Source organism: Azospirillum melinis (assembly GCF_013340935.1).
In the GTDB taxonomy this organism is placed as follows: domain Bacteria; phylum Pseudomonadota; class Alphaproteobacteria; order Azospirillales; family Azospirillaceae; genus Azospirillum; species Azospirillum melinis.
Genome location: NZ_WHOS01000006.1, coordinates 115,343 through 173,013, shown reverse-complemented (window position 1 = coordinate 173,013; position 57,671 = coordinate 115,343). Strand labels below are relative to the sequence as shown.

The 57,671-nt window shown below is 69.0% G+C and carries 43 protein-coding genes, 4 pseudogenes and 1 other annotated feature (2 of these 48 running past the window's edge); of the genes and pseudogenes, 23 read left to right on the top strand and 24 right to left on the bottom strand.

Annotated elements, in window-relative coordinates:
- The 5 genes in view from GBZ48_RS07255 to GBZ48_RS07235 are tightly spaced (each overlapping or abutting the next) and all read right to left on the bottom strand, a layout consistent with a single transcriptional unit that may run on beyond the window.
- Window positions 1-1,079, bottom strand: partial view of a CgeB family protein gene (locus GBZ48_RS07255; RefSeq protein ID WP_174470396.1) — the 5' portion only. The gene continues 46 nt to the left of window position 1, outside the view; 1,079 of the gene's 1,125 nt are visible here — the first part of the coding sequence; its start codon is at window positions 1,077-1,079; its stop codon lies off the left edge, out of view.
- Window positions 1,076-2,209, bottom strand: a complete 1,134-nt coding sequence (locus tag GBZ48_RS07250) for a glycosyltransferase family 4 protein (RefSeq protein WP_174470395.1) — start codon at window positions 2,207-2,209, stop codon at window positions 1,076-1,078. The genes GBZ48_RS07255 and GBZ48_RS07250 overlap by 4 nt, the downstream gene beginning before the upstream one ends.
- On the bottom strand, window positions 2,200-3,492 hold the full coding sequence (locus GBZ48_RS07245; RefSeq protein WP_174470394.1) for a TIGR04295 family B12-binding domain-containing radical SAM protein: 1,293 nt from the start codon (window positions 3,490-3,492) through the stop codon (window positions 2,200-2,202). The genes GBZ48_RS07250 and GBZ48_RS07245 overlap by 10 nt, the downstream gene beginning before the upstream one ends.
- Entirely contained in the window at window positions 3,492-4,562 is a 1,071-nt protein-coding gene (locus tag GBZ48_RS07240) for an SDR family NAD(P)-dependent oxidoreductase (RefSeq protein ID WP_174470393.1), read from the bottom strand. The genes GBZ48_RS07245 and GBZ48_RS07240 overlap by 1 nt, the downstream gene beginning before the upstream one ends.
- Window positions 4,559-5,671, bottom strand: a complete 1,113-nt coding sequence (locus tag GBZ48_RS07235; protein WP_174470392.1) for an SDR family NAD(P)-dependent oxidoreductase — start codon at window positions 5,669-5,671, stop codon at window positions 4,559-4,561. The genes GBZ48_RS07240 and GBZ48_RS07235 overlap by 4 nt, the downstream gene beginning before the upstream one ends.
- A 420-nt stretch (window positions 5,672-6,091) precedes the next feature.
- Here GBZ48_RS07235 and GBZ48_RS07230 point away from each other — a divergent pair, with 420 nt between their 5' ends.
- The 5 genes from GBZ48_RS07230 (at window position 6,092) to GBZ48_RS07210 (ending at window position 11,259) form a co-directional block, all read left to right on the top strand.
- Complete coding sequence (locus GBZ48_RS07230) at window positions 6,092-7,078, top strand: inositol-3-phosphate synthase (RefSeq protein ID WP_211105658.1); 987 nt, start codon at window positions 6,092-6,094, stop codon at window positions 7,076-7,078.
- The gene (locus GBZ48_RS07225) at window positions 7,075-7,683 is read left to right on the top strand and encodes a histidine phosphatase family protein (RefSeq protein WP_343049396.1); all 609 of its coding nucleotides are present in this window, start codon (window positions 7,075-7,077) and stop codon (window positions 7,681-7,683) included. Before GBZ48_RS07230 ends, GBZ48_RS07225 begins: the two co-directional genes overlap by 4 nt.
- A complete protein-coding gene (locus tag GBZ48_RS07220) occupies window positions 7,680-8,465 on the top strand; it encodes a TIGR04290 family methyltransferase (RefSeq protein WP_174470390.1) in 786 nt (261 codons plus the stop codon). Before GBZ48_RS07225 ends, GBZ48_RS07220 begins: the two co-directional genes overlap by 4 nt.
- Window positions 8,462-9,391, top strand: a complete 930-nt coding sequence (locus GBZ48_RS07215) for a glycoside hydrolase family protein (protein WP_174470389.1) — start codon at window positions 8,462-8,464, stop codon at window positions 9,389-9,391. Before GBZ48_RS07220 ends, GBZ48_RS07215 begins: the two co-directional genes overlap by 4 nt.
- A 101-nt stretch (window positions 9,392-9,492) precedes the next feature.
- Window positions 9,493-11,259 carry a hypothetical protein gene (locus GBZ48_RS07210; RefSeq protein WP_174470388.1) on the top strand — a complete coding sequence of 589 codons (1,767 nt, stop codon included), beginning with the start codon at window positions 9,493-9,495 and terminating at the stop codon, window positions 11,257-11,259.
- On the opposite strand, the pseudogene GBZ48_RS37055 reads toward GBZ48_RS07210, so the two are convergent.
- The 13 genes and pseudogenes from GBZ48_RS37055 to GBZ48_RS07150 form a co-directional block, all read right to left on the bottom strand.
- A pseudogene (locus GBZ48_RS37055) lies at window positions 11,247-11,704 on the bottom strand (transposase); the annotation flags it as partial. The gene GBZ48_RS07210 and the pseudogene GBZ48_RS37055 overlap by 13 nt on opposite strands.
- Window positions 11,653-11,814: pseudogene (locus GBZ48_RS37050) on the bottom strand (transposase); the annotation flags it as partial. The pseudogenes GBZ48_RS37050 and GBZ48_RS37055, both read right to left, overlap by 52 nt.
- Before the next feature lie 161 nt (window positions 11,815-11,975).
- Window positions 11,976-12,776, bottom strand: coding sequence for a substrate-binding domain-containing protein (locus GBZ48_RS07195; protein ID WP_174470424.1), 801 nt, complete (start codon window positions 12,774-12,776; stop codon window positions 11,976-11,978).
- Entirely contained in the window at window positions 12,776-13,201 is a 426-nt protein-coding gene (locus GBZ48_RS07190) for a c-type cytochrome (RefSeq protein WP_174470387.1), read from the bottom strand. The genes GBZ48_RS07195 and GBZ48_RS07190 overlap by 1 nt, the downstream gene beginning before the upstream one ends.
- Complete coding sequence (locus GBZ48_RS07185; protein WP_174470386.1) at window positions 13,182-14,078, bottom strand: cytochrome c oxidase assembly protein; 897 nt, start codon at window positions 14,076-14,078, stop codon at window positions 13,182-13,184. Before GBZ48_RS07185 ends, GBZ48_RS07190 begins: the two co-directional genes overlap by 20 nt.
- Window positions 14,075-14,422 (bottom strand): hypothetical protein, encoded by a 348-nt coding sequence (locus tag GBZ48_RS07180; protein WP_174470385.1) that lies wholly within the window; start codon window positions 14,420-14,422, stop codon window positions 14,075-14,077. The genes GBZ48_RS07185 and GBZ48_RS07180 overlap by 4 nt, the downstream gene beginning before the upstream one ends.
- A 1-nt stretch (window position 14,423) precedes the next feature.
- The gene (locus GBZ48_RS07175) at window positions 14,424-15,032 is read right to left on the bottom strand and encodes a cytochrome c oxidase subunit 3 (protein WP_174470384.1); all 609 of its coding nucleotides are present in this window, start codon (window positions 15,030-15,032) and stop codon (window positions 14,424-14,426) included.
- On the bottom strand, window positions 15,032-15,337 hold the full coding sequence (locus GBZ48_RS36125; RefSeq protein ID WP_343049394.1) for a cytochrome c oxidase subunit 4: 306 nt from the start codon (window positions 15,335-15,337) through the stop codon (window positions 15,032-15,034). The genes GBZ48_RS07175 and GBZ48_RS36125 overlap by 1 nt, the downstream gene beginning before the upstream one ends.
- Window positions 15,338-15,445: 108 nt before the next feature.
- Window positions 15,446-16,963 carry a cytochrome c oxidase subunit I gene (gene ctaD, locus GBZ48_RS07170; RefSeq protein ID WP_246307032.1) on the bottom strand — a complete coding sequence of 506 codons (1,518 nt, stop codon included), beginning with the start codon at window positions 16,961-16,963 and terminating at the stop codon, window positions 15,446-15,448.
- Window positions 16,960-17,997 carry a cytochrome c oxidase subunit II gene (coxB, locus tag GBZ48_RS07165; protein ID WP_174470383.1) on the bottom strand — a complete coding sequence of 346 codons (1,038 nt, stop codon included), beginning with the start codon at window positions 17,995-17,997 and terminating at the stop codon, window positions 16,960-16,962. The genes ctaD and coxB overlap by 4 nt, the downstream gene beginning before the upstream one ends.
- Window positions 17,994-18,572, bottom strand: coding sequence for a c-type cytochrome (locus tag GBZ48_RS07160; RefSeq protein ID WP_174470382.1), 579 nt, complete (start codon window positions 18,570-18,572; stop codon window positions 17,994-17,996). Before GBZ48_RS07160 ends, coxB begins: the two co-directional genes overlap by 4 nt.
- The gene (locus GBZ48_RS07155; RefSeq protein ID WP_246307031.1) at window positions 18,544-20,394 is read right to left on the bottom strand and encodes a methanol/ethanol family PQQ-dependent dehydrogenase; all 1,851 of its coding nucleotides are present in this window, start codon (window positions 20,392-20,394) and stop codon (window positions 18,544-18,546) included. Before GBZ48_RS07155 ends, GBZ48_RS07160 begins: the two co-directional genes overlap by 29 nt.
- 277 nt (window positions 20,395-20,671) lie before the next feature.
- Entirely contained in the window at window positions 20,672-21,616 is a 945-nt protein-coding gene (locus GBZ48_RS07150) for an IS110 family RNA-guided transposase (protein WP_174470422.1), read from the bottom strand.
- Between the two features lie 221 nt (window positions 21,617-21,837).
- Between GBZ48_RS07150 and GBZ48_RS07145 the strand changes: the two are divergent.
- A pseudogene (locus GBZ48_RS07145) lies at window positions 21,838-22,625 on the top strand (IS3 family transposase); the annotation flags it as partial.
- Window positions 22,122-22,238, top strand: a sequence feature (AL1L pseudoknot). It overlaps the preceding pseudogene by 117 nt.
- A 142-nt stretch (window positions 22,626-22,767) precedes the next feature.
- Here the strand turns inward: GBZ48_RS07145 and GBZ48_RS07140 are convergent.
- The gene (locus GBZ48_RS07140) at window positions 22,768-23,781 is read right to left on the bottom strand and encodes a LysR substrate-binding domain-containing protein (RefSeq protein WP_174470381.1); all 1,014 of its coding nucleotides are present in this window, start codon (window positions 23,779-23,781) and stop codon (window positions 22,768-22,770) included.
- A gap of 154 nt (window positions 23,782-23,935) precedes the next feature.
- Here GBZ48_RS07140 and GBZ48_RS07135 point away from each other — a divergent pair, with 154 nt between their 5' ends.
- From GBZ48_RS07135 to GBZ48_RS07095, 9 genes are all read left to right on the top strand, one after another.
- Window positions 23,936-25,462 (top strand): sugar ABC transporter ATP-binding protein, encoded by a 1,527-nt coding sequence (locus GBZ48_RS07135; RefSeq protein WP_174470380.1) that lies wholly within the window; start codon window positions 23,936-23,938, stop codon window positions 25,460-25,462.
- A complete protein-coding gene (locus tag GBZ48_RS07130) occupies window positions 25,459-26,463 on the top strand; it encodes an ABC transporter permease (RefSeq protein ID WP_174470379.1) in 1,005 nt (334 codons plus the stop codon). Before GBZ48_RS07135 ends, GBZ48_RS07130 begins: the two co-directional genes overlap by 4 nt.
- Complete coding sequence (locus GBZ48_RS07125) at window positions 26,460-27,467, top strand: ABC transporter permease (protein WP_174470378.1); 1,008 nt, start codon at window positions 26,460-26,462, stop codon at window positions 27,465-27,467. The genes GBZ48_RS07130 and GBZ48_RS07125 overlap by 4 nt, the downstream gene beginning before the upstream one ends.
- Complete coding sequence (locus tag GBZ48_RS07120; protein WP_174470377.1) at window positions 27,464-28,426, top strand: substrate-binding domain-containing protein; 963 nt, start codon at window positions 27,464-27,466, stop codon at window positions 28,424-28,426. Before GBZ48_RS07125 ends, GBZ48_RS07120 begins: the two co-directional genes overlap by 4 nt.
- Window positions 28,427-28,454: 28 nt before the next feature.
- Window positions 28,455-29,348, top strand: a complete 894-nt coding sequence (locus GBZ48_RS07115; RefSeq protein WP_174470376.1) for a polysaccharide deacetylase family protein — start codon at window positions 28,455-28,457, stop codon at window positions 29,346-29,348.
- 56 nt (window positions 29,349-29,404) lie between these two features.
- Complete coding sequence (locus GBZ48_RS07110) at window positions 29,405-30,262, top strand: aspartate dehydrogenase (protein WP_174470375.1); 858 nt, start codon at window positions 29,405-29,407, stop codon at window positions 30,260-30,262.
- Window positions 30,263-30,306: 44 nt separating this feature from the next.
- Window positions 30,307-31,107 carry an SDR family oxidoreductase gene (locus GBZ48_RS07105; protein WP_174470374.1) on the top strand — a complete coding sequence of 267 codons (801 nt, stop codon included), beginning with the start codon at window positions 30,307-30,309 and terminating at the stop codon, window positions 31,105-31,107.
- A 20-nt stretch (window positions 31,108-31,127) separates the two neighbouring features.
- Window positions 31,128-31,826 (top strand): RraA family protein, encoded by a 699-nt coding sequence (locus GBZ48_RS07100; RefSeq protein ID WP_174470373.1) that lies wholly within the window; start codon window positions 31,128-31,130, stop codon window positions 31,824-31,826.
- A gap of 113 nt (window positions 31,827-31,939) precedes the next feature.
- Window positions 31,940-33,241: an amidase gene (locus tag GBZ48_RS07095; protein WP_174470372.1), complete on the top strand. Its 1,302-nt coding sequence runs from the start codon at window positions 31,940-31,942 to the stop codon at window positions 33,239-33,241.
- A 15-nt stretch (window positions 33,242-33,256) separates the two neighbouring features.
- On the opposite strand, the gene GBZ48_RS07090 is transcribed toward GBZ48_RS07095, so the two are convergent.
- Together GBZ48_RS07090 and GBZ48_RS07085 are read right to left on the bottom strand one after the other, a co-directional pair.
- Window positions 33,257-33,709, bottom strand: a complete 453-nt coding sequence (locus tag GBZ48_RS07090) for a RidA family protein (RefSeq protein WP_174470371.1) — start codon at window positions 33,707-33,709, stop codon at window positions 33,257-33,259.
- A gap of 178 nt (window positions 33,710-33,887) precedes the next feature.
- Window positions 33,888-35,054 (bottom strand): glycosyltransferase, encoded by a 1,167-nt coding sequence (locus GBZ48_RS07085; protein WP_174470370.1) that lies wholly within the window; start codon window positions 35,052-35,054, stop codon window positions 33,888-33,890.
- Window positions 35,055-35,182: 128 nt separating this feature from the next.
- Between GBZ48_RS07085 and GBZ48_RS07080 the strand changes: the two genes are divergently transcribed.
- Window positions 35,183-39,034, top strand: a complete 3,852-nt coding sequence (locus GBZ48_RS07080; protein ID WP_174470369.1) for a glycosyltransferase — start codon at window positions 35,183-35,185, stop codon at window positions 39,032-39,034.
- Here the strand turns inward: GBZ48_RS07080 and GBZ48_RS07075 are convergent.
- The gene (locus GBZ48_RS07075) at window positions 39,015-40,388 is read right to left on the bottom strand and encodes a tetratricopeptide repeat protein (RefSeq protein WP_174470368.1); all 1,374 of its coding nucleotides are present in this window, start codon (window positions 40,386-40,388) and stop codon (window positions 39,015-39,017) included. The genes GBZ48_RS07080 and GBZ48_RS07075 overlap by 20 nt on opposite strands.
- Window positions 40,389-40,679: 291 nt before the next feature.
- Between GBZ48_RS07075 and GBZ48_RS07070 the strand changes: the two genes are divergently transcribed.
- Both GBZ48_RS07070 and GBZ48_RS07065 read left to right on the top strand, forming a co-directional pair.
- Window positions 40,680-43,295, top strand: coding sequence for a glycosyltransferase (locus GBZ48_RS07070; RefSeq protein WP_246307030.1), 2,616 nt, complete (start codon window positions 40,680-40,682; stop codon window positions 43,293-43,295).
- 2 nt (window positions 43,296-43,297) lie between these two features.
- Complete coding sequence (locus GBZ48_RS07065) at window positions 43,298-45,067, top strand: tetratricopeptide repeat protein (RefSeq protein WP_174470366.1); 1,770 nt, start codon at window positions 43,298-43,300, stop codon at window positions 45,065-45,067.
- A 38-nt stretch (window positions 45,068-45,105) separates the two neighbouring features.
- Here GBZ48_RS07065 and GBZ48_RS36900 read toward each other — a convergent pair whose 3' ends face one another.
- The gene (locus GBZ48_RS36900) at window positions 45,106-47,856 is read right to left on the bottom strand and encodes an O-linked N-acetylglucosamine transferase family protein (protein WP_343049390.1); all 2,751 of its coding nucleotides are present in this window, start codon (window positions 47,854-47,856) and stop codon (window positions 45,106-45,108) included.
- Between the two features lie 210 nt (window positions 47,857-48,066).
- Window positions 48,067-48,504: a tetratricopeptide repeat protein gene (locus GBZ48_RS36120; RefSeq protein ID WP_246307029.1), complete on the bottom strand. Its 438-nt coding sequence runs from the start codon at window positions 48,502-48,504 to the stop codon at window positions 48,067-48,069.
- On the opposite strand from GBZ48_RS36120, the gene GBZ48_RS07050 reads away from it, so the two are divergent.
- The 5 genes and pseudogenes from GBZ48_RS07050 to GBZ48_RS07035 form a co-directional block, all read left to right on the top strand.
- Window positions 48,388-49,863 (top strand): tetratricopeptide repeat protein, encoded by a 1,476-nt coding sequence (locus GBZ48_RS07050; RefSeq protein WP_343049388.1) that lies wholly within the window; start codon window positions 48,388-48,390, stop codon window positions 49,861-49,863. The two genes, GBZ48_RS36120 and GBZ48_RS07050, sit on opposite strands and share 117 nt — an antisense overlap.
- Window positions 49,850-51,622: a tetratricopeptide repeat protein gene (locus GBZ48_RS07045; RefSeq protein WP_174470364.1), complete on the top strand. Its 1,773-nt coding sequence runs from the start codon at window positions 49,850-49,852 to the stop codon at window positions 51,620-51,622. Before GBZ48_RS07050 ends, GBZ48_RS07045 begins: the two co-directional genes overlap by 14 nt.
- Window positions 51,622-52,122 (top strand): annotated as a pseudogene (locus GBZ48_RS37045) (tetratricopeptide repeat protein); the annotation flags it as partial. The gene GBZ48_RS07045 and the pseudogene GBZ48_RS37045, both read left to right, overlap by 1 nt.
- A gap of 276 nt (window positions 52,123-52,398) precedes the next feature.
- Window positions 52,399-53,496, top strand: coding sequence for an O-linked N-acetylglucosamine transferase, SPINDLY family protein (locus tag GBZ48_RS37040; protein ID WP_425485978.1), 1,098 nt, complete (start codon window positions 52,399-52,401; stop codon window positions 53,494-53,496).
- Between the two features lie 468 nt (window positions 53,497-53,964).
- On the top strand, window positions 53,965-57,671 hold the 5' end (the start) of the coding sequence (locus GBZ48_RS07035; protein WP_174470362.1) for an Ig-like domain-containing protein. It continues 11,080 nt past the right edge of the window; 3,707 of the gene's 14,787 nt are visible here — the first part of the coding sequence; it begins with the start codon at window positions 53,965-53,967; its stop codon lies beyond the right edge, outside the window.

Genomic DNA, 57,671 nt, shown 5'->3' with positions numbered 1-57,671 from the left:
AGGGCGGCGGTGATCGCAAGCAGCTCGGCGGCGCGATGGGCGCAGGTGTGGCGGGCTCGGATCGTCTCAAGGCCGCTGCGGACCAACGCCGCACGGAGGTCGGCGTCGTTGGCAACTGCGCGCAGATGCGCGGCCATCTCGGCGCGGTCGCGGGCGAACAGGAAGTCAGTTCCCGGCCGGAACAGCCCCTCGCAGTCGCTCCACGGCGCGCTCAGCAGCGGGATGCCGCAGGCCAGCGCCTCGAACACGCGGATGGTCGGGATGCCGGGTAGGGATTCGACATAGAAGCGGCGTGGCACATGCATGGTCACGCAGTGACGGGCGAAGATGCCGGCCGCGCGGGCGTTGGGCAGCCAGCCCCGGTAGGCGATGCCGTGGCGCTCCAGCAAGGCCAGTGCCGGTTCCGGATAGCGCACGCCGTAGACGTCCAGCGACAGGCCGGCGGCGCGCACGGGCGTGAAGAGGAACGTGTCGAGCTCCTCGGTCCGCTCGCCGTCGCCCCAGTTGCCGATCCACACCGCGCCCTCGCGCGCGGACTCCTCGGCCGGCGGATGGAACAGGCGGATGTCGGCGGCTTCGTGCCACACGAAGACGCGCCCATCCCATCCCCAGCGGCGGTAGACGGCGGCCAGCGTCTCGCCGAAGGCCAGCACGCCGTCGTAGCCGGACAGGTCGAAGGTGGCGATGGCGCCGGGATCGCTGACCGCGCGGTGATGCGTATCGTGGAATAGCAGGGTGAAGGTTCCGCCCTGCCGCCGCGCCCTGCCGACCGCCGCCACCAGCAACGGGTCGTTCCATTCATGGACGAGAACCAGATCGGCGCCGTCGCACAGCGTCGCCGCGTCCGTATCGGGCGCGACGCTGTGCGAGGACAGCTCCGGATAGGCGGCGCGGTAGGCGGCGAGCCCGGCCTCGCCATGATCGGCCAGGAGATTTTGCAGGCTCCACGCCTGTTCCGGTTCGAACACGCGGACCTCGTGGCCAAGCGCGATCAGTTCGCGAAGGACACCGCGCAGGAAATGGGCATTGCCGTGGTTCCAGCAGGACGCCAGCGAATGGGTGAAATAAACGATCTTCAAGCGGCGGTCTCGTTGCGGGCGGGGCGGGATAGGGCGGGTTCAGCGGTGTGAGTGCTCAGGACGGTACGGTAGATGGCGCGCATGCCGCCGACGAAGGGCTCCAGGCCGTAATGTTCGGCCCTCCGCCGCGCCGCGTCGCCGCGGCTTTCGGCCTCCGCCGGATTGTCCAGCAGGCGGCACAACGTGGCGGCGAGTGCGGGGCTGTCCGCCGGATCCACGAAGAGGGCGGCACCGTCCCACAATTCGCGGAAAGTCGGGATGTCCGACAGCACCAGCGCGCAGCCGGCCTGCGCCGCCTCCAACACCGTCAGGCCGAAGGGCTCGTAAAGCGCCATGGATGCGAACACCGGTGACCGGGCCAGCCAACCGGCGACCGACGCCGCATCGAGCCGCCCGAGCGCGCGGGCATGGACCAGCGTCCGACGCTCCCCGGACGGGCTTGCCAGGGGGCCGGCGGCGACCAGCGGAACGCCGAGGCCCGCCGCCGCGTCGAGCGCCGCGACGTTCTTGCCGTCGTCCCACAGGCGCCCGCCGGTGAAGACGGTCCGATCCCGGCGTATCGGCGCCGCGCCATGGACCGGACGGCGGCCGTTATGGACCACGACCGGCGCCGGAAGGCGGTAGACGGCAGCGGTGGCCGCCGCGAAGGCGGCGCTCGGCGCGACCAGCGCGTCGCAGGCCGCGTAGCCGCGCGCCAGCGCCTCGGTGCGCCATTGGAAATCTTCGGGCATGGCGCCGCCGTGCGTGGCGGCCCACCAGGTTGCCAGGCAGGAATGGCAGACCCCGACCACCGGCACCGGAAAGCCGGCGCCCGCCGCCAGAGCCGGACTGTTGAGATGGATGAGATCGACCTTCAGCCGGCGGGCCAGCGCCCCCAACGCTACAGCGCTGTGCCGGACGATGTCCGGTCCGTCGGCCATCCAGTCCAGCGGCAGGCTGGTGTTGATCAGCTCAAGACCGGGAACGGCTTGCGCCGCGTCGACCTGATCCGGTTGCGGGGAGGGGCCGAGAACGGCGAGCGAGACCCGCATGCCGCTTTCCACCAGTTCCCGCGCCAGTTCCAGCGCGTAGGTCCAGACTCCACCCACGCTGTCTGTCGTCATCAGCAGGTGGGTGGGCGTCATCGGCATGCGCAGGCGGTCTCCAACTCCTCCAGGGGCAGCGGTTCGTCCTCCTGGATGTCGCTCAGCCGGTCGAACTGGCCGAGATAATGCTCGTGCGCCCGCTCCCACGCCCGGTCGTCCGGTTCGCCCCACAGCCGGCGGTAGTCCGGCGAGGCGGGGTAGGGGTAGAGCGGCACCGGATCGTTTGCCCAAACGCCGGCCGTCCGCAACCTCTCGCGCCAACGCGCGACGAGGCCGGAGTCGTCTCCAGCCATGGCGATCAGGTTGGCCTGGACGAAGGGGACGCTGCGGCGGGCGTGGATCAGCTGGTCGGCCAACTCGTCGGTGCTCATGCGACATTTCTTGTCCAGCTCCGCCCGGCCTTCCTCGGTAAGACTCTCGACGCCGGCTTCAATCGACACGCAGCCGGCCGCTCCCAGCAGATCCAGCATGTCGGGCTTCCACAGGTCGATGCGCGTTTGCACGCCGAACTCGACCGGCCGATCCACCAGCGCTTCGAGCAAATCGCGCCGCGGCAGGAAGATCTCATCGATAAAATAGAGGTAGCGCACCCCGGCGGTGATCAGCCCGTCGATCTCCTCCAGCAGGATCGCAGTGTCGCGCCGGCGATACTTGTCGCGGAAATCGATCTTGGCGCAGAAGGAACAGCTATAGGGACAGCCGCGCGACGCTTCCAGCTCCGCGCCCGGCCCAGCCGGCTCGGTGCCGTAGCGGTGGTGATGGTGGTGGTGCCGTGCCAGCCATTCGGCGGGCCAGGATAGCGCAGGCAGGTCGGTGAAGCGCCCGGCCTGCGGCCCGCCGGTGAGGACGACGGCCCCGTCGCGGCGGAAGGCCAGACCTGGGACCGAATCCGGCGCGGGGGAGTCGGCGAGTCGCGCCACCACCTCCTCGCATTCGCCGCGGACCGCCACGTCCACGTCCAATTTGACCAGCGTCGCGCGGGGCGTGGTCGAACCATGCGGCCCGACCGCGACGGTCAGGCCGCCCCGCTTCCCCAGCGCTAGCACGAAGGCTCGCGGGATCCGCAGCTCCGGCTGGGCGCAGCGCCAGAACAGATAGGTGGGTGCGGTCGTCACCACCGTCATACCGGGCGCGAAGCCGGCCGTCCGTTCGGCAAGCTCAGCGTTTGACAGCCCCATCAACTGGCCATCGAGCATCATCACCTCGTGTCCGGCCCGCTCCAGCAACGCCTTGCTGTAGCCGAGCTCAAGAGGGAGATGCGCTTCCCGGCAGCCGAAGTAGATGCTGTGCCCAAAGTCCCAGGCGGGGTTGACGAGCGCCACACGCATCAGGCCGCCTCCACCGATGCCGACGTCTCGTGCAGGCCGGCGGTGGCCTGCTCCCGCAGCCAGTCGGCCAACGCCGCCACGCCGCGGCGCCAGTCGACCGGCTCGGACAGGCCGAGCGCGCGGCGGACGGCGCGCGTGTCGGAGACGTAGTAGCGCTGGTCTCCCGCCCGCCAGTCGCCGTGGGACACTTCGATCCGGCGGTCCAGCAGATGCTCGATGTGTTCGACAAGCTGGCGCAGGCTAACCGTGTTCGCAACCCCGCCGCCCAGGTTGAAAGCCCGGCCCTTCACCTGCTCGATCCGGTTCCAGGCCGCGGCATAGGCCTCCACCGCGTCGGCAACATAGAGGACGTCGCGCACCTGCCGCCCGTCGCCGTAGATGGTGATCGGCTCGCCCTTCAAGGCTCGGATGAGGAAATGCGCCACCCAGCCCTGGTCCTCGGTGCCCATCTGCCGAGGGCCATAGATACAGCTCATCCGCAAGACGGCGGTCGGCAGGTCGAAGCTGCGGGCGTAGTCCAGCACATACTGGTCGGCGGCACCCTTCGAGCAGCCGTACGGCGTGTGGAAATCGAGCGGTCGCTCCTCCCCTACGCCATGCGTGCGCAGGATGGGGTCGGCCGGGGTATAGGCGTCGTCCAGCAGTTCCAGCGGCACGTCGGCCAGATTGCCGTAAACCTTGTTAGTGCTGGCGAAGACCAGCGGCGTGCGCGCGCCCCGGTGGCGCAGGGCCTCAAGGATGGCCAGAGTTCCCCGGATGTTGACCTCGAAATCCTCGACGGGATCGGCCATGCTGGTCGTCACCGCGACCTGGGCGGCCAGATGGAAGACCGCCTTGGCGTCTTTCGCCGCTTCGCTTAGCGCCGCCTCGTCGCGCAAGTCGGCGACGGCGGCACTGATCCGCGAGGGATGGCGCGCCTTCAGCCAAGCTAGGTTGCGCTCCACGCCCGGCCGCAGCAGCGCGTCGAACACCAGGACGTCATGACCCTCGGACGCCAGCCGGTCGGCCAGGTTGGATCCGATGAAGCCGGCGCCGCCAGTGATGAGGACCGGATTGGACCGACCGCTCATGCCACCAGCCCCCGCGCTTCGAGTTCGCGCCGGGCCTCGGCGACACGGTCCTCGGCCTCCTGCCGGGCAACCCACTCGGCGAGTTCCGCCAGCCCCTCGGAGAAATCCTCCTGCCCTTCGTAGCCAAGCAGCGTGCGCGCTTTCGTCAGGTCGGGGATGTTGTGGCGGATGTCGCCCGCCCGCGCCTTGCCGGTGATCTCCGGGGTCAGGTCGGGACGTCCCATCGAGGCGGCCTGGAGCTGTGCCACCTCTTCCACTGTGCGATCCTCGCCGGAGCCGATGTTGAAGACCTCGCCGTCGGCGGCGCAGTTGTCCAACGCCAGCAGGAAGGCGCGCGCCACGTCGCGGACATGCACGAAGTCACGGCGCTGCCGGCCGTCTTCGAAGATCATCGGCCGCTGGTTGTTGGCAAGTCGCGAGGCGAAGATCGCCAGCACGCCAGTGTAGGGATTCGACAGCGCCTGTCCCGGCCCGTAGGCGTTCCACAGCCGGAGGGCGGCACCCTCCATTCCGTACTGAGCGGTTAGCGTCAGGGTCAGCCGCTCCTGTACGTATTTGCCAATGGCGTAGACCGACTTCAGCGCCGGTCGCTTGGTCTCCGGGGTGCGCACCGGGACCAGCGGACGGCCCTCGGAATCGAGTGGATCCCAGGAGCCGTCGGCGTTGCGGGCGCCGCGCACCACATCCTCCATCAACGTGCCGTCGGCGGTGCGATACAGCCCCTCACCGTAGATGCTCATCGACGAGGCGACGACGACGCGGCGGACCGGACGATCGATCAGGCGTTGGAGCAGCACTGCCGTGCCATGATCGTTCACCGAGGTGTAGCGGTCCACCGCGTACATGCTCTGGCCGACGCCGACCTCGGCAGCGAGGTGGATTACCGCGTCTACCCCCTCCAGTGCCCGACTGACGGCGATTTCGTCGCGCACATCGCCGACCAGCAGTTCGACGTCCGAATCAAGTTCGTCGGGACGGGTCTGCGTGGGGTGGACCTGTGCGATCAGACTGTCGAGGACCCTGACGTGATCGCCGCGGGCGAGCAGCATCTTGGCGACATGACGACCGATGAAGCCTGCTCCACCAGTGACGAGAACGGTTTCTCCCACGAGGCTCTCCCGAAAGTTGCCGATTGTGTCTTGGATGGCTGAGCAATGGATGTCCAGCCGGCGAAAAAGCCACGATGCAGAAAACGCTACGCCGCCGGTGCGCTCGCCGATTTCGCCTGAATTTCAGGATGCAACGCTTCTGCGGGGCAACGATGTCGAACTCTACGATTAACATCATCGTCAAAGTTCCTGCACCCCCCCAAAAGACATGCCCCCTACGGACGGTCTTCCGGCGCATCTTTTTAACAGCTACAAAGATCCGTACTGCGCAGCAACGACAATCCTCATGTAAGGGAGAGCCGGGTGACGGGAAGAACACTTCGGGTAGCAATCGTCGGCCTGGGCAATTGCGCATCATCTTTCGTGCAGGGACTATCCTATTACGCCGATGCTCAGGCCAATGAACCGCCACCTGGGCTGATGACTGTCGATCTCGGCGGCTATCGCGTCGGCGACATCGAGATTTCGGCCGCCTTCGACGTCAACGCCGCCAAGGTCGGGCGGGACGTTTCGGACGCCATCTTCGCGGCTCCGAACAATACGATCCGCTTCGCCACCCCGTCCTGCTCGGGCTTGCGGGTCGAGCGGGGCCCCACCATGGACGGCATCGGCCGATATCTGGCCGGCGACATCGAGGAGTCGGCGGAGCCGCCGGTCGACGTCGCCGAATCGCTGCGCCGTTCCAACACCGACGTCCTGGTCTCTTACCTGCCTGTTGGTTCGCAACGAGCGACCGAGTTCTACGCCGAACAGGCGCTGGAAGCCGGCTGTGCCTTCGTCAACTGCATTCCAGTCTTCATCGCCTCCGACCCCGGCTGGGCGAGGCGGTTCGAACAACGCGGGCTGCCGATCATCGGCGACGACATCAAGAGCCAGGTGGGAGCCACCATTGTCCACCGCATGCTGGCGAACCTGTTCCGCGAGCGCGGCGTCCGTCTCGACCACACCTACCAGCTGAATTTCGGCGGCAACACCGATTTCAAGAACATGCTGGAGCGCGAACGGCTGGAATCGAAGAAGCTGTCGAAGACGCGCGCGGTGACCAGCCAGTTCAATGTGCCGCTTGATGCGGACGACGTCCATGTCGGCCCCAGCGACCATATTCCCTGGCTGACCGACCGGAAATGGGCGCACATCCGGCTGGAGGGCACCAGCTTCGGCGGCGTGCCGCTCAACGTGGAGCTGAAGCTGGAGGTGTGGGACAGTCCGAACTCCGCCGGAATCGTCATCGACGCGGTCCGTTGCGCAAAGCTGGCGCTCGACCGGAAGATCGGCGGGCCGCTGATCGGACCGTCGAGCTACTTCATGAAATCGCCGCCCGAGCAGTTCACCGACCACGAGGCCCGCGAACGCACGCTCCGCTTCATCTCGGGCGAGACATGGCCCATGCCGCGCGACGCGGCGTGACCGACCGCATGGAGACCATCCTGATTCTGATCCGTCACGCCTCGCACGATCGATTGGGGACGGTGCTGTGCGGCCGGATGGCCGGCGTGACGCTGGGCGAGACCGGCCGGCGCGAGGCCGCCCGGCTGGCCCGGTCGCTGGCGGTCCACAGCCTCGCCGCGGTCCTGACCAGCCCGCTGGAACGCGCCGTCGAAACCGCCCTTCCGATTGCCCAGACACAGGGCTTGGCCGTGGCGGTGATGGAGGAGTTGAACGAACTTGATCTCGGCGCCTGGTCTGGGATGCGCTTCGACGCCCTGGCCGGCGATCCCGGCTGGGACCTCTGGAATCGCGCCCGCGGCCATGCTCGGCCTCCCGGCGGTGAAACGATGGTGGAGGCTCAGGTCCGGATCGCCCGCTGTATCGAAGCCCTGCGCCGACGGTATCCGGGACGGAGCGTGGCGCTGGTCAGTCACGGCGACGTCATCAAGGCGGCGCTGACTCATGCGCTGGGCCTTCCGCTGGACTTCCATTCCCGCTTCGAGATCAGTCCTGCTTCCCGTAGCGTGCTGATCGCCGGCGATTGGGGGCTGAAGGTCCAGAGCATCAACGAGGTTGCCGCATGACCCGCCTGACCGCCGATCAGATCCGCGCGCGCGCCGCGGCCCTTGGGGAATGGTTTCACAACATCGACCTGAACGGCGTGAAAACCGCGCCCGATCATTTTCTGCACGATTACCCGAACGTGAAATGGCGGCTGTTCGCCCATGCGGTGCCGGAGGATCTGAGCGGCCGGACCGTCCTCGACATCGGCTGCAACGGCGGCTTCTATTCTATTGAGATGAAGCGGCGGGGCGCCGATCGGGTGGTTGGAATCGATTTCGATGACCGTTATCTGGCGCAGGCCCGCTTCGCCGCCGAGGTGACCGGGCAGGACATCGAGTTCCGCAAGCTGTCGGTCTATGATTTGGCACTGCTTGGCGAACGGTTCGATATCGTCCTGTTCATGGGGGTACTCTACCATCTGCGCCATCCGCTGCTGGCGCTCGACCTGATCCACGAGCATGCCGCCGGGGACCTGATGATCTTCCAGTCCATGCAGCGCGGATCCCAGGAGGTCGAGCCGGTGAACGCCGATTATGACTTCTTCGAGCAGGAGCATTTCGACGCCCCCGGCTATCCGAAGCTGCATTTCATCGAGCATCAATATGCCAGGGATTGGACCAACTGGTGGGCGCCGAATGCCGCCTGCGCCGAGGCGATGCTGCGCAGCGCCGGTTTCCGGATTCTCGAACATCCGGAGCGCGAGGTCTATGTTTGCCGCCGTGTCGAACGGCCGACGGAAGCGGGGGCCGTCTATCCCGCCTCTCCGCCGCACGGCCATGTCAGCGAGGGAAGCCGGGAATGATCGAAGCTGCCAAAATTTGGAACGAGCCCAACAACAAGTCACATTGGGACCCGAAACTTGATCCCGAATGGGATCTGTTCGCCCGCATGACCATCCTCGCCGGGCAGGCGATCCGCGCGGAGAATGCCGCGCTTCCCCGCGTGCTGGGCGGCATCTCGCCCATCGACCCATCCTTCATCCGCCGACTGGACGAGCGCGGCGCGCTGGAGCAGGTGGACGTGGTGGCGGTCCACGGCTTCCCTCTGGACTGGAATCTCTGGCAGATCCAGGAATGGCCGCAGAAGATAGATGAGATCCGCGCCGTCACCGGCAAGCCGGTTTGGGTGACCGAGGCTGGCGTCTCCTCCTTCGGCGCTGAGGAGGTGCAGGCCTGGGGGCTCACCCGCACCGCCGAGCTTCTGATCGGCCACGTCCCGCGCATCCACTGGTACAGCCTCTACGACCTGCCCAGCACCTGGGAGGCGACGACGCGCCACAAGGAGGCGGAAGGCTCCTCCTACTACCGGCACTTCCATATGGGGCTTCTGCGGGCGGACGGGACGCCCAAGCCGGCGCTCGACGCCTATGCGCCCCACGCGGCTCGGATGGGGCTGTGCCAATGGTTCCACTTCGAGGACCACCGGCTGGACGAGGCGGTGGCCTGGATGAAGCGGCTGGGCGTGCGGCACCTGCGCACCGGCCTGTCCTGGGCCGACAGCTTCCGCCCGAACGCGCTCAGCTGGTTCGACCGGCAGATGGAGGCACTGGCCGATTTCGACGTTACCGTCACTTTCTGCTTCACGCCAGAGCATCGCGGGATCGAACCGCACCACACCAGCCCGCCGCAGGTCGCCGAAGAGTTTGCGGAGTTCTGCGGCGCGATGATCCGCCGCTACGCCGGGACCAGCCAAGCGGCGGCTCCGGCTCCCCTGTTGATCGCGGGGTAGCGCGCTGTCCGGCCTCGAGCGGGAAGGCTGGACCGTTCCGCATTTCGACGTCTTCAAGGCGGCGGCCTACCGCTATCTCGCCGGTCGGAGCGATTAGAGCCATGCTGGTCTACGGAGATCACGACCGCAGCGCGGATGCGCGCGCTGTCCTGGCGCGGATGGTCGACGCCTTGGCGGCCGTGCATGCCATGCCCGCCGGCATTGATCGCCACGGCGCGTTGGTGTCGCTGTTCATCGAGGCTTCGGAACTGGCGCAAGGGTTGGCGGACGCCGCGTTCGAGGCGGCGGGCGAGGACGACGACACGCCGGCCAATCGAGCGGCAATGGGGCTGCTGATGGCATTCGCCCGGTCCATCGCATCGTCCTGGGACAGCGGGTTCCGGCACCTCGTTCCCGTCCAGGCGGAGGCGCTGCTCGCGCTGGCGGCCCAACCGCTTCCTGCAGCCGTCCGGATGCGGCAGGCGGAAGGCCACGCCTTCTATGCCGTCTATCCGGAGGCGTATCTGGAGTCGGCGCGTCGCCTGTCGGCGAGCCTGCCGAGGCCTGTGACCGTCATTGGGCTGCGCAGCATCGGCATCGGGCTGGCAGCGATGGCGGCGGTCGGTCTGGGCGCCGGTCAGCCGGTCACGCTTCGGCCGGTCGGTCATCCGTTCCGCCGTGCGTTGTGCGTATCGGCCCGCCTCGGGGCGGCCTTGACAGCGGATCCGGCGGCCTGTTCGGTGGTCGTCGACGAGGGGCCTGGCCTGTCGGGCAGTTCCTTCGGAGCGGTCGCCGACTGGCTGGAGGAGCGGGGTGTTCCGCGCGGCCGCATTGCTTTCCTGCCAAGCCATGACGGCGACCTTGGGCCGGAAGCCTCGCCCGCCCACCGTCGACGCTGGTCCGAGGTCAATCGCTCGGTTGTCCCATTCGACACGCTGTTCCGGTCGGCGGACGGCCGGGTTCCGCCTCTGGAACGTTGGTTCGAGGATCGGGTCGGACCGCCGGTGGCACCGTTACAGTCCCTGTCGGGCGGCGACTGGCGCAGCCTGCTGTATGGCAATCCGGCGGCTTGGCCACCGGTCCATGCACAGCAGGAACGTTGCAAATATCTGCTTCGGACAGAGTCGGGGACTTGGCTGCTGAAATTCGCTGGTCTCGGGCGTGCGGGCGAGGCCAAGCTGGAGCGGGCACGGACGCTTCACCGGGCCGGATTCGTCGCAGAGCCGGTGGCGCTGCGCCACGGCTTTCTTGCCGAGCGCTGGCTGGACGACGCCCGTCCTCTTTGCATCGCGACACCCGAATTGATTACCCATCTGGCCGACTATCTGCTGCTTCGGGCACGGTCCTTTCCGGTGGACGGGGCCGTCGGTGCGGACTTGCCCGCTCTGCTGGCAATGGCTCGCGTCAACCTCACGGAAGCCCTGGGGGAGCCCGCCACCTTGCGGTTGGCGCGATGGACTCCGGATATCCTGGGGAGACTTGGCTCCCGGATACGGCGTATCGTTACCGACAACCGTCTCCATCTGTGGGAATGGCTGCGCTGCTCCGATGGCCGTTTGCTGAAGGCGGATGCGCTCGACCATGCCTATGCACATGACCGTATCGGCTGCCAGGATGTGGCGTGGGACGTGGCAGGCGGCATCGTGGAGTTCGGTCTGTCGGCGGCGGAGGCCACGCAACTGTGCCACGCAGTGGGAAACCGAATGCCGCTCGACCTTCAATTGGTCGATTTCTGCATCGACAGCTACATCGGCTTTCAAATCGGCTACTGGAGCTTTGCGGCGGCCTTCGACGATCGGGCAGTGTCGGCGCTGTCACGGTATCGAGCCGCATGGCGTCGAGCTTGCGATGAAGGCCAAAGTGTTAGGGTCCGGACTCATAACCAGTAGGCGGCGGTTGCGGCGATGTGGACGGCCGCCATGAAGCTGGTGGCGGACCGGTCATACCGGGTGGCGATGCGCCGGAAGTCCTCGAGGCGTCCGAACATATGCTCGATGACGTTGCGGTTCCGGTAGAGGTAGGGTGAGAAGCAGTTTTCCAGTGATTGTTGGCGCGTGGCGGAATGTTGGGCGCAGCACCGGCCTCTTTATGGTTCCTTCCGGTGCTGTCCACCAGCAGGTGGAGCGCTCCGCTGTAGCAGGGCTGTGTGCCCGGCAGCGCCACCGTTCTGGCGCGCCGGGCGATGGTGGAATGGTCCGGCACCGGTAGGTCGAGGCCAAGCGCCGCAGGACGGAGGCGATCAGCCCCTCGGTCTGACGCAACGCCAGTCGGAGCACGGCGCGCAGCATCAAGGCCGTCGTGATCGCCAAGTCGGAGTAGCTGGGCTGTCCGCCCGGCGTGGTCCGCGGCGCCGCCTTCCAATGCGCGATTGCCTCGTCGGAGACCCAGACGGTCAGGCTGCCGCGCAGGCGCAGCGATGCGTCGTACTCGGCCCAGCTCGTCACCTTCCGCTTCGGTCGCGGGATGTGATGGCGACGGGCGGCGTTCGCCTTGTGCGGCGTCGTGGGAAATCCGGCTAACGAAGAACGGCGCCACGACCTACCCCACCGGATCCATCCGTGCAACAACGCGACACGCCGCAACAGAGCCGAAGCACCTGCCGATCCTATGGCGGATCGGTGCGGGGAACGCCGTAATCGGCCAGAATTCGGTCGATGGCGGCACGGTTGCGCTCGACCGCGTCCTCCAACCGGCGGCGCAGGGTGACGTCCTCCTTGCGCAGGCCCATGGAGATGTCGAACATCATCGGCAAAGTCGGGCTGTCGACACCAGGGGTGACCGGCATAATGGTCAGCGGCGCCGGCTGGCGCGCTGCGAAATAGCCGGCCTGCGGCCCCCACACCACCGCGACATCCAATTCCCCATTCACCACTGCCTCAACGATGCGGGCAGTGGGGTTGGGCTTGGTATAGTCGCCGTAGACGAGGTAGCCGCGAACGTTGGTGACGATGCCGCGGCGGCTCAGCGCATGGGCCGGCGGCGCGTTGGAGAAGTCGTCACCGATCATCTGAACGCCGACCTTCAGGCTGCGCAGCCGCGGGTCGTCGAAGCTGCGGATGTCCAGACCGCGGTCGGTTGCGGTGACGAAGACGTAGGTGGAGCGGTAATAGGGCCGGGTGACCGCCAGCATCTCCATCGTCGACGGCACCCCGGCGATGACGTCGCAGAGGCCGGCCTTCAGCGTGTTGCGGATGAAGCCGCGGCGCTGCGCCCACCATGTGTAGCCCACCTTGATCCCCATGTCGTGGGCCAGCAGCTCCATGATCCGGTTCTCGAACCCTTCGCCGCGGTCGTTGCTGTAGGGAAGGTTGTTGGGATCGGCGCAGACGCGCAACGTCTCGGCGGCGGTTGTGGGAGAGGCGAGCAGACAGGCGACCAGCAGGGTTGGCAGGCTCGGGCGGCGCATCACCAGTTGCCCTCCGTCAGGGTGTAGAGATAGGCAGCGATGTCGCGGGCATCGCCATCGGTAACCCCCAGCTTCGGCATGGCGGTGCGCGGGGAGACCGACGGTGGGTCCTGGATCCAGCGCACGAGGTTGTCCGGGTTGTTGGCGAGGACGCCGGCGATATAAATCCGGCTGCCGAACCCGCTCAAGGGCGGGCCGACCAGCCCACGGGCGCGGATGATGCCGGGGATGGTGTGGCAGCTGCCGCAGCCATAGCGCAGCACTGCCTCCTCTCCGGCATGGGGATCGCCGCCGGTGATCTCGGCGGCGCGCCGGTACGCCTTGTTGCCTTCCTGCATCGTCTCCAACGCCACTCCGGCGGCGCCTGAGGCGACGGCCAGTGCGAAAACGACGATGGCGATGCGTCTACTCCGCCCAAAGAACATCGCGGTTCCTCCCTGGGCGACGCCGCGGGCCGTTGAGCCACAGCGCGATCAGCACGAAAGCGGCGCCGGCATGAACCAGTCCGGCCGGAATCCACATCACGATGCCGGCCAGCTGCTGGTCCTCCAGCGGTGACAGGCGGCCCTCTGTCCGGATGGCGTAAGTCGGGTACCAGGGCGTCCCGGCAAGCGTCAGCAGCGCCCCGAGAAGCCCGCTTTGCAGGGCCGTCAGGAACTGGCACAGCGCCCCCAGGCCATAGCCATGCCGTCCGGCGCGCCCGAAGGCCAGCGCCCACCAGAACAGCACCGCCGAGGCAAGGAAACTCATGTGCTGGAGAGCGTGGAGCACCGGCGAATGGACAGCCGCCTCGAACGCTGCGGGGATGTGCCACAGCCACAGCACGGCCGTTTGCAAGGCGGTCGCGGTCAGCGGGCCGGTGACAGGCCGCCAGACGCCGCGGAGCGGCTGCCGCCCCGCCTGCACCAGCCGGCGCCGCACCCCGCCCGGTATCCCCCAGAGCAGCACGCCGAGCGGGCGGGCCAATGCCAGCAGCGGCGCCGCCAGCACCATGATGATTTCATGCTCCACCATATGGGCGGCAAAGGACCGGCCGCCCCACAGATGCAGCGGCGTCGCCAGCGGCAGCGCCAGCAGAAGCCAGCCTCCGGCGAACAGCAGCGTCCGCCGGCCCCCTCCCGGCCGGTGCCGCCGCGCCGCCAGACGCAAAGAGCCAGTCAGGTACAGCATGCCGCTCAGCAGCAGCGGCAGGCCGAGCCAGGGCTCGAAGGCGATGCTTTCGCCGCTGCTGCCATGGGCGAGGGCGGGGGACGGGAGGAGCAGCAGGGCCAGCGCGCCCAATGTCCTCAGCTGGCTCATCATCTGCCGCACCCCCGCAGCATGATCCCGGCCATCGTCTGTCCGGCGATCGCCACCAGGAAGATCAGCACCGCCAGCACGCCCAGCATGGCGATGAAGCGCTGGCTTCCCCGGCCAGGTGCCGCGGCATCGGCCGGTCCGGCGTTGCGCATCGCCCGCCAGGACAGCCAGCCGCCGGCCAGCGCGACCAGCGCGCCGACCACCCCCAACGTCACCACCAGGGACGGGCGGCCCAGCGCGCAGTTCCAGAACACCGTGTTGGAGCCGCCCTGATGCTGGATGAGCCAGCCCAGGGGACCGGCCAGCCAGCCGGCCCAGGCGGTGAGGGGAGTGCTCCGGGCCGCCATCTCAGACCAGCCTCGGCACGACGTAGAGCAGCGCCCAGAGTGGGACCCAGGCGGCCACCACGAAGTTCCAGTAAACGCAGTTGTCGGTGACGTCCGTGAAGCGGCGCGGCTCGACATGTCTGGTGAACATCAGAACCGTCAGGACCAGCGTGTCGCCGACATCGGTGATCAGGTGGGTGGCGTGCAGCCCCAGCAGTAGCCAGACGATGGAGCCATAGGCGTTGTCGTCCCACCGGCAGTTCAGCGCCCCGAATTCGAAGGCGCGAATCACCAGGGTGAGCAGCCCGACCGCCGACATGACCACCAAGCCAATCCGCACCTTCCGCAGATCGTCGGCATGGGCGACCCGGTCGGTCCACAGGTTGGGGATCAGGCTGACCAGCGTCAGGACAAGCTGGAGCGTTCCCCACAGCCAGTCGGGCGGAGCCAGCCCGGGCGGCCAGGTCTCCGTCTGGCCCATCAGGTAGAAGTAAGCGGCGGCGGCCAGCGCGAAACCGGCGCCCTCGATCAGGATGAAGCCCAGCGTGCCCCACCAAGTGAGCGAACGCGGCCCGTGCGCGCTGGTCGGCAGATGGGCGAGGTCGGCGGCGAAGCGGGGGGATTGGTCCATCAGTCGATCACCGGTTCCGGAGTGTCGGGCGGCGATTTCGGCCAGAACCAGCCGATCAGCCCGACCGCCAGCGGAACGGCGCCCCACACCACCGCCCAAGGCGTGAAGATCGAGCCGATGAACAGGACAGTGACCGCCAGCGCCGACAGCAGAGGCCAGATCGACGGCTCCGGTGAGGGTTCCCGAACCTCTGGATCGGCGTCGACCACGCTGGTCAGCAGAAGCTCGCGCTGGTCCACCCGCAGGCCGCAGACGACGGGCAGGCCGTCGGGCTCAGTCCACAGCGCCTCCCGTCCGGTCACCACGGGGATGTGGACGAAATTGTAGCTGGGCGGCGGGGAGGAGGTGGCCCATTCCAGGGTCGACGCCTGCCACGGATTGTCGCCGGCGGCGACGCCGTGCTTCAGGCTGTGCTAGACATTGCCGAGGAAGGTCGCGACACCGGCCGCCAGGATCACTGCACCGGCGCTCGCCAGCAGGTTCGGCCCGTCCCACCCCATCCCCGCCGGATAGCTGTAGACCCGCCGCGGCATGCCGATCAGCCCCAGGATGTGCATCGGGAAGAAGGTCAGGTTGAAGCCGATGAAGAACAGCCAGAAGTTCCAGGCTCCTGCCCGTTCCGACAGCATCCGGCCGGTGAATTTCGGGAACCAGTAATAGACGGCGCCGAACAGCGGGAACACCGCGCCGCCGATCAGCACATAGTGGAAATGGGCGACGACGAAATAGGTGTCATGCGCCTGACTGTCGAGCGGGACCGAGGCCAGCATGATGCCGCTGAGCCCGCCCAGCACGAAAACGACGATGAAGCCGATGACGAACAGCAGCGGCGTGGCGAAGCGCGGCCGTCCGTCCCACAGGGTGGCGATCCAGCAGAAGATCTGGATGCCGCTGGGGATGGCGATGGTCATGCTGGCCGCGGTGTAGAAGCTGTTGCCCAGATGCGGCAGCCCGGTGGCGAACATGTGGTGCACCCACAGCCCGAAGCCGAGGAACCCGGTGGCGAACAGCGCCAGTACCAGCGCGGTGTAGCCGAAGATCGGCCGGCGCGCGAAGGTCGGCAGGATGGAGGAGACGAAGCCGGTCGCCGGCAGGAAGATGATGTAGACCTCCGGATGGCCGAAGAACCAGAACAGGTGCTGCCACAAAAGGGCGTCGCCGCCTTCCGCCGGGTTGAAGAAATGGGTGCCGATCAGCCGGTCCATGATCAGCATGCTGCTGGACACCATCACCGCCGGCATGGCGAACACCACCATGAAGGAGGTGACCAGCTGTCCCCAGACGAACAGCGGGATGCGGTTCAGCGACATGCCGGGTGCGCGCTGCTTGAAGACGGTGACGATGATCTCCACCGAAACGGCAAGCGCCGCCACCTCGGTGAAGGTGATCATCTGCGCCCAGAAATCGACGCGTTTTCCGGGTGAGAACTGGGGTCCCGACAGCGGCACGTAGGCGAACCAGCCGACATCCGGCCCGGCATTCAGGATGAAGGCCACCCACAGCATCACGCCGCCGGCCAGATAGACCCAATAGCTGAAGGCGTTCAGGCGGGGAAAGGCGATGGCGCGGGTGCCAACCATCAGCGGCACCAGGAAGATGGCGAAGGCCTCCATCACCGGCACGGCGAAGAGGAACATCATCGTCGTGCCGTGCATGGTGAAGATCTGGTTGTAGCGGTCGGGCGACAGCAGCGTCCGCTCCGGCCCCGACAGCTGCATCCGCATGGCGAGCGCCAGCAGTCCCGCCAGCAGGAAGAAGACGAAGGCGGTGACGATGTAGCGGCGGCCGACCTGCTTGTGGTCGACGCTGGACAGCCAGCCCCACAGGCCGGGCGGCGTCGCCCAGCTCAGCGACAGGCGGCGATGCGTCTCCGCTTCGCCCAGCGCCGGGCCGTCGCGGCGGATGACGGGCTTTTCGCTGCGGGCGCTCATTTCAGGCTGTCCAGATAGGCGACCACCCCCTGCAGCTGGTCGGGCGACAGGCCGGTGACCGGCATCCGCGTTCCGGGCTTGATGCGCTGCGGGTCGGCGATCCAGCCGGCGAGATTGCCCTTGTTGTAGGGCAGGGTTCCGGCGGCGAGCGACAGGCGGCCGGCGACATGGGTCAGGTCGGGACCGACCCGGCTGGCGGCACTGGTGCCATGGATGGTGTGGCACATCACGCAGGCGGAGCTGAGGAAGACCTGCCGGCCCTGCTCCTGCAATGCGTCGCCGGGCGCGGGCGCGGAGGAGAGCTGGGCGGCGCGCCAGGCGTCGAACCGGTCGCGCGGCATCGCCAGCACATCCAGCGCCATGTTGGCATGCTGAAAGCCGCAGAACTCCGCGCATTGGCCGCGGAAGCGGCCTTCCCGGTCGGCGGTCAGCGTGGTTTCGTTGACGCGGCCGGGGATCAGGTCGGTCTTGCCATGCAGGTTGGGCACCCAGAAGCTGTGGATGACGTCCTGCGACTTCAGCACCACCCGCACCGGCACACCGACCGGCAGGCGGATCTCGTTGGCGGTTTCGAAGCTGCGGCTGGGGACCGGGTCGTTGTACTTGACCTGCCACCACCATTGCTTGGCGGTGACCTCGATCTCCAACTCGGCCCGTCCGGTCAGGCCCAATACGTCGCGGTCGACGGCATAGCTGAGGCCGGTCAGCGTGAGGATGATGACCCCGGTCCCCACCGCCCAGGCGGTCAGCCCACGGGTCAGCCGGCGTTCGATGGGCGGCTCCTTGGCGAAAGCCGGTCCCTGGTGCAGGCGGCCGCGGCGGCGTGGGCGGATTGCTGCGATCAGCAACCCGGCCAGCACCAGCAGGTAAATGACGGTCAGCACGCCGAGGAACAGCCACCACAGGCCGGCGATCCGTCCGGCCTGATGGCCGGCAGGGTCGAGCGCCGACTGCACCCCCTCGCAGCCCGTCAGGAGGACGGTCAGGGCCGCTGCCGTCAAGGCCGCGGTGGCAAGTCCGCCGGCCCTTTTCATTGCCGGCCTTCCAGGTTGGGACCGCCCGGGCTGCTGCCCTTCGGCTCCTCCTTCGGCATGCGCTGTTCGGCCGGCTTGGCGTTCAGGGTGTCGTTGCGCGACGGCGAGGCGGCTTTCGGCGTCTGGCCGCTCAGCGAGCGGACATAGGCGGCGAGTTGCCAGACCTGCTGTTCGGGGATTTTGTTGCGGAAGGAGGGCATGCCGTTGGGCCGCCCCTGGACGATGGTGGCGTAGATGTTGTCCAGCGTGCCGCCGTAAATCCATTTGTCGTCCATCAGCGCCGGGCCGATGCCGCCGCCGCCGTTGGCGTGGCAGGTGTTGCAGTTGAATGAGGTGTAAAGCTGCTTGCCCTGGGAGAGGTGGTAGGCGTTGTTCTCATACTCGCGGTGGCTGGGGCGGGGCGGGGAGGGCTCGCCGGCATAGAGCGAGCCCTGGGTGATGGCGGCCGGACCGCTGTCGCCCACCGGGGCGCCGCGCGGCTCCCGATCCTCGCGGTCGCAGGCCGCCAGCCCCAGGCCTGCCAAGGGGATGGCGAGCAGGGCCGTCCTAACGGCGCTGTGGAAGGGCGAAGACATACAGCATCCCCCCCTTTGTGGTCTTCTGCTTCAGATCGGCGACGGCGTTCGCCCAGCCGGAAGCCGCGGAGGAATCGCGCGGGTCGAGGTCGCCGACCACCACCGCTCCGGCCCAGCCGCCGACCCCCGACAGCACGGCGATGTATTCGCGCCCGTCCGGCCCCCGGTAGGCGATGGGTTGGCCGATGATCCCGGAGCCGGCCTTGAAGCGCCAAAGCTCCTCGCCGGTGCGGGCGTCGAGCGCCTTGAACCAGCCTTCCATGGTTCCGTAGAACAGCAGGTCGCCGGCGGTGGCGAGCGCGCCGCTCCACAGCGGCAAATCTTCCTTCACGCTCCAGGCCTTGGCGCGCTTGAGCGGATCCCAGGCCGACAGCTCGCCGCGGTTGCCGCCGGGACCGGCGAACATCCGCACCTCCGCCCCGATGTAGGGAGTGCCGGCGATGTAGTTGGCCTCCGCACTCTGCCAGTCCATGCAGAGATTCATGTGGGGGATGTAGATCAGGCCGGTGCGCGGCGAAAAGGCGGAGGGGTTCCAGTCCTTCGACCCCGGAGCCGTCGGGCAGATGTCGCGCACGACCTTGCCCATCTTCGGCGCCTTCGCCTCCACCATCGTCAGCTCGCCGGTTTTCAGATCGACGCCGGCAGAGGAGTTGATGGCGGCATAGGGGTCGGCCGACAGCACCTCCCCCGTCGCGCGGTCCAGCACATAGACGTAGCCGTTGCGTTCCGGCCGGACGACGGTCTTGCGCAGCGTGCCGTTCACCGGCAGGTCGAGAAGCAGAAGCTCGTTGACGGCGTCGTGGTCGTACAGGTCGTGGGGGACCACCTGATAGAACCAGCGCGCCTGACCCGTATCGGGGTTGCGGGCGAAGATTCCGCCGGTCCATTTGTTGTCGCCCGGCCGCTGTTCCGGGTTCCACGGGCCGGGGTTGGCGGTGCCGTGATAGATCAGGTTCAGCTCCGGATCGTAGGAAATCCAGCCCCAAACCGTGCCGCCGCCGATGGTCCAGGCATCGGGCGGCCAGCTGGACATGCCGAGGTTGGTGCTCCTCTCCTTGTCGTAGAAGGGCTGGTAGTCCGGGCCGATCAGCACGTCGGCATCAGGGCCGGTGCTGTAAGCCTTCCAGGCGATCTTGCCGGTCGCGGCGTCCAGCGCGGTAAGCCAGCCGCGCACGCCGAATTCGCCTCCCGAATTGCCGACCAGCACCTTTCCCTTCACCACCAGGGGAGCCATGGTCATGGTCTCTCCCTTGTTGATGTCGCCCAGTTGCGTGCGCCACAGCTCGTGGCCGGTTTCCGCCTCGACGGCGATGGTCTGGCTATCCAGCGTGTTGAAGAACAGCCGGCCGTCGGCGAAGGCGGCCCCCCGGTTGACATAATCGCAGCAGGCCACCCCCTGCGCCGAGGCCGCCGGCTTCGGATCGAAGCTCCATTTCACCGGCGCGCCGGGCTTGGTCAGGTCGAGCGCGAACAGACGGTTGGGAAAGGGGGTGACGATGTACATCGTTCCGCCCACCACCAGCGGCGCCGCCTCATGACCGCGGTCGATGCCGGTGGAGAAGGTGAAGGCCACCTGAAGGTCGTGGACATTCGTGGCGTTGATCTGGTCCTGTTCGCTGTAGCGGGTGCTGGCGTAGTTCTTGGCCGGCATCACCCAGTTGCCGTCGTCGGGCGGAGCCGCGGCTGTGGGTGGGGTGGCTTTATCGGAGGGGACCGATGCGGTTGGCACATTGTCGGAGGGCGTGCCGGTCTGTGCCGACGCCGGGCCGGCCATGGCCCCTGCCAGCAACAGTGCGGCCCCTGCGAAACGAGCGATTGCCAACTTGGTCCCCGCTCCGTTTTATGGATTGTTCATTGCTGCAATAACGAAGCGGGAGAGGTCGCGGTTCCGCTAATGCTTAAGGTCAGTACCAAGTTGTATAAGGATTGCGGGTTGGACATTTGCGCGCAACTTGGACTTCTGCCTAAGCCGGGGTTCTGTTGCAGCGGCGTTGTCACGGGAACAGTGGCGGCGCGCCCGTCGCGGCATTATCCTGCTCAGATGCTGAACCGCGCCGGGTTTCCCGGAGGCCCCGTTTCTTGAGCGACTGTGTTGCAGGTCAAGCGGTTTTCCATGGCGAGGCTGTCTTGATGATGGCGTTCAGGATGGTGAGGAGATGGCGCATGCAAGCGACGAGGGCGACCTTCTTGGGACGCCCTGTTGCCACGATCCTGGTGTAATGGGCCTTGATGACGGGGTTCCAGCGGACCGCCGAGAGCGCAGCCATGTAGAGGGCGTTGCGCACAGCGGTGCGGCCACCGGCGATGGCTCTATGGCCACGCATCTGGCCGGAATCGCGGTTGACGGGCGCGACGCCGACCAAGGCGGCGATACGCCGGCGGTCAAGGCGGCCGAGTTCGGGTAGATCAGCGATCAACGTGCGCGCGGTGATGCCGCCGAAGCCGGGGACTGAGGTCAGCAGGTCGTCGGCAGCTCGCCAGACGGGGGAGCCACGCACGCTGTCGTCGATGTCCTTGTCCAACTCGACCAGTTGAGCCTCCAAGGTTTTCCGGGTGGCCTCGATGGTGCGGCGGACCCGTGGGCTGCGGGCCTGACGCAGGCGGTTGGCTTCCATGCCGATCATCTCGACCACTTGCCGACGCCGCGCCACCAACTCGGCCAGCACCTGGCTCTCGGCGTCGGCGATCGGGCGCGGTTCGGGGCGGATGCGTTCGGCGAACAGGGCGATGATCTGGGCATCGAGCGCGTCGGTTTTGGCGAGCCGCCCAGTGGCGCGGGCGAAATCGCGGATCTGACGCGGATTAACGACGGCCAGGGGCAGACCAGCGCCCGCCAGGACGGCGGCGACGGTCACTTCGAAGCCGCCCGTCGCTTCAAGCACGATCAGGGTGGGGGCACGCGTGCGCAACTCGGTGACGAGGTGATCCAGGCCTTCGCCGTTGCGCGCAACGGCGAAGGCCTGCCCTGCGGGCAGAATGTGTACGTCGAGACGGTCCTTCGAGACGTCAATGCCGACGAAGCTTGGCGAAGAAGGCTGTTCGATGACCCGTCCTTGCGAATGCGGGCTCACCTTGCGGCCCGAGCGACTGTTCGGGTTCCGGATGGAACCGGCGGACGGGGCACCGTGCTCAAGAACGGGCTCGATCACCCGAGAGATCAAGAACGGGCTCGATCACCCGAGAGATGGGCGGGCTCCCGTCCGCCGCCAGCCTCGCCGGTGTCGTGTCAGCGGGCAAGGGAGAGATACAAGAGGATGGGGTCATCATGACGAAACAGGCATCCCCCAAATACGCCCCTGAAGTGCGCGAGCGCGTGGTGCGGATGGTGTTCGATCACGCCGAGGAGCACGCGTCGCAGTGGGCGGCGATTAGTTCGATTGCGGCGAAGATCGGCTGCACGGCGGAGACGTTGCGGAACTGGGTCCGCCAGGCCGAGCGTGACCAGGGCAAACGACCCGGCCCAACGACGGACGAGCAGGAGCGGATCAAGGCGCTGGAGCGCGAGGTCCGGGAACTGCGCCAGGCGAACGAGATCCTACGCAAGGCGTCGGCGTATTTCGCCCAGGCGGAGCTCGACCGCCCGTTTCGGAAATGATCGCCTTCATCGACGCGCACTGCGCCGTCCACGGGGGCGAGCCGATCTGCCGAGTGCTGCCGATCGCCCCGTCGACCTACTACGCCCATGCCGCCCGGACGGCCGATCCGGCCAAGGCGCCGGCCCGCTCGCGAAGCGACGCCGAGCTGAGTGTGGTTATCCGACGGGTCTGGGAGGAAAACTTCCAGGTCTACGGGGTACGGAAGGTCTGGCGGCAGTTGCGGCGGGAGGGCCTCGACGTGGCACGCTGCACAGTGGCTCGCCTGATGCGGCGCATGGGGCTGTGGGGCGTCACGCGGGGCAAGGCAGTGCGGACGACGAGCAGCGACCAGGCGGCTCCCTGTCCGCTCGACCGGGTGAACCGCCAGTTCCAGGCGCCCCGCCCGAATGCCTTGTGGGTGGCCGATTTCACGTACGTGGCCACGTGGCAGGGCTTCGTCTACGTGGCCTTCGTCATCGTTCGGCTTGCGGAAATGCACCATGCTGTTAGGGCTCTTTCGTGCCTCGATCCTCGTGCGCCAGCCGCCCAAGAAAGGGTGCCCGTCCCAACGGATGGCATTGAAGTCGTAGATCGATCCGTCAGGACGTATGGTTGCAGCGCTAAAGATGGGAAAGCTGGGAAGGAATAGTGCTGACGCTCGGATCGACCGGGGACGTCAGCCCATCGCGCGCCTTGCGGGCTTCCGCGAGGATCCAGCCGCGGAAAGCCTGTGTCCGGGGATCGTCCAGCCGGCTTTCGTGGATCAGCAGGTAATATTCGCCGGCGCTGCGCACCTCGGATGGCAGTGGCATCGCCAGTTCGGCGCGACGGTCGTACTGCGCCAGCAGGATGTCGGGCACGATGGCGATCCCGCGGCCCTGGCGGGCGGCGTCCAGCGACATGAAGAAATGGCCGAATTCCAGCTCGCCGCCGGTTCCGGCCACGGCTTGTCCACCGGTCGCCCTCAGCCAGTCCGGCCAGGCGTGCCGGCGGCTGGAGGTGTGGATCAGCGGCAGGCGCACCACCGGCCGGCCGTCCTCCAGCACCGCCTCGCCCGCAAGCTCCGGCGCGCAGGCCGGGCGGAGGATGTCGGGGAACAGCTCGTCGGCCTGCACGCCGTCCCAACTCGTCACCATGTCCAGGTCGATGCGCGGCTGTCCGCGCTCGTAGCGGCGGCCCGGAATGCGGCCGACCCGGATCGCGATGTCGGCCTCGTGCGCCAGCAGGTTCGACGGCTCGATCGACGAGATGATCCGCACCTCGACGCCGGGGTTGGCCTGGGTGAACAGATGCAGGCGCGGCATCAGCCACAGCGACGCGATGGTCGGCAGGATCGAGATGGTCAGCGTGCGCATCGTCCGCGACCGGCCGATCCGCTGCGCTGCACGCTCCAGCTCGCTCAAGCTATCGCGGACGGTGCGGGCGAAATCCTCCCCCTCCGGCGTCAGTTCGATGCGCCGGGTCATGCGGCGGAACAGCTGGCAGTCCAGCGCCAGTTCGAGGTCGCGCACCTGCCGGCTGATCGCGCCCTGGGTCAGGTGAAGCTCGTCGGCCGCCAGCGTGAAGGAGAGGTGCCGCGCGGCGGCGTCGAACCCGCGCAGGGTGTTGAGCGGCGGCAGCGGTCGTTTCGGCATCGGCATGGCCTCCTATGGATGAGCCTAGGTCATGCATAGGGGCCGAACAAGTCGTTTGTGAGGTCCGGTGTCCTCCGGCACGCTTCCTGTCACTGAACCGTCAGAGTTCAAAAGAAACAGGGTAAGCGCGAGGGTTACCGTGACACGAACAGCCATGACACGACAGACAAGGGGCGATCCCGCTAAGATTTGGACGCTCGAAGTCAGCGGCATTGCCAAGAATTACGGGGCGACCTGCGCACTCCGCAACGCTTCGTTGCGGCTGCGGCCGGGAAAGGTCCATGCGCTTCTTGGCGAGAACGGTGCCGGCAAGAGCACGCTGGTGAAGATCGTCGTCGGCGCGATCCAACCCGACCGTGGGCGGATCGCGCTGAACGGTGTTCCGACCCGCTTCGCCGGGGTGGGCCGAGCGATTGCCGCCGGGGTGATCCCGATCTACCAGCATCTCAGCCTGTTCCCCCATCTGTCGGTGCTGGAGAACCTGTCGGCCTTTGCCATCGCAGGCGCCACGGGTCTGCGCGCCCGGCCGGCCCTGGTGCCGCGCGCCACGGCGCGGGCCTGGCTGGACGCGGTCGGCCTCGGCTGCGACCTCGACCTGCCGGTCGAGCGGCTGTCGGTCGGCGAGCGCCAGCTGGTGGAGATCGCCCGCGGGCTGGGGCAGCGCTGCACCCTGCTGGTGCTGGACGAGCCGACCGCCGCCCTGACCCATGACGAGACCGACCGGCTGTTCGGCGTGGTCCGCCGCCTGTGCGCGGAGGGCACCGCCATCCTTTTCATCAGCCACAAGTTCGACGAGATCGAGGCACTGGCCGACGACGTCACCGTCCTGCGCGACGGCGTCGCGGTGATCGACGCCGAGCCGCTGGCCTCGCTGAGCCGCGCCGAGCTGGTCCGCGCCATGCTGGGCGATACGGTGGAGACCGGCGACCGCGCGTTGCCGCAGCCGGGGGCCCCGGTGTTGACCGCTACCGGGCTGCGGCTGGGGCCGACGGACGCTCCGGCCGACATCACCGTGCGGGCCGGCGAGATCGTCGGGCTGGCCGGGCTGGTCGGCTCCGGCGCCCTGGAGCTGGCGGCGGCGCTGGCAGGAGCCCGGCCGGTCGCCGCCGGCACGCTCGCGGTGCGGGGGGAGGCGCTGCCGCCGGGCGACCGCGTGCGGGCTGTCGCCGCCGGGGTCGGCTACGTTCCCGCAGACCGCCATGCCGAGGGGCTGTTCGGTCCGCTGGCGGCGCTCCAGAACGCGTCTTCCTCGACCGTCGCGCTGTTCTCGCGCGGCGGGCTGCTGCGGCCAGGCGGCGAGGCGGCAGCGCTGATGCCCTGGCTGCGCCGGCTGGACCTGCACCCGTTCCAGCCGGAGCGTCCGGCCGCCGGATTCAGCGGTGGCAACCAGCAGAAGCTGCTGCTGTCGCGCAATCTGGCAGTGCCGGACCTGCAGGTTCTGGTGGTGCTGGAGCCGACGCGCGGCGTCGATATCGCCGCCCGGGAAACCATCCACGACGCGCTGGTCGAGGCCGCCGGCCGGGGCGTCGCCGTCGTCGTCGCCTCCAGCGACCTCGACGAGGTCATGGCTCTGTCGCACCGCATCCTGGTCGTGCGGCATGGCAGCCTCGATGGCGAGCTGCCGCGCGGCACCGGCCGCGCCGCCCTGATGGACCGGCTGGCCGGACGGAGGGCGGCATGATGGCCCTGACCGGCGCCCGGCCGCGCCGCTTCTCCGGCCGTTTCAACCCGCCCGCCGCCGTCTGGGTCGTCCTGCTGCTGTTCTGTGTCTTTGCCTTGGCGGTGCCGCGCTTCGCCAGCGTCGGCAATCTGGAGAATCTGCTGCGGGTCGGTTCCATCCTCGGCATCGCCGCCTGCGGCCAGACCATCGTGCTGATCCTCGGCGGGATCGAGTTCTCCTTCGGGGCGTCGGCGGCGCTGGCCAGCGTTGTAACGGTGCTGGCCCTGCCGTCCGCCGGGGTGACGGGCGGCTTCGCTGCCGGCGCGGCGTCGGTGCTGCTGGTCGGTCTTGTCAACGGCACGCTGGTCGCGCGCTTTTCCCTGCCGCCATTCCTCGTCACGCTCGGCATGCTGATGGTGGCCGGCGGCGGGGCGGCGGTTCTGGCCGGCGGCCTGCCGATCGACGCACCGCCGAGCGACGCCTTCTCCTGGCCGGCGCGCGGCCGGATCGCCGGCATCCCGGTGCCGATCCTGGCGGCGGCGGCAAGCTTTGCCCTGCTGCACCTGCTGCTCGCCCACACCCGCGCCGGCCGGCTCTGGTACCTCGTCGGTGCCAACGGCACGGCGGCGCGGCTGTCCGGCATCACGGTGTGGCGGTCGGTGCTGGCGGGCTATCTGCTGGCCGGCGCCTTCTGCGCGCTTGCCGCCGTCATCCTGACCAGCCGGGTCGCCTCCGGCCAGCCCGGCCTAGCGCCCAACCTGCCCTTCGAGACCATTGCGGCCTGCGCCGTCGGCGGCATCCCGCTGGCAGGCGGGCAGGGCAGGGCGGTGCAGACTCTGTGCGGCGTGCTGGTCATCGCCATGCTGAACAACGCGGTGGTGCTGCTGAACCTGCCCGTCGCCTATCAGCAGTTGATGATCGCCGCCGTGATCCTCGGCGCGGTGATGCTCCAGCAGGCGCCCCGGCTGCTCCTGCTGCTGCCGGTCCGGCCCGCCCGCCAGCCAGAGGAGGACCGGTCATGAGCGCCCGTCTCCTGCGCCGCTCCGCCGATGGCCTGCGCGCCGCCGGCTCCACGCTTCCCATCCCCTTCCGGGTCGCGCCGCTCTGCCTGATCCTGGCGGTGGCGGTGTTCGCGGCCACCACGCCGCGCTTCCTCAGCCTGGGCAACGCCGCCAACATCGGGGCGCAGGTCTGGGTTCTCGCCCTGCTCGCCATCGGACAGATGTTCGTGCTGGCGACCCGGGGCTTCGACATCTCGGTCGGTGCCGTCGCCGCCCTGTCCAGCGTCTGCGCGGCGATGGCCTGCAATGGCTGGGGACTGCCCGGACTGGCCGCCGGGGCGCTGGCCGGGCTGATCTGCGGGCTGGTCAACGGTGCGCTGGTCGGCACGCTCGGCCTCCAGCCGGTGGTCGCCACTCTGGGCAGCCTGATCGCGGTGCGCGGCCTGTCGCTGCTGATCACCGGCGACGGGCAGGTGGTGCCGCTCGACGCGGCCGGCGCGGTGACCCGCCTCGGTTTCGAGCCGATGCCGGTCCTGCCCGCCGCCAGCTGGGCGGCGCTGGTCCTGGCGGTCGGAGCCGCCCTGCTGGTCGGCCGCAGCCTCGCCGGCCGGCGCATCCTGATGGCCGGGTCTAACCCCGAGGCGGTGGCGCTGGTGGGCGTCGACACCCGGCGCGTCCAGCTCTGGGCCTATGGCCTGTGCGGTCTGTTCGCCGGCCTCGCCGGGGTGCTGATGACGGTCCGCGCCGGCTCCGGCCTGCCGACCGAGGGGGCGGGGATGGAGCTTCAGGCCATCGCCGCCGCGGTCATCGGCGGGACCGCGCTCAGCGGCGGCATCGCCAGCGTGGCCGCCGTCGTGATCGGGGCCGCCTTCATCCAGGTGCTGCTGACCGGCCTCAACCTCCAGGGCGTCTCGCCCTTCGTCGCTCAGATCGCCGTTGGGGTGGTCATCATCGCCTCCGGCCTTCTCGAAACGCTTCTGCGCTCTCTGCCGTCCTTCCACTCCCAATCAAGGACACGGACATGACCCGCTCACCGATCCGCTTCGCCGGAAGCCTCGCCGCCCTGCTGCTGCTCTCCACCGCGCCGGCCCTGGCGCAGGACAAGGCCATCGGCTTCGCCATCCCCAACCTCGCCTCGTCCTTCTGGATCTCCGCCGTCTACGGGGCGGAGCAGGAGGCCAAGGCTGCCGGCGTCACGCTGGTCAAGCTCAACGCCGGCGGCGACGCCAACAGCAGCCAGCAGATCGCCCAGATCCAGGATCTGGCCCAGCGCGGCGTCGCCGCCATCATCGTCGGCGCCACCAACGGCGACGCGGTCCGGGCGGTGGTGGAGCAGGCGGTCGGCCGCGGCATCCCGGTGGTCGGCATCTCCTCGCCGCCCAACAGCGACCGGCTCAGCGCGACGGTCAGCGCCGACCATTACGACATGGGCCGCCTTCAGGCACGCTGCCTGGCCCAGGCCATCGGCGGCAAGGGCGAGGTGGCGATGATGGCCGGGCCGACCGGGCAGGCCTGGTCCGACCTGCGGGCCAAGGGCTTCCGCGAGACGCTGGCGAAGGAGGCGCCGGGGGTGACGGTCGTCGCCGAATCCCGGCTGGCCGACAACCGCAACGCCGCCCTCACCACGGCGGAGGACTGGACCCAGCGCTTCCCCGACCTGAAGGGCGTCTATGCCGCCACCGACGACATGGCGGCCGGCGTGGTCGCCGCGATGAAGGCGGCCGGCCGCATGCCGGCGGTGCGGGTCTCCGCCTCCAACTTCAGCCCGACGGCGCAGCAGCTGCTGAAGGACCGCGAGCTGGCCTGCACCTCCATCCAGCAGGTGGTGGCGCAGGGCCGCGCCGCCTTTACCCAGGCGCTGGCCGCCGCCGCGAAGAAGCCGGTCGAGGCCAAGGTCGTGCTGCCGGCGCTGCTCGTCACCTCTGACACGCTGGGCGAGGTCGATCTAAGCTCGGTCGTCGCCCCGGCCGACTACCGGCCCTGACCATATCGAACCGAAGGCAGGACAAGCGATGCTTCCCTCCCACAACCGCTTTCCCTATTCCGCCATCACCGACCGTCCCGACTTCTCCTGGCCGGGCGGCAAGCGGCTGGCCGTCTATGTGGCGCTCTGCGTCGAGCATTTCCCCTATGGCAGCGGCCTGGGGCTGCCCTATTCGCCGGGGCTGAGCCATCCCAACAGCTACAATTGGGCGTGGCGGGAATACGGCAACCGGGTCGGCGGCTGGCGGCTGATCGACCTGTTCGACGCCCACCGCCTGCCGCTGACAGTGCTGCTCAACACCGAATGCTACGAGCATTGCCCGGAACTGGTCGCGGCGCTGCGGCAGCGCGGCGACGAGATCGTCGCCCATGGCCGCACCAACGGCGAACACCAGAACGGCATGGGCCTGGAGGAGGAGCGCCGCCTGATCGCCGAGGCGACCGAGGCCATCCGCCGCCACGAGGGCAAGCCCCCCGCCGGCTGGATGAGCCCCGGCGCCCACCCCAGCGCCAACACCGAGGATCTGCTGGCCGAGGCCGGCTACCGCTACACGCTGGACTGGCCGATGGACGACCAGCCGGTGTGGATGCGGACCACCGGCGGGCCGCTGCTGAGCGTGCCCTATCCGCATGAGGTGAACGACGTGCCGATGGTCGTCCTGCATGACGGCACGGCGCCGGCCTTCGCCGACATGGCCATCGACAATTTCGACGAGATGCTGTGCCAGTCGAAGGACCAGCCGCTCGCCTACGGCATCACCATCCACAGCTTCATTGTCGGCCAGCCCTTCCGCATCAAGCAGTTCCGCCGGGTGCTGGAGCATCTCGACGCCCATCGCGACGAGGTCTGGTTCGCCACCGCCGGCCAGATCGCCGACCACTTCGCCGGTCTGATGCCACCGCCGGCCTATACCGGTCCCTGACCCGTTCCTGACGCCGGCCCTCCGTTAGGGCCGGCTCCTATCCGAAAGGTTCCATCATGACTGAGACGCCCCTTGGGCTGTCCCAAACCCCGGCGCACGCCCGCGCTCTGCCCCCGCTGCGGGTCGCCGTCGCCGGCCTCGGCGCCGTCGGCCTGAAGATCGTCGAGGCGCTCGACGAGGGGCTCGACGGCTGCGTCCTGACCGCCGTCTCGGCTCGCGACAAGGCGGCGGCGGCGGACCGCCTGTCCGCTCTGACCCGCCCGGTGCCGGTGGTGGACATCGCCGAGTTGGAGCCACTCGCCGACCTCGTCGTCGAATGCGCCCCCGCAGCCCTGCTTCCGGCCATTGTCGAGCCCTTCCTCCGCGCCGGCAAAACGGCGGTCGTGCTCAGCTCCGGCGCCCTGCTGGCCAACGAGGGGTTGATTACCATCGCCCGTGCCCATGGCGGGCAGATCGTCGTGCCGACCGGGGCGCTGCTCGGCCTCGACGCGGTGACGGCGGCGGCGGAGGGGGAGATCCGCGCCGTGCGCATGGTGACCCGCAAGCCGGTGCGCGGTCTGGTCGGCGCCCCCTATCTGGTCGAGAACGGCATCGCCATCGAGGACATCACCGGCCCGCTGCGCATCTTCCACGGCACCCCGCGCGAGGCGGCGGTCGGTTTCCCCGCCAACCTGAACGTCGCGGTGGCGCTGTCGCTGGCCGGCATCGGCCCCGACCGCACGACGCTGGAGATCTGGGCCGACCCGGCGCTGGAGCGCAACACCCACCGCATCGAGGTCGAGGCGGACTCGGCGACCTTCACCATGGCGATCGAGAACATCCCGACCGACAACCCGAAGACCGGCCGCATCACCGCCCTGTCGGTGCTGGCCTATCTGCGCAAGCTGCGCGCGCCGCTGCGCGTCGGGTCCTGAACGCCGCTTTCAGCAAGAAACGAAAAACAGAAGGGGGATTCGTCATGGATCTCGGACTTTCCGGCCGCACCGCGCTGGTGCTGGGCGCCGGGGGCGGGCTCGGCCGCGCCATCGCCCTGGGTCTGGCGCGCGAAGGCGCCAACCTCGTCATCGCCGACCGCGACGCGCCGTCGCTCGCCGCCACCAGCGCCATCCTCGCCGAAACTGTTGGCTCCGAATCCGCCGTGCCCTGCCTCCCCATCGTCTGGGACCTGGGCGACGCGGCCGCCATCGACCGCAACGTCGCCCTGGCCGAGGAGCGGTTCGGCGGAATCGACATCCTGGTCAACAACACCGGCGGCCCGCCGCCGTCGCCGGCCAGCGGCGTCGACCCGAGGATCTGGTCGGCGCAGTTCGAGGCGATGGTGCTGTCGGTCATCCGCATCACCGACCGGGTGCTGCCCGGCATGCGGAAGCGCCGCTGGGGCCGGATCGTCACCAGCGCCTCGTCGGGCGTCGTGGCGCCGATCCCCAACCTTGCGCTGTCCAACGCGTTGCGCCTGTCGCTGGTCGGCTGGTCCAAGTCGCTGGCCCGCGAGGTGGCGGCCGACGGCGTGACCGTCAACGTCGTCCTGCCCGGCCGCATCGCCACCGACCGCATCCGCTTCCTCGACGAGAGCAAGGCGGCTCGCGAGAACCGGCCGGTCGCCGAAATCGTCGCCGAGAGCACCGCCGCCATCCCGATGGCCCGCTACGGCGAGCCCCGCGAGTACGCCGACGCCGTCGCCTTCCTGGCCAGCGAGCGCGCCGCCTACGTCACCGGCTCCACCCTGCGGGTGGACGGCGGCTACATCCCCAGCATCTGACAGTCTGAAGGATCCCCAGCATGAGCAGCAGCACCGACACGGTCCTCACCGCCGCGCAGCGCGAGGACATCCGCACCCGCTTCCTGGCCGTCGACACCTCCAACGTCGCCGACGTGCTCGACGTGATGGGCTGGCCCGACCAGGGTCTGGCGGCGGAATTCATGCCCTATCCCGCCACCGCCGGGCGGCTGGCCGGCTGGGCCTACACCATCCGCGGCCAGATGACGCCCTATCCGCTGGGCGGCGACGCCGACAAGATGGCGGCATGCCAGGGGCTGTCGCCCGGTGAGGTTTCGGTGTGGAGCGGCGATGGCGACGGCATCTGCTATTTCGGCGAGCTGATCGCCATCGGCATGAAGGAGCGCGGCAGCACCGGCGCGCTGGTCGACGGCGGTATCCGCGACGTGCGCTGGCTCGGCCATCACGGCTTCCCGGTCTACGCCCGCTATCGCACGCCGGTGCAGTCGATCGGCCGCTGGAAGGTCAACGCGTGGCAGGTTCCGGTCTTCCTGCGCGGGGCCACGGTGGAGCGCGTGCGGATCGAGCCGGGCGACTTCATCCTGGCCGACGAGGACGGTGCGCTCGCCATTCCTGCGGCCATCGTTCCGAAGGTGCTGGCGGAGTCCGAGTCGCTGACCGCGACCGAGATCCGCATCCGCGAGGAGCTGTCGAACGGCTTGACCCTGGCGCAGGCGCTGGAGCGCTACGGCCACGTCTGACACCCCGCCGGACGGCTCTGTTTCCGCCTGCCGGAGATGGGGCCGTTCCGGGAGTGCCACCGCAGTCGCCGCCATCCTCCACACCGCGACACCAGTGTTGAAAGGGCCTCAGCATGACCGCTGCGTCTTCCCACGACCCTGCCGAGGCCGTCGCGGCCGCCCTGGCCGCGGCGCGCGCCAGCCGGCTGAACGCCTTCATCGAGCTGTTCCCCGATGCGGAGGAGCAGGCGCGGGCGCTGCCGGCGGTTTCGGCGGACCGTCCGCGGCCGGCTCTCTGGGGGCTGCCCTTCGCTCACAAGGACGTTTTCGTCACCGCCGGGCGGCAGCCGACGGTGGGGGTCGGGCATGGCTACCGCTGGAGTGGAGAGCGGACCAGCGTGGCGCTCGACCGTCTGGCGGCGGCGGGAGCCATCGCCATCGGGGCGCTGAACCTCGACCCGCATTGCTATGCCGCCACCGGGCTGAATCCCTATTTCGGGCGGGTGCTGAACCCGCTGGATGCGCGGTTCGCCGTCGGCGGGTCGTCGAGCGGATCGGCGGCGGCGGTCGCCGCCGGCATCGTGCCCTTCGCGCTCGGCACCGACACCGGCGGGTCGGTTCGCATCCCGGCCGCCCTGTGCGGCGTTTTCGGCTTCAAACCGACTGCCGGCGTCGTCGGCGATCCCGGCATCGCGCCGCTGTCGCCATCGCAGGACGTCATCGGCATCATCGCCCGAGATCCCGCCCTGCTGCGCGCCGTGTTCGCGGTGCTGCGCGATCCGGTTCCCTTGGAGCGACGTGATCCGGGTGCCGGTCCTCTGCGTGTCGGCTTGCCGGCGCAATGGCTCCGGACCGGGGTGGAGCCGGAGGTCGCCACGGTCATCCAGTCCGTCCTTCGCCGGATGACCGAGGGCGGAGCGGTGGCGGCCGAGGTCGCCCTGCCGTCGCTCGATGCGCTGAGCGCCTGCGCCGGGACCATCACTTCGTTCGAGGCGTCGGCCTTGCATCGGACGGCGCTGGCCGAGCGCCCGGACCAGTATCCGGCGGCGGTGCGGCGGCGTCTTATCGCGGCGGCCGAGGTGGGGTGCGACGCCTACGAGCAGGCATTGCGTGATCGCGAAGCCCATCGGGCGGCGGTGCTCGAAGGCGCTTTCGCAGCGGCGGACGTCCTGCTCTGTCCGGTGATCGGGGGGCCGGCTCCGCGTCTGGACGGTGTCGACGACGACGACGTGACCATTGCCGGCGCCACCACCCTGGCCTTCCTGCGCTTCAACCGCCCTTTCAGCCTGCTCGGCCTGCCGGCGCTGGCGCTGCCGGCCGGGCACGACCGCAACGGGATGCCGGTGGGGGTCCAGATCGTCGGGCGGCCGGGCGCGGACGATCTGGTCCTGGCCATCGCTGACCGGTTCGGCGGGGCATCGGGCCGTCCCGCCTGACCGTCGCGACGGCGGTTACCCCACCTTGGCGGCCATCGCCTCGATTTCCACCAGCCAGCCCGGCTCCACCAGCCCGGCCACCTGCACGCGGGTGCGCACCGGAATGTTCGGGGTTTCGGTGGTGCCGAAAGCCTCCGCGTAGGCGCGGGAAAAGCCCTGGAAATCGGCATGCCCGCCAATCCGCGCATCGCCGACCAGGAAGGCCTGAACCTTGACCACGTCGTTCAGGCCATAGCCGCGCCGTTCCAGCGTAGCCTTCAACTCCGCCAGGATGTTGCGGGTCTGGACCTCCGTGTCACCATAGGCCTCGGCTCGGTCGCTCGGAACGGAGCTGTCGATGACCGGCGGCGTCAGCCCGCTCAGCATCAGGAATTCGGTACCATCGACCGGCACCCGCACCGATTCCAGAAATTGGGTCCGGTAGGGCGAGGACTCATCCAGTGCGTAGCGTTCAATTCCTTTTGCCAAGGCCATTCCTCCAAGTGTCGATGCTGAAAACGGTGGGCCAAACCTCCGCATCCGGTCAGTTCCCGACAAACGATTTATCCGGCCTCCATGCATGAGAAGGACTCATGCATCCCGATTCCAGTGGCGGGCCGCCGCAGCATGGTGCGCTCCCGCAAGCCTGGTAACGCCCCGCGACGGCTCAGCCGGCAGCTTGAATGAAAGAGTTGGCAAAGTTGCGCCAGGTCCGCTCACCGTGCATGAAGGTTCTGGCCTTTTCGGCCCGAACCCGTGCGGCCGCGCTGTCGGTATAGATGCTCTCCAACTGTTCGATCATCTCGTCCACAGCGGATTCGCCCCAGCCGCGGCGTGAGCCGGTGGGGTCGACGACTGGAGCCTGGTTGCGGAGAGCCAGGCAATTGTCCTCATGGATCAGGTCGAGATGCCCGGTGTTGGCCGACAGGATCACCGGCACACCGCAGGCCATCGCCTCCATGGCGACAAGGTTGGTTGCGCCCTCGCAGCGGTTGGGGAAAACGGCGGCGTGACAATCGGCCATGATCGCCGCGATCCGATGCCTCGGGAGGAAGCCCATGTCGACGAAGCCCTCCGGAGGCACGCCATGCGCCATCGCCCATTCTACGATCCGCAGCTTGCCGTTTTCGCCGATCATCGGGGGTACGGGCGTCAACGGGGATTCGGCGATCGTTTTGGAGGTCTGCGGCCAGTGATTGTGCCACGCGGTGACCAGCAGCGCTTCGGGATGGCGCTGGTGGAAATGGCGGAAGGCGGCCAACACGATGTCCTGGCCCTTGCGGAACTCCAGCTTGCCCCCGGAGAAGATGACGAAGCGGTCACCGAACCGGCCGGTGGGAGGCAGCGCAGGAAGCTCACCCGGATCGATGCCCTGGAAAGCGCAGCCGACATCCGGGATTCCCTGCTCCAGAAGCAAATCCCGGTTGTAGGTCGAATGCACCACGAGCTTGTCATAGCTGCGCGCACGCTCCAGCGTGGCGGCGTCGAACCGGCTGTCCTCGAAGGCGATCACGCCGACATTGCGGCTGCCGCGGAAGCGCGCGGATGTCGGCCCCTCGGTGAAACCGTTTGCCAGCGCATGCAGCAGCGTCCAGCCTTCGATGACCACCACCCTGTCCCGGATCTGACCGGCGATGGCGCCGATGCGCTCATAGCCGGCAAGCAGGGCCGTCACTCTTTCCCTGTTCTCCGGCCGCAGGGTGGCCAGCAGCGGCCGTTCCAGCAACAGCGGCGGGCGGCCCTGGTCCAACAGGCAAAGCGCCGTATGCACGCCGACCAGACCCCAGCCATGAATTTCCGAAAGCTGCCAAGTCAAGGCAATGTTCTTTTCCACGCACAGCCTTTCGACGCACGGTGCAAATGCCGGTTGACCTTCCCGGTGGGGACTGGTGCTATGCAGCAGGAAATGCCGGCATCCGGCCAGCCCGCTATTTAGCGCCGGCCCATCTCGACCTTCAAGGCATGACCGTCAAGATCGCATTCATAGACCCGACGGGAGGCGATTATACTCCCGAGACGCCACGTCAGCGACCGCTCGGCGGGTCGCAATCGGCGCTCTGCTACCTGACCGAGGCGCTGGCCGCCGCCGGCCATGCGGTTACCGTGGTCAACGGCACGCGCGCGGCCGTCACCGTGCGCGGGGTGCGCTGCCTGCCCATCGCTTCGATCCGCCTCGAGGATCTGTGCGACTTTCACGTCTTGGTGTTCCTGAACGGGTGCGACCGGGAGTTTCTGCTGCGTCTGCGCGCCAAGCTGGGCGGCGGGTGCAAACTGATCCTTTGGACGCAGCACGCTGTCGACCAGCCGGCCGTGGCCAATCTGGCCGCCGCCGACCTGCGCGACTGCCTGGACGGCATCGCCTTCGTCAGCCGATGGCAGATGGACGGGTATCTGAACGCCTTCCCTCTCGATCCGGCCGGCTGCCGGGTGATGCGCAATGGGATCGCTCCGGCCTTCGCCAACCTGTTCGGGCCGGACGAGGACATCCTGGCGGCGAAGCCCTGGCCGCCGATTCTGACCTACACCAGCACGCCGTTCCGTGGTCTCGACGTGCTGCTCGACAGCTTTTCGCTGATCCGGGCGGCGATTCCGGGAACCCGACTGCGCGTGTGCTCGAGCCTGGAAGTCTATCAGGTCTCCGCCGGGCAGGACCCCTTCACCGCCCTGTACCAGCGCTGTCGCGAGACCGAAGGGGTGGAGTATCTCGGCGGCCTCGGCCAGGTGGAATTGGCGGGAGCGATGCGGGAGGCGACCTGCCTTGCCTATCTCAACCGCTTCGCCGAGACCTCCTGCATCGCCGTGCTGGAGGCGCTGGCAGCCGGCTGCCTCGTGGTGTCGAGCCAGCTGGGCGCCCTGCCGGAAAGCGGTGCCGGGTTCGCACGCCTCATACCGGTGCCGGAAGATCCGCAGGAGCACGCGCGGCGCTATGCCGAGGCGGCGGTGGCCGGCCTGCGGGAATTGCGGGACGATCCTACCGGCGTCGGCCGGCGGCTCCGTGCCCAGGTCGGGCACGCGAATGCCGGGACGATCTGGGAGGTGCGGGCGCGGGGCTGGATGGACTGGTTCAAGGAATTGCTGACGCCGGCTTCCCTGGCGCCCGTTTCAGCAGGGGGCGCCACGGCGATCACCACCAAGATCGTCTCTGCCCAACAGCAACTCATGGAGGCCTTGGGCGCCCATCTGAACTCGGGAGGCGACCAGCGGGTGGCCGACCCGGTCTGGCGTGCGGAGGCGCGCCGGATGATCGAGCTGGTGGAACGTTCGCTGCACCTCGATCACAACGATGAGGAGGCGCGCACCGGCGTCTGGTCTGCTCTGCGGGGCTATGACGCCTGGTTGGCCTACCAGACGGCGCTGTCCGAATTGCCGCCGCCGTCTCCGCCGCCGCCCGGCGGGCGACGGATCTTCGACTGCTTCCAGTTCTACAACGAACTGGATCTGCTGGAGGTCCGGTTGGCGGAACTCTACCCGGTGGTGGACCGCTTCGTCCTGGTCGAGGCGACCTATACCCATGCCGGCGCGGCCAAGCCGCTGTATTACGCCGACAACCGGGCGCGCTTCGCAGCCTATGCGGACAAGATCGTCCACATCGTCGTCGCCGAGGACCCGGGCGGCTTCGCCTGGAACCGCGAGGCATACCAGAGGGACGCGATCCTCCGCGGCCTGGGGGACTGTCGGCCCAGCGACATGATCCTCATTTCCGACGCCGACGAGATCCTGCGCGCGCCGGTCGTCGAGCGTCTGCGTTGGGATGCGGACGAGGGCGCAGGCAGTGGAGCAGGCACGGGCACCACGCTTCTCGCTCCGCATCTCGACATCTTCCTCTATTTCCTCGACCTCAAGGCACCCGACCCGTGGATTTCGGTGGCGGCCGCCCCCTGGGAGCTGATCCGCCGCATCGGTGCGAACCGCGCCCGCTATCTGGCCAAGCAGGGGATCGGGCGGGTTATCCCGGATGCCGGGTGGCATTTCACCTGGATGGGGGGGGCCGCTCGTTTCCGCGCAAAGCTGGAGGCTTTCGCCCACCGTGAGATGATGGCCGGCTTCGACCGCAATCCGCAGGCCAACCAAGCCCGGCTCGAGCGTTTCTACGCCACCGGCCGCTTCGACGACGGTGTCTTGCCCGGCATTTGGACGGGCCTTCGCCGCGTGCCCATTGACGGGCGCTATCCGGCGCGCATCCGGGAAACGCTTGCCCGCTTCCGCCATCTCGGCTGGATCGCCCCGCAGGCGGAACCGGCGCCGGAGACCCTGATCGAGAACGGCTGGGCGCGGGAGAGGGAGGGGGACGGCACGGCGGCCGAGGCGCTCTGGCGCCGGGCCGCAGCCCTCGATCCAACCCACATCGAAGCCTTCCACGCGCTTGCCGAGCGGCTGCTCGCCCGGGACGCGACAGCTGAGGCGCTCCAACCCCTGCGCTGCTGCACCCGGTTGGACCCCGAGGGGAGCTTCCACCTTTTCAAGCTCGCCCGCAGCCTGCTGCTGCTTCGCCGGTACGAGGCGGGAGCGGCGGTCCTGATGGACCTTATCCGCCGCGAGCCTGAGGAGTATCGCGCCTACGGCAACCTCGCGGTCGCGTTGAAAAATCTCGGCCTTCACGAACGGGCGGTGGCGGTCGGTCATCGCGCGCTGGCGCTGATGCCGGCAGATGCCGGCCTGCTGAACAATCTGGGCCTCGCTCTGTCGATGCGGGTCGGAGGGGACGAGGCGGCGTTCGGCGCCCTGTCGCGTGCGATGGTCCTGGAGCCGGACCATGCCGAGCCGCTGATGAACCGCGCCCTGGTCCTGCGCAGCCTGCACCGGTTGGACGAAGCGGAGACCGCGTGCCGCCGCCTCGTCGCGCAGCGACCCGAGGACCCCGGAGCCCACACGCTCCTGGCAACCTGTCTGCTGATGCGGGGCGATCTGGCGCCGGGGTTCCGCGCCTATGAGTGGCGCACCCGGCTGACCGATGGGCAGGTGGAGGCGCGCGGCCTGCCGACGCCGCCATGGGACGGCGGCGCTCTCGACGGGCAACGTATCCTTCTGCACGACGAGCAGGGGCTCGGCGACGCGATTCAGTTCGCCCGCTACGCGCCGCTGCTTGCGCGGCGCGGCGCCCATGTGATCGTGCAATGCCAGGACGCGCTGGTACGGCTCCTCGCCACGTTGCCGGGCGTGACGACGGTGGTCGGGCATTCCGCGCCGACACCGCAGCATGATGGTCATGCGGCCCTGATGAGCCTGCCGCATCTCCTTGGCACGACCCTCGCCACGGTTCCGGCGGAGGTGCCTTACCTTGCCGCCGAACCCGCCCTCGTCGGGATGTGGCGCGACCGGCTGGGGTCGGCGCGGGCGGGACTGCGCGTCGGGCTGGTCTGGGCCGGCAACGCGGGCCTTCCCAACGATGCGAAGCGCTCGCCGGGTCTGAAGCCTCTGCTGCCGCTCCTCGACCTTCCCGGCATTGCCTTCGTCTCTCTTCAGAAGGGCAGCGGCCGGGCGGATCTGGAGCAGCTGGGCGGCCGGCTTCCCGCAGGCTTCCACGATGTCGGCGACGGGTTGGACGACCTCGCCGATACCGCGGCTGTGGTGGCGCAACTCGATCTGGTCATCTCCGTGGACAGCGCGGTCGCCCATCTTGCCGGGGCGCTGGGGCGGCCGGTCTGGACCATCGTGCGCGCGGAATCCGAGTGGCGATGGATGCTGGAGCGGACCGACAGTCCCTGGTATCCGACCATGCGGCTGTTCCGGCAGGCGCGCGCGGGTGACTGGAGCGACGTCGTGGCCGCATTGTGCGCCGCTCTGCAGCGGGCGGTCAGGGAACCCTGGCGGTGAGGGCGCCCTGCGCGGTGCGCCGCCCGACCTCGTCGTGAAGAGCCGCGCGGACGCTTGCAAAGACGGGCGCCCAGTCCAGTTCCGGGCCCTGGCGGAACAGACGCATCGACGGATACCAGGGCGTGCGCTCGCCGGTGAAGCCATAGATCCAGTAAGGGACGTACTGCACGAGGTTCCAGATGGGAGTGCCGAGCGAGCCGGCCAGATGCGCCACGGCGCTGTCCGTCATGACGACCAGATCCAGCCGCTCGATCATCGCCGCAGTGTCGGCGAAATCCTCGAGATGGGGGCCGAGCGACACCACCAGCCGGCCCGCCGGGCCGAGCGCGTCCAGTTCGGCCTCCTGAGGTCCCTTCTGAAGGCTGTAAAGCCGCACACCCGGAATTTCGGCGAGGCCCAGAAACGGCGTCAGCGTCGTGGCGCGCCACGCATTGTCGGCGAAGCTGGACCGGCCCGCCCAGACGATACCGACGCGCAGCGTTCCCGGTTCCCGGTCCCCCAGCAGCCGCGCCGCTTTCTCCCGGGCGTCCGCCGGGATGGTGAGCGCCACCGGGGGCGGCACGCTGGCGAGCGTCGTGCCGAACAGCATCGGCAGGGTCATTTGCGACACCTCGACATCGCAGTCCGGCGTGGGCGCTCCCCACGGTCTCCACTCATCAGGGGCGAGGCCGGACAACACCCGCCGCAATTCCGGATGGCATTCGTAGATCGGCCGACCGCCGGCCTGCCTGACCATCGGCAGATAGCGGGCCACCAGCAGGGAATCGCCGAAGCCCTGCTCGGCCGTCACGAAGACGCGGCGCCCGTCCAAGGGCTGCCCGTTCCATGATGGCGCCGAAGGGGTGCGCGCGAGATAGGAGGGAATCTGCTTTCGCGCCTCGTAATCGTCGAAGCCGTGCACATAGTCGCCGATCTGCAGCCGCGTCAGCGCCCGTTCCCACCGCAGCAGCGCCGTCGGTCCGCCGTTTTCAGTGACCGCGCGGTCTATTGCAGCCAGGGCTTCGGCATACCGCCCCGCCTTGCGCAGCGCGACCGCGCGGTTGAACAGAACCGTCCGGTCGCGGGGGGCGAGTCGGACGGCCTCCTCCTGCGCCGCGACCCCTTCGGCAAGGCGTCCGGCTTCGGTCAGCGCATTGCCGAGGTTGCTCCAGATGCCCCCCTTCCCGGGCGCGTGTTCAAGGCCGCGGCGGTGGCAGGCGATGGCCTCCGCCAGTTTTCCGGCGCGGCGCAGGGACATGCCAAGGATGCTCCACGCCTCCGCATTGGAAGGATCGGCGTCGAGCGCCGCCTCCGCGGCCTTGCGGAGGTTGTCGTCGTCACCGGGCGCCTTATCGGCGTCATCCGTTTCGATCATGGCTTGAAGGCCGAGGGGGCCGGCGTTAAATTCATGTGCGATGCAACCATTGGGGCGGTAAACCCTGCATCATAGCACCCGCCACCACCGGCATGAAGGTCGTAGGCTTTTGCGAAGGGCGACGCGGGCAGGCGAGGATACGGTCATCGTGCAGGCTGTGACCGGCTGATGGCAGACGATCCGGGTTCGGTGAAAACGCACAGGCGGACGCTGGCTGGAGATCCGGCGGATGCTCTGCCCTGGCAGCATTTGGCGGTGGAAGCCTGCCGGGCCGGGAACAGGCGGCAGGCCTTGTCGCTGTTCGTCCGGGCCGCCCGGCTGCACGGAGACGGTACGGTTCTGGAACAGCAGATCGACGGGGTGATCACCCCCGCGCTCAACCAGGCCGTGACGCTGATGCAGAGCGGACGGGTCGACGAGGCGGCTGCGGTCATCGAACCCTTGGCCGAAATCATCGCCCCGCGCGGGGACTTCGCCCATGTTCTCGGCGTTCTGCGCTTCGTTCAGGGACGAGACGACGAAGCCGCCCATTTCCATGCGGCGTCCCGGATGCCGGACAATGGCCTTGGCGCCGCACTGGCCGGCATCGCCCGTCACCGTGCCGATTACGACTTCATCGGCACGGTGGTGATTCCCGTTTACCGGATGGAGGACACCATAGAGCGGGCGCTCGACAGCGTCCTTGCGGCGGTCCGCCACCACCGGGCAGCGTCCGGCGACGCAGAAGCGAAGGTCCATGTCTGCGTCGTCGACGACGCCTCACCGGACGACACCGTGTCGCGGGCGCTGCGATGGGCGCGGGTTCATCCGGAACAGAGCGTCGCGATCATCGCCAACAACCGGAACCGGGGTGCGGGGCGGGCACGCAATGCGGGTGCCGCCGCCGCGATGGGGCGCTATCTATGGTTCCTCGATGCCGACGATTATTACCTGGAGCGGCACCTCTTTCTGACGATCCGGGCCCTGGACGAGGCGCCCGAGGCCGGCTTCGTTCGAACCGGCATGCTGTTCGACGGGATCGACGCCGAAGTCACCCAGGATTGGCGGCAGGCGTCGGAAAACTGCTATCCCGGCAATCTCTGTGTCCGGCGCGACTGTCACGACCGGATCGGCGGCTTTCCGGAGGAAGCGCCTTTCTACCCGGCGGTCGCCGACGACGTGGCCTACAGCCGCGCCCTGCATAGCCGGTTCGGCGGCCTGAAGATCTTCGACAAGACCGTTCACTACACGATGCGGCCGGGCAACGCGCTGGAGCGGCAACGGGCCGAGATGACCGGCGGCCCCCCGTCGGCGGAGCGCGGGAAGCCGGACAGCCGCTTCGTGGCAATCGAACTGTTGACCCGGCGTCGCCTTTACAGCTTGGCGGGCAACCCGATGGCCGGGCCGGAGGCGCCTCCGGCACCGCAGACGGACGCCGCCGTCTGGCTGGAGACGGGGAAGGAGCTGATCCGCGACCAGAGGCCGGAGCCTGCCGTTGCAGCACTGGTCCGGGCCGCGGCTCTCGATCCGTCCAATGCGGCGGTCTGGTTCGAGCTGGGGCTGGCGGCCAACACGCTCAGGCGCGATGCCCTGGCGCTCCGCGGGTTCCAGGCGGTGGCGAGCCTTCACCCGGATGCCGGGGCGGCGCGCTTCAACCTCGCTTCGCTGAGGTTCGAGCAGGGGATTCTCGATCCGGCAGCCCGCCATCTGCGGGAGGCGCTGGCTCTCCGGCCGGAGCATGGCGGTACCCTGTTCCTGTTGGGGCGCACCGAAAGGCGGCGGGGGCAGGCGGGGATCGCGCACAGGCTTCTCGGATGGGCCGTGCGGGTTGAACCGGACCTGGGAGAGATCCGTGCCGAGCGGGCTGAGGTGGCCCTCGGCCTCGGCCGTCCGGAGGACGCAGCGGAGCTTGCGCGGCGTGCGCTGGCACTCGCACCGGGCCTGTTCGACGGCCACACCGCCCTTGCCGGCGCCCTGGAGGCGCTCGGCCGGCCGGATGCGGCGCTTCCAGGCTGGGAGCGCGCGATCCGCTGCAACCCGGGCCGGGGCGGGGCATTCACCGGGCGTGCCGTCAATCGGCTCACCCGGCGCTATGGACCGCCGCCCGTTCCGGCGTCGAGGGCGGGGACGGGGCGCCGGCTCGCCTCGACCTCGCTCGGTTGGCATGGGCGGTTCGGCAACCAGCTTCTGCAATACGGGGTCCTGCGCCTGTACGCCGCGCGGCACGGTCTTACCCTGGAAGTGCCGCCCTGGCCGGGCAGACATCTCTATGGGCTGGACGATCCGATGCCCGGTCCGGCCTTGCTCCGCTTGCCGGAACGGCAGGTCGAGGCCAGCGTCATGGCCTCGCTCAGTGGTGTGGAGAGCGGCGTGGAGGACGAGGTGCTGGCCGACCGCGACGTCACCGCCTATTTCTGCGGCGACACCGGCTTCCTGGCACCGCATCGGGAAACCTTCCGCGGCTTCTTCACGCCGGGTCCGCTCATCCGGCCCTGGACGGATGCGCTGACCGCCCGCCTGCGCGGGGCCGGCCATACCGTGGTGGCCGTGCACATCCGGCGCGGCGACTTCGGCTGGGGGCCTTTCTGGATGGCCCCTGAAAGCTGGTACCTCCATTGGCTGGACGCGGTCTGGCCCGGCCTCGACCGGCCGGTCCTCTACGTCGCGACCGACGACCCGCGCTGCCTCTCCGCCTTCGCCGCCTACCGGCCGCTCTCCGCCCGGGATGTGGCGGAACCGATCCCCGGCGCGGAGTTCCTCACCGATTTCCATGTGCTGTGCGAGGCCGATCTGGTGGCGGTGTCCAACAGCAGCTTCTCCTTCGTGGCGACCATGCTGAACCGGCGCGCCCGAAGCGTCGTCCGTCCCGACAAGGCCCAGCAGGCGCTGGTTCCCTATTCCCCCTGGTCCAGTCCGGTCCTGCTGTGACGATGGATGACGGTCGCCCCGACGGGCTTCTGCAAGCCGCAATCGCCCATCATGCCGCCGGTCGCGCGGAAGAGGCGGAAATCGCCTACCGGGCGGTGCTGGCCGCCCGGCCCGGCCATCCCGGCGCCCTGCATCTGCTGGGGGTGCTCGCGCTTCATCATGGCCGGCCGGCCGTCGCAGCCCAGCTCATCGGGGAATCCATCCGCCGAGACCCCGGCAACCCCGCCAGCTTTTCCAGCCTTGCCGGCGCCCTGCGTCAACTGGGCCAACCCGGCAAGGCGCGGGCGGGCGCATGCCTGGCACTCGCGCTCGACCCCTGCCTGCCCGACGGCCTCGGCACCCTTGCCGACATTCTGGCCGAACTGGGCGAGCATGGTGCCGCTGCGGATGTGCTCGGGCGGATGCTGGTGCTCAGCCCGTGGTCGACGGAGACGAGGCTCAAGCATGCCCATGCGCTCCTCCATGCCGGCCGGAACGAGGAGGCGGTCGAGACGCTGATGACGCTTCTCGGCATGACGCCTTTGTCGGTGGCGGGATACACCAACCTGGGCGTGGCGCTGCGCCGGCTCGGGCGGGTGGAGGAGGCGATGGCCGCCTACCGCAGCGCGCTGGGGTTCTCTTCCGGCGAGCCGGGAACCCTCAACAACCTTGGCATCACGTATCAGGACCTGGGCCGCTACGAAGAAGCCGCCGCCTGCTTCCGCCGCTCCATCGCGGTGCAGCCGGACGGCGCCCACGCCCATCTCAATCTCGGCCTCGTCGCCCGTGACGAGATGCGGGTGGACGAGTCGATCGCCCTGACACGCCGCGCCGCCATCCTGGAACCGGCTCTGGCCGAGGCGCACACCGCGCTGAGTCACGGTCTTCTGATCAAGGGGGAGTTCCGCGAAGGATTCGCGGAGTATGAATGGCGGTCCCGCATGCCGGATTTCCCCTCGCCCCGCCGTGACTTCGCCTCGCCGGTCTGGGACGGATCGCCTCTCGCAGGACGAACCCTGTTGGTTCACGACGAGCAGGGGGTGGGGGACACGATCATGTTCGCGCGCTACGCCGCGCTGCTCCAGACGCACGGCGCGCGAGTATTCCTGGACTGCAACGGGCAACTCGTCCGGCTGCTTTCGTCGATGCCGGGGATCGCCGGCGTTGTTCCCCGTTACGACCCGCCGCCGCCGCACGACGTCCATGTGGCCCTGGCGAGCCTGCCTCACATGCTGCGCGCCACCCTCTACACCATTCCGGCACCGTTCGCCTATCTGCGGGCGGAACCCGATCTGGTGGAGAGCTGGCGAGCGCGCCTCGGTCCAAAAATCGGTCTCCGCGTCGGGTTGGTCTGGGCCGGCAATCCGGGGTTCAAGGGCGACGGGCTGCGCTCCCCCGGTCTGGCGGCCTTCCGGCCTCTGCTCGATCTGCCGGGGGTTTCGGTCTTCGGGCTTCAGAAGGGAGCCGGGAGGCGCGATCTGGATCGGTGCGGGCCGTTGCCCGCCGGCTTCGTCGATCTCGGCGCGGACATCGCCGACTTCGCCGACACGGCGGCGATCATGGAGAACCTGGATCTGATCGTCAGCTCCTGCACCGGGCCGGCCCATCTCGCCGGGGCGCTCGGGCGGCCGGTGTGGACCGTGCTGCCCTTCGCTCCGGACTGGCGGTGGCTGGAGCATGGCGTCTGCACCCCCTGGTATCCGACCATGCGCCTGTTCCGGCAGGAGCGGCGCGGCGATTGGAGCGCGGTCGTGTCACGACTGTGCGCGATGCTGGAAAGCCTGGGCGGCTGAGGCTGCGGGGTCCAGGGCCGGGTCGTCGGTCATCGGACTCAGGACAGCTCGACCGTGAAGGCTTCCGGCGGCAGGCCGGCGGCGTGGCGGTCCCACATGGTCTGGAAGGCGCGTTCGAGATGCCGCGTGAAGCGCGGGCTGTCGAACAGGGGGGCCGTACTGCGGCCGGCCTCCAACCGGTGGCGAAAGCCGGTGAGCGTCGCCGGCTGTCCGGCCAGCTGCACCGCCCGTTCCTCGTACTCCGCGAAGGAGCCAGTGACCGTCTCCGGCAGGCCGGCGGCGTGCAGCAGGCTGGCCGCCACGCTGGAGGCGAAGGTTCCGCCATGCAATGTGAGGACGGGCGCCCCCATCCACAGGGCGTCGGAGGTGGTGGTGTGCCCGGTGTAGGGAAAGCTGTCGAGCGCCAGATCGGCGAGCCGGTAGCGGGCGAGATGCTCGGCCTGCGGACGGGGAGCGGCGAAGACCAGCCGCCCCGGCTCGACGCCATGGCGCGCCGCCTCCGCCCGCAGGTTGGCGGTGGCGTCGCTTCCCGCGTCCAGCAGCCAGAGCGTGCTGGCCGGAACGCGGCGCAGGATGCGCATCCACAGGGCGAACAGGTCGGGGGCGATCTTGAAGGCGGCGTGGAAGGCGCAGAAGACGATGCCTTCGGCTGGCAGGCCACAGGCCGCGCGCGTCGGCGTCGGGGCGTCGGTTGGCCGGCGGCGGTCGTTGACCTGATAGCTGTCGGGCATACGGACCAGCCGCTCGCGGTAGAAGGGCTGGTGCTCGGGCGGCGTGACGATGCGGTCGCCGATGGCATAGTCCAGCAGTTCCGCGCCCAAGGGTCCCGGATAGCCCAGATAGGCCACCTGGATGGGCGCCAGACGCCGCGCCAGCAGCGTCAGCCGGACGTTCTGGGTATAGCCCTTGAGGTCCACCAGGATGTGGATGCCGTCCTCGGCGCAGAGCGCCGCGACCGTGCCGGGATCGGCCTGCCGCAGGTCGCGGAAGCGGTCGAAGCCGGCTTCCAGCCGCCGCCGCATCGGGCTCCCGTCATCCTCGCCGTAGGAATAGCCGAAGATGGAAAAGCGCGCGCGGTCATGCAGTTCGAAAAGCTCCGCCGTCAGGCGGGCGGTGGCGTGGTCGTGGAAGTCGGCGGAGAGATAGGCGATGTTCAGCCGTCCCCCCGGCGGCAGGGCGCGCCGCGGGGCCGCGGCCGGCGAGACCGGCCCGACGGCCTCACGGTGGAAGCGGCGGGCCGCGCGGTCCTGCTGGGCCGGGCTGGTCCCGATGAGCAGGCTCAGCAGCGGCAGCACCACTCCCCGGTCGCGGTCGATGACGTCCAGCAGCCGGCGACAGGTCTCCTCGTGGGTTCGCCAGTCGCAGATGGACAGGCTCGCGAACAGGCGGTCGCACAGCAATTCGGTCCGCTCCGGGGCAAGCCGGTGGGCGTGGTCGTAGCCCTGGGCGGCTTGAGCCAGCCGCTTGGCCGCCCGCATGCTGTGGGCGCTCTCGCGCCATGCCTCCGCCGAGTCCGGCTGGAGCGCCAGCGCCCGCCGATGGGCCTCCAGCGCCTCGCCGCCGCGCCGTTCGTCCCGGAACAGGGTGCCGAGCCGGGTGAAGAGCAGGGCGTCCGGCTGAAGGCGGAGCGCCCGCCGGATCAGGGCCGCGGCGAGGCGGGGGCGGGCATGGCGTTCCAGAAGGGCGAGGTTGCTGAAGGCGTCCGCCAGATCCGGCTGCAAGGCGACGGCGAGGGCGAAATGCCGCCGCGAGTCCTCCTGCCGTCCCAGGGAGAAATCCACCACGCCCAGCAGGAATGCCGCCGCCGTCTGGTCGGGCGACGCGGTGAGGATCGCGCGGCAGAGCCTGCCGCAGTCCTCCGGCTTTCCCTGGCGGTAGAGGGCGAAAGCCCGGCCCAGGGCCTCCTCCACCCTGGCATGCGGCGTTCCGGGGGGCGGCTCATGACTGAGCGGGCGGGTGACCGTGCCGCCCTCGGGCGTGGAGAGGGTGTGGGGGTCCTGCTTGCGGGGCAGGGGGTAGCCGGCCAGATGCAGAATGCCGAGCGGGGCGTGGGGAAGTTCCGGCTCCAGCAGCATCCGGCCGTCCGCGGAACCGAAGGGGGTGGCGCGGAAACAGATCCAATTGCAGCGCGCCGGCAACTGGCTGAACGGCAGCCCGCCGGTGCGCAGGGCGAGGTTCAACGCGACCTGTTCGCTGACGAAAAGCACGGTCCGGCGCAGCGAGTCCGCCAGCAGGCGCGCCCAGAGCGCCCAGTGCGGCGCGTCGCGGCGCGCGGCGAACACCCCGGAATTCAGCAGCGGGTAGGCGAAGAGCCGGCGGGCCGTGTCCTCGTCGAAGCAGGCCTTGTACCAGTCATGAAGGTGATGGGCGTAAGGCGCGCCGTCGTGGAAGGGCGTATAGGCGCGGTCGAGTTCCGGCACGATGGCGAAGCCGGTCGCCGCCGCGCCCGCCAGCAGCAGTTCGATGGCCGACCAATCCTGCACCCAGCAGTCGGCGTCCAGCCACAGGATGATGGCGGCGTCGGGAACATGGTTCGGGAGATGGGGGCGCGACACCATCGCCTTGAAATACTCCGGCATCGGCCGGTCGAAGGGATGGTCCCAACCGGGGACTGTCAGCCGCGCCCCTTCGCCGGTCAGCCAGCGCCGATCCTCCGCCCCAAGCCCGAGATCGAGGACGGTGATGGGAACCCCGGCCCCTTGCGGAAAGGCGCGGATCGAGCGGACGAGCCCCTGGAGCAGCGGGAAATAGGCGGCATCGCCGGCCGTCGCAATCGCGAAGGGATGCACCGGTCAGCTCCCGGCCGGCGTTCCTCTCCCGAGGCGGGGGAGGCACGGCACAGGAGTGAAATCCCTGAGGCGGGAACCGGCGGTCCGTTCCATTCGTTCCCTCCTTCCATCGATCCGGGGGCGACCCTGCATCATCGGCCAGGTCTTGGCAATCCTCCGGGCGGCTTGCCACGCCGATGCGTTCCATCCCATGTTCCCTTCTCCCCGGGCTCACGGCACCGGTTTTATGCACCCGGTTTTATGTTCGTCCGAGGTCTCGGTCACACTCTGCCCGAATGCGATGGTGCCCAGCAGGCAGCGGGGCTCCGCCCGCTCCGGCCGGACTTGCAGGATCGAGCGGCAGAGATCGGCCGCCTCCTCGGCGCGGCCGGCCTGATGGAACGCGACCGCCCGGTCCAGGGCCTGGGCGAGCGTGATGGCGCCTTGCGGCGGAGCGGCTTCCGTCCGACAATGGTTGGCATTGGCCGCCGGCCCGCCGACAGGGTTTTTCCGGATGGCGCTTTTTTGGTGGCGTCCGTGAGAGGGACAGTCGTGGGCGAGGAAGGTTTTCTTCTTTTTTTCAACCGGGGACTGCTGAGCGTAGAGAGATCCGAGTTGCCGGAGGCGGCGGCGAGCTTCCGGGCCGCCGCAGCCCTGCGGCCGGAGCATCCGGTGGTCTGGTTCCTGCTGGGGGTGACCCTGCGGACGATGGGGCGTGCGGAAGAGGCTGCGGCGGCGCTGCACGTGGCGTTCCGCCTGCGGCCTGGGCATCACGACACGCTCTTCCATCTCGCCTCTGTTCATTTGGAACGGCGGCGGCCGGATTGGGCCTTGCCGGCCCTGCGCCGCCTGATCGCGCTGCGGCCAGGCCACGAGGGCGCGGCCTTCGCGCTGGGCAGCGCGCTGATGGCGCTCGACGACCCTGAGGAGGCGGAGCGCGCCTTCCGGCTGGCTGCGCTGCTGCAACCCGATGGGGCGGCGGTGAACAACAATGTCGGCGCGGCGATCATGGCGCAACGGCGGCCCCGGGCGGCGCTGGGACATTTCCGGCGCGCCGTCAGGATCGATCCGTCCTGGCCCGAGCATCGCAAGAATCTGGGCGTTGCCCAGCTCATGCGCGGCGAGCTGGAGGAGGGTTTCCGCGACTATGAATGGCGCACCGGCCAGGCGGTCTGGCAATGGAACCGGAGCTTTCCGGGCAAGCCGGTCTGGAACGGCGGTCCGCTGGCCGGCCGGACCATCCTGGTCCATTACGAACAGGGGCTGGGCGACAGTGTGCAATTCGTCCGCTATTTCCCGCTGCTGAAGGCCAGGGGTGCACGGACCGTGTTCGAGTGCCAGCCGCCGCTCAAACAACTGCTCGCCACCGCCCCCGGCATCGACGTGCTGGTGGCGCGGGGAGAGACGCTGCCGGATTTCGATTGCTACCTGTCCCTGATGAGCCTGCCGCACCGCTGCCGCACCGTGGTGGACACTATCCCCCGCGACATTCCCTATCTGCGGACCGATCCGGAGCAGGCGGCCTTCTGGCGCGAGCGGGTGCTCGGGCACGCACGGCCGGGCGAGCTCCGGGTCGGCGTCCAGTGGCGCGCCGACGGCGGCGACCGGTCCATCCCGCTGGACCGTTTCGAAGCGCTGTCGCGTGTTCCCGGCGTGCGGCTCTTCAGCCTGCAACAGGCTGTCGGGTTGGACGAGCTGGAGCGGCTGGGCACGCGGTTCGGGATCGTCGACCTGCCGGGCCGGCGGGCCGGGGCGGAGGGGTTCCTTGACACCGCGGCGCTCGCGAAAGCCATGGATCTCGTGGTCGCCTGCGATTCCGTGGTTGCGCATGTCGCCGGGGCGCTGGGCAAGCCGGTGTTCCTGGCGCTGCCCTGGCTTGGCAACTGGCGCTGGATGAAGCATCCCGATTGCACGCCCTGGTATCCGGCGCACCGGCTGTTCCGTATGGCGAGCCCCAACGACTGGCACGGGGTCATGCTGCGGGTGGCCGAAGCCGTGGCGGATGAGGTTCGACGTGCCCGATCTTGAGTCTGCCGTCGCGCTCTATGAGGCAGGCCGCCATGTGGAGGCCGCCGTGGCCTGCCTTGCCCTGCTGGAGGCGGGAGTGCGCGACGCCGACATCCTCAACCTGCTGGGAGCGTCGCTGGTCTCGACCGGCAACGTCGATACGGCAGTGGGACCGCTGGAGGAAGCGGTGCGGATCAACCCTGCGCATGTTGCCGCCCGATGCAATCTGGCGCTTCTGCGGCAGCAGCGGCGCGACTGGGCAGCGGCGGAAAGGCATTTCGACGTGCTCGCCTTGCTGGATCCGGCCTTCCGGCTCGGCCAGGAGCGTCTCGGCTCCGTGCGGCAGGAACGCGGCGATCTGGATGGGGCGGTCCGTGCCCTGACGCGGGCGGTCCGTCTCGACCCCCGGTCCGGGTTGGCGTGGTTCAACCTCGCCTCGGTGCGGATGCTGGCCGGCCTGTTCGAGGAGGCCATCGCCGGGTTTCGCCACGCCATCGCCGAGGATCCCGCCGGCGCCCTCGCCCATGTTCAACTCGGCGAGATGCTGTTGCGGCTGGAAGAGGTCGATGCGGCGGCGGAGGCCTTCCGGCGCGGGCTGAGGCTCGATCCGGCCGCTCCGAACGCGGCGGACGGGCTGGCCCGTTGCGGGCGCTATCGGATCATGACCGGCACCACGGGAACGCAGGCCGGCGGAGTGGCAATCCGCGGCCCCTTCGAGAGTGCCACGGGTTACGGCTATTTCTGCCAGTGCCTCATCCGGACGCTGTGGGCGCGGCGGGTGCCGTTGGAGGTGGTTGGAATCAAAGGGCAGGAATCCTGGCCGGGAGGCCGGCTCGACCGGCCCGTGCCGGCGCGGGCGATGGTGAACTGCCTCATTCCGCTGGCGGTGGAGCGAGTGCCGGGCCGTGCGGCCGTGACCTTTTCCATGTTCGAGGGGACGCGCATTCCGCCGGCATGGCGGCGGATGAGCGAGCGCAGCGACCTGATCGTGGTGCCGACAGAATCCTCGCGCCTGGCCTGGGCGGAGCAGGGCTTCCCCGAGGACCGCCTGCGCGTCTGCCCGCTCGGCGTCGATCCGGCGGGGCCGGGGAGCATCCCGGTCCTGGTCGCCTCCGGCGGGCGGCAGGTGTCGAGCTACCGGCACCGCTTCCTCAACGTCTCGGACTTCAACCCGCGCAAGAACATCGACGGGCTGCTGCGGGTCTGGCTGCGCGCCACCGCGTCCGCCGACGAGGCCGTGCTCATCCTGAAGCTCGGCCGGAGCTTCGGTCCGGGCTTGCGGACCCAGCTCGGTGAGCTGGTGCGGGCGGCGGAGCAGGCCGTGGGCCGGCGGCTGGCGGAGGCCGCGCCGGTGGTGTTGATCGACCGGCTGCTGTCCGACGAGGAGATGAAGGGGCTTCACCGCGCCGCCACCCATTACTGGAGCCTGTCGCATGGGGAGGGCTGGGACCTGCCCATGGCCACGGCCGGAGCCATGGGGCTGGGGCTGATCGCGCCCGCCCACTCCGCCTATCTCGCCTACCTGGACGAGGGAACCGCGCGCCTGATCCCGTCCTCCGTCGCTCCCGCCCGCGTGCCGGGGCAGGAGGGGTTCCACCCGCCCTTCCATGGGCTGGACTGGTGGGTGCCGGACGAGGAGGCCGCCGCCGCAATCCTGAGGGGCATCATCCGGGGCGGGGACTGCCTGCCGTCCGCCCGTGACCGTCTGCTGGAGCGCTTCACCTGGGAGCGCTCGGCCGACAGGCTGCTGGCCATCCTCGACGAGGCGGGGCTGCGCTGATGGGAACGGAAGGGATCTTCGCCGCCGCGCTGGCCGAGCATGAGGCCGGCCGCCCCGAGGCGGCGCAGGCCGGCTACCGCGCCGTGCTCGCGCGGGAGCCCGGCCATCCGCAGGCCAACAACAACCTGGGCATCCTGCTGCGCCGGGCGCGGCGCTGGGAGGAGGCCGCCGCCTGTCTCCGCAAGGCGGTGGCGGGGTGGCCGGAGGATTCGGGCGTGCGGAGCAACCTTGCCTGCACGCTCGGCGACCAGGGACGCGTCGCCGAGGCGACGGCCACCCTGCGCGTCGCGCTCGCGCTCAGCCCGGAGGCCCCCGGCTCCTGGTTCAACGCCGGAAACCTTCTCAAGTCGGCGCGCAACCCCGAGGGCGCCAAGGCGGCCTACCGGAGGGCGATCCGCCTCGATCCGGACATGGGCGAGGCGCTGAGCAATCTCGGCGATTCCCAACGCGAGGAAGGGGCGCTGACGCAAGCGGTGGACAGCTACCTGGCGGCGATCCGGGCACGGCCCGATCTGCCGCAGCCCTTCGTCAACCTGGGGGAGGCGCTGAAGGACCAGGGGCGCATCACGGAGGCGATCGGAATTCTCCAGAAGGGGTTGGAGCGTCACCCCGACATGGTGCTGATGCGCTCCAACCTGCTGCTGGCCCTCCATTACTCGCCCTGGATTCCGCCCGGGGTCATCGCCCGCGCGCATGCGCACTGGAACGAACGCCACGCACGGCCGCTTTTCGACGGCGCGAAGCGCTTCGCCAACGACCGCGATCCGGACCGGCGGCTGCGGGTCGGCTATGTCTCTCCGGATTTCTGCCATCACGCCTGCGCCCATTTCATCGAGCCGCTGCTGCGCGGGCATGATCGCGGCGCGGTGGAGGTCCTCTGCTACGCGACCGAGCGGCGGCGGGACGGCATGACCTTGCGGATGGAGGCGCTGGCCGACGGCTGGCGGTCGCTGGCCGATCTCGACGACGCGGCGGCGGCGGCGCTGGTGGAGCGGGACCGCGTCGATCTGCTGATCGACCTCGCCGGCCACACGGCGGGCGGGCGGCCGCTGCTGTTTGCGCGTCGGCCGGCGCCGGTGCAGGTCACATGGCTCGGCTATCCCGACACGACCGGGATGCCGGCGGTGGACTGCCGGCTGACCGACGCCGTCGCGGACACGCCGGGCGAAAGCGACGGCTGGCACGCCGAGCGGCTGGTGCGGCTGCCGCGCGGCTTCCTCGCCTTCCAGCCGCCCGCCGACGCCGGCCCGGTCGCGGACCTGCCGGCGCTCGCCAACGGTTTCGTCACCTTCGGCTCCTTCAACAGCCTGGCCAAAATGACCCCGGAGGTGGTGCGGGTGTGGTCCGCCCTTCTGGCGCGGGTGCCATCGGCCCGGCTGCTGCTGAAGAGTCCCGGCTTCGAGGATTCTGCGGTGCGGAACGCCGTACACCGGGATTTCGCCCGCCGGGGCGCGCGTCCCGAACGGATCGAGCTTTTGATGCCGACCGAGTCCGTCGCCGATCATCTGCGGGCCTATGGCCGGCTGGACGTGGCGCTCGATCCCTTTCCCTACAACGGCACGACCACGACCTGCGAGGCGCTGTGGATGGGGGTTCCGGTCGTCACGCTCGCCGGCCGGCATCACGTGGCGCGGGTGGGCGCCAGTCTGCTGGCCGGCTGCGGGCTGGATGAACTGATCGGGCGGGACGAGGCCGGCTATGTCGAGGCGGCCGCGGCGCTGGCCGGGGACCTCGTGCGGCTCTCCGGTCTGCGCCGTGGCATGCGGACGCGGCTGGAGAGTTCGGCGCTTCTCGATCACCATGGCTTCGCGCGGTCGGTGGAAGAGGCTTATCGGGCCATGTGGCGCGGTTGGACGTCGGGCGGTCGCGCCTGAGCGTGGCAAGCAGGCGTCGGAGCGGCCGGCTCTCCGATGCGCGTCCTCCTGCCATGCCTTCCTGGTTCCTGAGAACGGACATCGCCGTTCGGCCCGCTGCCCAGCCCGCCCTGGGCGTCACCGCCATCAGGCACTCAATACTCGAACTCGATAAAGGAAGTTAAGGTCCCATTGAGCTCAATAAAAAGCTTGCGAATATTTTCTTCTATTTATTCTCTTCATTAATGTCTGGAAATAATTTTAAAATTAGACATAGTTAAAAATTCATTAATTTTACGCCGTCACAAATTGATTGATTTCGCTTTTGGACTTCCTTGACGGAGCCCTTTTAAGTGGTTTTGGTCTGCCACTCTTCGAAGCGATCGCCTCCTGGTTGCTGCGATGGGTGGAGCTTCAGCGTGCGATGCATGTCCTTGGGCCATGGTCGCCAAGCTTCCCGCCGGGAAGCCACTTGAGCGGGGATTGGTTATGGGTGCCGGTGAGACTCTGACCCTGGTTGCGGGAGCCACGGACTACATCTTCAGCAGTGGAGATGTCTGGTCCGGCATCAAGGGACTCGGCACGCGCGGCGTCGTGCTGAGGTCGTCGGGAAGCACCCTCGCGGTCACCAACCTCGACCACATCACCGGTGGCACGAGCCTCAGCAACAAAGACGTTGTCACGTTGGCGGGTGCGGGCGGCAACACCATCACCGTACGAGCGCTGGAGACGCTGATCGGCAGTGGCGGCTACGACCGGGTCATGGGCGCCTCGACCGGCACGTCCATGGCGGTGGAGTCGATCGAAACCTTCGTCGGCGCCAGCACCGGCACCAACCTGATCGTCCTGACGAGCACCGCCGGCAACACGATGTCGGTGGCCTATCTGAAATCGATTGTCGGCAGCGCCGGCAAGGACGTCATCAGTTTCGGTGCCGACGGCCAAGTGGGAACCACCACCACCGTAACGGCGGTCGAGACGCTGATCGGTACCTCGGGCCTGGATATGGTCGCGACCATCGGGAGCGGCAGCAACACCGTCCAGGTCAGAAACATCGAGGTGTTTCTCGGCAACGGCAACGGCAGCTACAATGACACCGTCATGCTCGGTAGCATGGGCAGCACCATTGGTGTGGCCTTCCTCGAGACGGTGATCGGCAGCAGTGCCCGCGACGTCGTCACGATGGCCTTTCAGACCGGCACGGCCAACCTGAAATCGGGCGGCGGCACCACCGCCGTGTCGATGGTCGACGTCATCGTCGGTGGAACCGGCTCCAAGACCGCTGCCATCCTGCTGGATGTCGGTACCACCATCACGGTCGCCAGCCTCAACACGCTGATCGGCGGCAGCGGCAACGACGTCGTCAATATGACGTTCCGGGATGGGACGCCGATCGTCGGCGAGACTCCCATCGCCTGGGACACGACCGGCTACACCATGCAGGTGCATGCGCTGGAGACGGTGATCGGCACCACCGGCGAAGACGCTCTCGTGTCGCTCTACAACGCCGACAGTACGATGAGCGTCTCGGGGATCGAGACGATCATCGGAAAGGGAGGCACTGAAACGGTGCTGCTGGGCAACGGCGGCAGCACGGTCAAGGTCTCCTCCCTGGAGACGCTGATCGGCGGCGCCGGCAACGACGTCGTGTCCGTAACCGGGGTCAGCGCCAACAACGGCATGACCATGATGGTGTCGTCGGTCGAGACCTTGATCGGCGGCGCCGGCAACGACGTGGTGTGGCTTACCGAAACCGCCGGCACCGTCTATGTGTCCAGGATCGATACCGTCTTCGTGGGCGGTCAGGCCATGGACATCGGCAACGCCGACCGTTTCCTGGTCTTTCCGGTCGCGGTGACCGCGCCCTCGGCCCCCGCTCTCAGCCCCGGATCGGACAGCGGCACGCCGGGCGACGCCAAGACGAACGCGACCCTGCCGACCCTGACCGGCACGGCCGCAGCGGGCAGCGTCGTCAATCTCTACGGCAACGGGACCACGCTGCTGGGCAGCGGAACCGCCGACGGGGCAGGGCAGTGGGCGGTCACGGCGACCACGGCGCTCGCCGACGGCACCTGGACGATCACGGCGAAGACCGTCTCCTCCGGCATGGAGAGCGCGGCGTCGGCCGAGTTTCTGCTGACCATCGACGCGACCGCGCCGACCGCGCCGACCCTGGCCTTCACGCCGGGATCGGACAGCGGCCGCTCCTCCGCCGACGGTGTCACCAACGTCACGACGCCGACCGTGACGGGCACCGCCGAGGCGGGCAGCACGGTCACCCTGTATCTCGACGGGGTGAGCGTCGGAACGACGACCGCCAGCGGCGTCGGTGCCTGGTCGATCACCAACTCCGCGGTTTCCCAAGGCGGTCACACCCTGACCGCCCGCGCGGTGGACACGGCCGGCAACACGAGCACCGTCTCGGCCGGCCTCGCGCTCACGGTGGACACCACGGTGGCGGCCCCGACCGGCTTGGCCCTGGCGACGGCGAGCGATACCGGGATCCTGGGCGACAACCTCACCGCCATCAACACCCCGGTCATCGGCGGCACGGCGGAGGCCAATGCCGTCGTAAGCCTGTACAAGGACTCCACCACCCTTCTCGGCAATGCGACCGCCGACGGAAGCGGCATCTGGCGGATGACGCTGGGCGCGCTGGGCGACGGCGCGCATACCCTCGCCGCGCGCGCGGTCGATCTGGCGGGCAACAGCAGCACCGCCTCAAGTCCGTTCGTCGTCACCATCGACACCACGCCGCCGGCCGCTCCCTCCGCCCCGTCGCTGACGGCGGCGTCGGACAGCGGCAGTTCCTCCTCGGACCGGCTGACGAACGTCAGGACGCCGACCTTCACCGGCACGGCCGAGGCGAACAGCGTCATCGATCTTCTGGTCTCCGGCAGCGTGGTGGGAACGGGCACCGCCGACGGTTCCGGTGCCTGGACCGTGACCGCAGGCAGCCCCCTCGCGGACGGCAGCTGGTCCTTCTCCACCCGCTCGCGCGATGCGGCCGGTAACACGCGGGACGGCGTGGGGAGCCTGGCCGTGACCATCGACACCACGGCGGACGCGCCGGGCGGTCTGAAGCTGACCGCCGCCACCGACACCGGCCGCAGCACGACCGACGGCCTCACCAACCTCGTCTCGCCCACCGTCGCCGGCACGGCGGCTGCCGGCAGCACCGTGACGCTCTACGACGGCGCCGTGGCGCTCGGCGCCGCGACGGCCAACGGCCAGGGCAACTGGGAAATCGCCACCAGCGGCCTCGCCGTTGGCGCCCACACGCTGACGGCCAGGGCCGTCGATGCCGCGGGCAACACCAGCCTTCCCTCCGCCGCCTTCACCGTCACGGTGGACACCAGCGCATCCGCCCCGACCGGCTTGGCCCTGGCGGCGGCGTCGGACACCGGCGTCACCGGCGATTCGAGGACGAACCTCACGACGCCCTCGGTCACCGGGACGGCAGAGGCGTCCAGCATCGTCCTTCTCTACGAAGGCAACACCCTGCTCGGCCAAGCCACGGCGGGGGCCGACGGCAGCTGGACGGTCGCCTCGTCCGCGCTGACCGGCGACATCCACACCCTGACCGCCCGCGCCGTCGATCCGGCCGGCAACACCTCCGCCGCGAGCGGCGGCCTTGTCGTCAACATCGACCTGACGGCGCCGAACGCTCCGGGCGGACTCCTGCTGAACTCCGACAGCGGCACGCCGAACGACAACCGGACCCGAATCCCCACGCCGGTGATCACGGGCACGGCCGAGGCCGGCAGCACCGTGCGGCTGTATGAGGGCAACGTCCTGCTCGGGACGGGCACGGCGGACCTCGCCACCGGCGCCTGGACGGTCATCTCCGCCAGCCTGGGGGATGGGGCTCACACGCTGACCGCGCGGGCGGTGGACACCGCCGGCAACACCGGCGCCGCGTCCGCCGCCCTCGCCATCACGATCGACCAGATCTCGGCGACGCCGGGCGCCCTGGCGCTGAGCAGCTCCACCAACAGCGGCAGTCAGGCCGACGTCCTGACCAACGCGCTGGCCCCCACCATCACCGGTACGGCCGAAGCCGGCGCCACGGTCACGCTCTATGGCGGCGGTTCGAGCGCCAGCGCGACGGCCGACGGTTCCGGCCACTGGTCCGCCACGATCACCGGCCTCGGCGAGGGCGACCACACCCTGACCGCCAGCGCCGTGGACGTGGC

What these genes read in the sequence shown, in the direction of transcription:
- GBZ48_RS07250 (WP_174470395.1), bottom strand. Translation starts at nt 2,209, where the DNA reads ATGCCGATGACGCCCACCCACCTGCTGATGACGACAGACAGCGTGGGT.
- GBZ48_RS07245 (WP_174470394.1), bottom strand. Translation starts at nt 3,492, where the DNA reads ATGCGTGTGGCGCTCGTCAACCCCGCCTGGGACTTTGGGCACAGCATC.
- GBZ48_RS07240 (WP_174470393.1), bottom strand. Translation starts at nt 4,562, where the DNA reads ATGAGCGGTCGGTCCAATCCGGTCCTCATCACTGGCGGCGCCGGCTTC.
- GBZ48_RS07230 (WP_211105658.1), top strand. Translation starts at nt 6,092, where the DNA reads ATGACTGTCGATCTCGGCGGCTATCGCGTCGGCGACATCGAGATTTCG.
- GBZ48_RS07220 (WP_174470390.1), top strand. Translation starts at nt 7,680, where the DNA reads ATGACCCGCCTGACCGCCGATCAGATCCGCGCGCGCGCCGCGGCCCTT.
- GBZ48_RS07215 (WP_174470389.1), top strand. Translation starts at nt 8,462, where the DNA reads ATGATCGAAGCTGCCAAAATTTGGAACGAGCCCAACAACAAGTCACAT.
- GBZ48_RS07210 (WP_174470388.1), top strand. Translation starts at nt 9,493, where the DNA reads ATGCTGGTCTACGGAGATCACGACCGCAGCGCGGATGCGCGCGCTGTC.
- GBZ48_RS07195 (WP_174470424.1), bottom strand. Translation starts at nt 12,776, where the DNA reads ATGCGCCGCCCGAGCCTGCCAACCCTGCTGGTCGCCTGTCTGCTCGCC.
- GBZ48_RS07190 (WP_174470387.1), bottom strand. Translation starts at nt 13,201, where the DNA reads ATGTTCTTTGGGCGGAGTAGACGCATCGCCATCGTCGTTTTCGCACTG.
- GBZ48_RS07185 (WP_174470386.1), bottom strand. Translation starts at nt 14,078, where the DNA reads ATGATGAGCCAGCTGAGGACATTGGGCGCGCTGGCCCTGCTGCTCCTC.
- GBZ48_RS07180 (WP_174470385.1), bottom strand. Translation starts at nt 14,422, where the DNA reads ATGGCGGCCCGGAGCACTCCCCTCACCGCCTGGGCCGGCTGGCTGGCC.
- GBZ48_RS07175 (WP_174470384.1), bottom strand. Translation starts at nt 15,032, where the DNA reads ATGGACCAATCCCCCCGCTTCGCCGCCGACCTCGCCCATCTGCCGACC.
- ctaD (WP_246307032.1), bottom strand. Translation starts at nt 16,963, where the DNA reads ATGAGCGCCCGCAGCGAAAAGCCCGTCATCCGCCGCGACGGCCCGGCG.
- coxB (WP_174470383.1), bottom strand. Translation starts at nt 17,997, where the DNA reads ATGAAAAGGGCCGGCGGACTTGCCACCGCGGCCTTGACGGCAGCGGCC.
- GBZ48_RS07160 (WP_174470382.1), bottom strand. Translation starts at nt 18,572, where the DNA reads ATGTCTTCGCCCTTCCACAGCGCCGTTAGGACGGCCCTGCTCGCCATC.
- GBZ48_RS07140 (WP_174470381.1), bottom strand. Translation starts at nt 23,781, where the DNA reads ATGCCGAAACGACCGCTGCCGCCGCTCAACACCCTGCGCGGGTTCGAC.
- GBZ48_RS07135 (WP_174470380.1), top strand. Translation starts at nt 23,936, where the DNA reads ATGACACGACAGACAAGGGGCGATCCCGCTAAGATTTGGACGCTCGAA.
- GBZ48_RS07130 (WP_174470379.1), top strand. Translation starts at nt 25,459, where the DNA reads ATGATGGCCCTGACCGGCGCCCGGCCGCGCCGCTTCTCCGGCCGTTTC.
- GBZ48_RS07125 (WP_174470378.1), top strand. Translation starts at nt 26,460, where the DNA reads ATGAGCGCCCGTCTCCTGCGCCGCTCCGCCGATGGCCTGCGCGCCGCC.
- GBZ48_RS07120 (WP_174470377.1), top strand. Translation starts at nt 27,464, where the DNA reads ATGACCCGCTCACCGATCCGCTTCGCCGGAAGCCTCGCCGCCCTGCTG.
- GBZ48_RS07115 (WP_174470376.1), top strand. Translation starts at nt 28,455, where the DNA reads ATGCTTCCCTCCCACAACCGCTTTCCCTATTCCGCCATCACCGACCGT.
- GBZ48_RS07110 (WP_174470375.1), top strand. Translation starts at nt 29,405, where the DNA reads ATGACTGAGACGCCCCTTGGGCTGTCCCAAACCCCGGCGCACGCCCGC.
- GBZ48_RS07105 (WP_174470374.1), top strand. Translation starts at nt 30,307, where the DNA reads ATGGATCTCGGACTTTCCGGCCGCACCGCGCTGGTGCTGGGCGCCGGG.
- GBZ48_RS07100 (WP_174470373.1), top strand. Translation starts at nt 31,128, where the DNA reads ATGAGCAGCAGCACCGACACGGTCCTCACCGCCGCGCAGCGCGAGGAC.
- GBZ48_RS07095 (WP_174470372.1), top strand. Translation starts at nt 31,940, where the DNA reads ATGACCGCTGCGTCTTCCCACGACCCTGCCGAGGCCGTCGCGGCCGCC.
- GBZ48_RS07080 (WP_174470369.1), top strand. Translation starts at nt 35,183, where the DNA reads ATGACCGTCAAGATCGCATTCATAGACCCGACGGGAGGCGATTATACT.
- GBZ48_RS07075 (WP_174470368.1), bottom strand. Translation starts at nt 40,388, where the DNA reads ATGATCGAAACGGATGACGCCGATAAGGCGCCCGGTGACGACGACAAC.
- GBZ48_RS07065 (WP_174470366.1), top strand. Translation starts at nt 43,298, where the DNA reads ATGGATGACGGTCGCCCCGACGGGCTTCTGCAAGCCGCAATCGCCCAT.
- GBZ48_RS36120 (WP_246307029.1), bottom strand. Translation starts at nt 48,504, where the DNA reads ATGCTCCGGCCGCAGGGCTGCGGCGGCCCGGAAGCTCGCCGCCGCCTC.